This window comes from Pseudomonas sp. NPDC088444, from assembly GCF_044900175.1.
Taxonomy (GTDB): Bacteria; Pseudomonadota; Gammaproteobacteria; order Pseudomonadales; family Pseudomonadaceae; genus Aquipseudomonas.
Map to the genome: position 1 here is coordinate 237748 of NZ_JBJDNK010000001.1, position 57671 is coordinate 295418.

49 protein-coding genes and 1 pseudogene (2 of these 50 only partly in view) are annotated in these 57671 nt (G+C 59.6%); 22 read left to right on the forward strand and 28 right to left on the reverse strand.

Annotated features, from left to right (window positions below; translation table 11 throughout):
* On the reverse strand, positions 1–103 hold the 5' portion of the coding sequence (gene rssB / locus ACI2KB_RS01320) for a two-component system response regulator RssB (protein ID WP_404630630.1). The gene continues 1079 nt to the left of window position 1, outside the view; the window shows 103 of its 1182 coding nt (coding positions 1–103); the start codon lies at positions 101–103; the stop codon falls past the left edge of the window.
* Positions 104–370: 267 nt separating this feature from the next.
* Here rssB and ACI2KB_RS01325 point away from each other — a divergent pair, with 267 nt between their 5' ends.
* Entirely contained in the window at positions 371–670 is a 300-nt protein-coding gene (locus ACI2KB_RS01325) for a PilZ domain-containing protein (protein ID WP_404630632.1), read from the forward strand.
* Between the two features lie 98 nt (positions 671–768).
* Here the strand turns inward: ACI2KB_RS01325 and ACI2KB_RS01330 are convergent, their stop codons facing one another.
* Positions 769–1470 carry a VacJ family lipoprotein gene (locus ACI2KB_RS01330; RefSeq protein WP_404630634.1) on the reverse strand — a complete coding sequence of 234 codons (702 nt, stop codon included), beginning with the start codon at positions 1468–1470 and terminating at the stop codon, positions 769–771.
* 203 nt (positions 1471–1673) lie between these two features.
* Here ACI2KB_RS01330 and ACI2KB_RS01335 point away from each other — a divergent pair, with 203 nt between their 5' ends.
* Together ACI2KB_RS01335 and ACI2KB_RS01340 are read left to right on the forward strand one after the other, a co-directional pair.
* Positions 1674–2309 carry an HAD family phosphatase gene (locus ACI2KB_RS01335; protein ID WP_404630636.1) on the forward strand — a complete coding sequence of 212 codons (636 nt, stop codon included), beginning with the start codon at positions 1674–1676 and terminating at the stop codon, positions 2307–2309.
* 108 nt (positions 2310–2417) lie between these two features.
* Positions 2418–2681, forward strand: coding sequence for a DUF4404 family protein (locus tag ACI2KB_RS01340; RefSeq protein ID WP_404630638.1), 264 nt, complete (start codon positions 2418–2420; stop codon positions 2679–2681).
* Positions 2682–2898: 217 nt separating this feature from the next.
* Here the strand turns inward: ACI2KB_RS01340 and queF are convergent, their stop codons facing one another.
* Together queF and ACI2KB_RS01350 are read right to left on the reverse strand one after the other, a co-directional pair.
* The gene (queF, locus tag ACI2KB_RS01345) at positions 2899–3729 is read right to left on the reverse strand and encodes an NADPH-dependent 7-cyano-7-deazaguanine reductase QueF (RefSeq protein ID WP_404630640.1); all 831 of its coding nucleotides are present in this window, start codon (positions 3727–3729) and stop codon (positions 2899–2901) included.
* Between the two features lie 83 nt (positions 3730–3812).
* Entirely contained in the window at positions 3813–4325 is a 513-nt protein-coding gene (locus ACI2KB_RS01350; protein ID WP_404630642.1) for a plastocyanin/azurin family copper-binding protein, read from the reverse strand.
* Positions 4326–4470: 145 nt separating this feature from the next.
* Here ACI2KB_RS01350 and ACI2KB_RS01355 point away from each other — a divergent pair, with 145 nt between their 5' ends.
* Entirely contained in the window at positions 4471–5151 is a 681-nt protein-coding gene (locus ACI2KB_RS01355; protein ID WP_404630643.1) for a heavy metal response regulator transcription factor, read from the forward strand.
* Positions 5151–6518 (forward strand): heavy metal sensor histidine kinase, encoded by a 1368-nt coding sequence (locus ACI2KB_RS01360; protein WP_404630645.1) that lies wholly within the window; start codon positions 5151–5153, stop codon positions 6516–6518. Before ACI2KB_RS01355 ends, ACI2KB_RS01360 begins: the two co-directional genes overlap by 1 nt.
* A 127-nt stretch (positions 6519–6645) precedes the next feature.
* Here the strand turns inward: ACI2KB_RS01360 and ACI2KB_RS01365 are convergent, their stop codons facing one another.
* From ACI2KB_RS01365 to ACI2KB_RS01375, 3 genes are all read right to left on the reverse strand, one after another.
* Positions 6646–7890 carry a lipoprotein-releasing ABC transporter permease subunit gene (locus tag ACI2KB_RS01365; RefSeq protein WP_404630647.1) on the reverse strand — a complete coding sequence of 415 codons (1245 nt, stop codon included), beginning with the start codon at positions 7888–7890 and terminating at the stop codon, positions 6646–6648.
* A gap of 66 nt (positions 7891–7956) precedes the next feature.
* Positions 7957–8640: a lipoprotein-releasing ABC transporter ATP-binding protein LolD gene (gene lolD, locus ACI2KB_RS01370; RefSeq protein ID WP_404630649.1), complete on the reverse strand. Its 684-nt coding sequence runs from the start codon at positions 8638–8640 to the stop codon at positions 7957–7959.
* Between the two features lie 7 nt (positions 8641–8647).
* Complete coding sequence (locus ACI2KB_RS01375) at positions 8648–9898, reverse strand: lipoprotein-releasing ABC transporter permease subunit (protein WP_404630651.1); 1251 nt, start codon at positions 9896–9898, stop codon at positions 8648–8650.
* A gap of 126 nt (positions 9899–10024) precedes the next feature.
* On the opposite strand from ACI2KB_RS01375, the gene ACI2KB_RS01380 reads away from it, so the two are divergent.
* The gene (locus ACI2KB_RS01380) at positions 10025–10612 is read left to right on the forward strand and encodes a PilZ domain-containing protein (protein ID WP_404630653.1); all 588 of its coding nucleotides are present in this window, start codon (positions 10025–10027) and stop codon (positions 10610–10612) included.
* Between the two features lie 36 nt (positions 10613–10648).
* Positions 10649–11371, forward strand: a complete 723-nt coding sequence (locus tag ACI2KB_RS01385; RefSeq protein ID WP_404630655.1) for a glycerophosphodiester phosphodiesterase — start codon at positions 10649–10651, stop codon at positions 11369–11371.
* A gap of 42 nt (positions 11372–11413) precedes the next feature.
* Here ACI2KB_RS01385 and sthA read toward each other — a convergent pair whose 3' ends face one another.
* Together sthA and ACI2KB_RS01395 are read right to left on the reverse strand one after the other, a co-directional pair.
* Positions 11414–12808: a Si-specific NAD(P)(+) transhydrogenase gene (sthA, locus tag ACI2KB_RS01390; protein ID WP_404630657.1), complete on the reverse strand. Its 1395-nt coding sequence runs from the start codon at positions 12806–12808 to the stop codon at positions 11414–11416.
* Positions 12809–13109: 301 nt separating this feature from the next.
* A complete protein-coding gene (locus tag ACI2KB_RS01395; protein ID WP_404630659.1) occupies positions 13110–17348 on the reverse strand; it encodes a dermonecrotic toxin domain-containing protein in 4239 nt (1412 codons plus the stop codon).
* A gap of 294 nt (positions 17349–17642) precedes the next feature.
* Between ACI2KB_RS01395 and ACI2KB_RS01400 the strand changes: the two genes are divergently transcribed.
* Positions 17643–18932 carry an MFS transporter gene (locus ACI2KB_RS01400; RefSeq protein ID WP_404630661.1) on the forward strand — a complete coding sequence of 430 codons (1290 nt, stop codon included), beginning with the start codon at positions 17643–17645 and terminating at the stop codon, positions 18930–18932.
* Positions 18933–19004: 72 nt separating this feature from the next.
* Here the strand turns inward: ACI2KB_RS01400 and ACI2KB_RS01405 are convergent, their stop codons facing one another.
* The gene (locus tag ACI2KB_RS01405) at positions 19005–20468 is read right to left on the reverse strand and encodes a glyceraldehyde-3-phosphate dehydrogenase (RefSeq protein ID WP_404630663.1); all 1464 of its coding nucleotides are present in this window, start codon (positions 20466–20468) and stop codon (positions 19005–19007) included.
* 181 nt (positions 20469–20649) lie between these two features.
* On the opposite strand from ACI2KB_RS01405, the gene mfd reads away from it, so the two are divergent.
* From mfd to ACI2KB_RS01420, 3 genes and pseudogenes are all read left to right on the forward strand, one after another.
* Positions 20650–24114 carry a transcription-repair coupling factor gene (gene mfd / locus ACI2KB_RS01410; protein WP_404630665.1) on the forward strand — a complete coding sequence of 1155 codons (3465 nt, stop codon included), beginning with the start codon at positions 20650–20652 and terminating at the stop codon, positions 24112–24114.
* A gap of 9 nt (positions 24115–24123) precedes the next feature.
* On the forward strand, positions 24124–24660 hold the full coding sequence (locus ACI2KB_RS01415; protein WP_404630667.1) for a CsiV family protein: 537 nt from the start codon (positions 24124–24126) through the stop codon (positions 24658–24660).
* Between the two features lie 583 nt (positions 24661–25243).
* Positions 25244–27379 (forward strand): annotated as a pseudogene (locus ACI2KB_RS01420) (DEAD/DEAH box helicase); the annotation flags it as partial.
* Between the two features lie 67 nt (positions 27380–27446).
* Here ACI2KB_RS01420 and ACI2KB_RS01425 read toward each other — a convergent pair.
* The gene (locus ACI2KB_RS01425) at positions 27447–29105 is read right to left on the reverse strand and encodes a VRR-NUC domain-containing protein (RefSeq protein ID WP_404630669.1); all 1659 of its coding nucleotides are present in this window, start codon (positions 29103–29105) and stop codon (positions 27447–27449) included.
* A 151-nt stretch (positions 29106–29256) separates the two neighbouring features.
* On the opposite strand from ACI2KB_RS01425, the gene ACI2KB_RS01430 reads away from it, so the two are divergent.
* The 3 genes from ACI2KB_RS01430 (at position 29257) to ACI2KB_RS01440 (ending at position 32011) form a co-directional block, all read left to right on the forward strand.
* On the forward strand, positions 29257–29766 hold the full coding sequence (locus tag ACI2KB_RS01430) for a nucleoside 2-deoxyribosyltransferase (RefSeq protein ID WP_404630671.1): 510 nt from the start codon (positions 29257–29259) through the stop codon (positions 29764–29766).
* A gap of 194 nt (positions 29767–29960) precedes the next feature.
* Positions 29961–30701, forward strand: coding sequence for a response regulator (locus ACI2KB_RS01435; protein WP_404630673.1), 741 nt, complete (start codon positions 29961–29963; stop codon positions 30699–30701).
* Complete coding sequence (locus tag ACI2KB_RS01440) at positions 30698–32011, forward strand: sensor histidine kinase (RefSeq protein ID WP_404630675.1); 1314 nt, start codon at positions 30698–30700, stop codon at positions 32009–32011. The genes ACI2KB_RS01435 and ACI2KB_RS01440 overlap by 4 nt, the downstream gene beginning before the upstream one ends.
* Positions 32012–32228: 217 nt before the next feature.
* Here the strand turns inward: ACI2KB_RS01440 and ACI2KB_RS01445 are convergent, their stop codons facing one another.
* On the reverse strand, positions 32229–33245 hold the full coding sequence (locus tag ACI2KB_RS01445) for a LacI family DNA-binding transcriptional regulator (protein WP_404630677.1): 1017 nt from the start codon (positions 33243–33245) through the stop codon (positions 32229–32231).
* 269 nt (positions 33246–33514) lie between these two features.
* On the opposite strand from ACI2KB_RS01445, the gene ACI2KB_RS01450 reads away from it, so the two are divergent.
* The 3 genes from ACI2KB_RS01450 (at position 33515) to csrA (ending at position 36219) form a co-directional block, all read left to right on the forward strand.
* On the forward strand, positions 33515–34030 hold the full coding sequence (locus tag ACI2KB_RS01450; protein WP_404631704.1) for a gluconokinase: 516 nt from the start codon (positions 33515–33517) through the stop codon (positions 34028–34030).
* Between the two features lie 115 nt (positions 34031–34145).
* Entirely contained in the window at positions 34146–35498 is a 1353-nt protein-coding gene (locus ACI2KB_RS01455; RefSeq protein ID WP_404630679.1) for a GntP family permease, read from the forward strand.
* 529 nt (positions 35499–36027) lie between these two features.
* Positions 36028–36219, forward strand: a complete 192-nt coding sequence (csrA, locus tag ACI2KB_RS01460; protein ID WP_108238392.1) for a carbon storage regulator CsrA — start codon at positions 36028–36030, stop codon at positions 36217–36219.
* A 301-nt stretch (positions 36220–36520) separates the two neighbouring features.
* On the opposite strand, the gene ACI2KB_RS01465 is transcribed toward csrA, so the two are convergent.
* Positions 36521–36763 carry a YdcH family protein gene (locus tag ACI2KB_RS01465; RefSeq protein ID WP_404630681.1) on the reverse strand — a complete coding sequence of 81 codons (243 nt, stop codon included), beginning with the start codon at positions 36761–36763 and terminating at the stop codon, positions 36521–36523.
* Between the two features lie 61 nt (positions 36764–36824).
* On the reverse strand, positions 36825–37466 hold the full coding sequence (locus ACI2KB_RS01470) for a TetR/AcrR family transcriptional regulator (RefSeq protein ID WP_404630683.1): 642 nt from the start codon (positions 37464–37466) through the stop codon (positions 36825–36827).
* 142 nt (positions 37467–37608) lie between these two features.
* Between ACI2KB_RS01470 and ACI2KB_RS01475 the strand changes: the two genes are divergently transcribed.
* On the forward strand, positions 37609–38841 hold the full coding sequence (locus ACI2KB_RS01475) for a YbfB/YjiJ family MFS transporter (protein WP_404630685.1): 1233 nt from the start codon (positions 37609–37611) through the stop codon (positions 38839–38841).
* On the opposite strand, the gene ACI2KB_RS01480 is transcribed toward ACI2KB_RS01475, so the two are convergent.
* Positions 38838–39779, reverse strand: coding sequence for a ketopantoate reductase family protein (locus ACI2KB_RS01480; RefSeq protein WP_404630687.1), 942 nt, complete (start codon positions 39777–39779; stop codon positions 38838–38840). The two genes, ACI2KB_RS01475 and ACI2KB_RS01480, sit on opposite strands and share 4 nt — an antisense overlap.
* A gap of 187 nt (positions 39780–39966) precedes the next feature.
* A complete protein-coding gene (locus tag ACI2KB_RS01485; protein WP_404630689.1) occupies positions 39967–41397 on the reverse strand; it encodes a pyridine nucleotide-disulfide oxidoreductase in 1431 nt (476 codons plus the stop codon).
* A gap of 915 nt (positions 41398–42312) precedes the next feature.
* Between ACI2KB_RS01485 and ACI2KB_RS01490 the strand changes: the two genes are divergently transcribed.
* Positions 42313–42627: a hypothetical protein gene (locus tag ACI2KB_RS01490; protein ID WP_404630691.1), complete on the forward strand. Its 315-nt coding sequence runs from the start codon at positions 42313–42315 to the stop codon at positions 42625–42627.
* 5 nt (positions 42628–42632) lie between these two features.
* Here ACI2KB_RS01490 and ACI2KB_RS01495 read toward each other — a convergent pair whose 3' ends face one another.
* The 3 genes from ACI2KB_RS01495 to ACI2KB_RS01505 all read right to left on the reverse strand — a co-directional run bounded on the left by ACI2KB_RS01495 (position 42633) and on the right by ACI2KB_RS01505 (position 44553).
* On the reverse strand, positions 42633–42995 hold the full coding sequence (locus ACI2KB_RS01495) for a hypothetical protein (RefSeq protein WP_404630693.1): 363 nt from the start codon (positions 42993–42995) through the stop codon (positions 42633–42635).
* Positions 42996–43441: 446 nt separating this feature from the next.
* The gene (locus ACI2KB_RS01500; RefSeq protein ID WP_404630695.1) at positions 43442–43705 is read right to left on the reverse strand and encodes a DUF1652 domain-containing protein; all 264 of its coding nucleotides are present in this window, start codon (positions 43703–43705) and stop codon (positions 43442–43444) included.
* A gap of 371 nt (positions 43706–44076) precedes the next feature.
* Positions 44077–44553 (reverse strand): GNAT family N-acetyltransferase, encoded by a 477-nt coding sequence (locus ACI2KB_RS01505; protein ID WP_404630697.1) that lies wholly within the window; start codon positions 44551–44553, stop codon positions 44077–44079.
* Positions 44554–44963: 410 nt separating this feature from the next.
* On the opposite strand from ACI2KB_RS01505, the gene ACI2KB_RS01510 reads away from it, so the two are divergent.
* Positions 44964–45881: a hypothetical protein gene (locus tag ACI2KB_RS01510; RefSeq protein WP_404630699.1), complete on the forward strand. Its 918-nt coding sequence runs from the start codon at positions 44964–44966 to the stop codon at positions 45879–45881.
* A gap of 258 nt (positions 45882–46139) precedes the next feature.
* Here the strand turns inward: ACI2KB_RS01510 and dctM are convergent, their stop codons facing one another.
* The 8 genes from dctM to ACI2KB_RS01550 form a co-directional block, all read right to left on the reverse strand.
* Complete coding sequence (dctM, locus tag ACI2KB_RS01515) at positions 46140–47423, reverse strand: C4-dicarboxylate TRAP transporter large permease protein DctM (protein ID WP_404630701.1); 1284 nt, start codon at positions 47421–47423, stop codon at positions 46140–46142.
* Positions 47423–48055 carry a TRAP transporter small permease gene (locus ACI2KB_RS01520; RefSeq protein ID WP_404630703.1) on the reverse strand — a complete coding sequence of 211 codons (633 nt, stop codon included), beginning with the start codon at positions 48053–48055 and terminating at the stop codon, positions 47423–47425. The genes dctM and ACI2KB_RS01520 overlap by 1 nt, the downstream gene beginning before the upstream one ends.
* A 98-nt stretch (positions 48056–48153) precedes the next feature.
* Entirely contained in the window at positions 48154–49149 is a 996-nt protein-coding gene (locus ACI2KB_RS01525) for a TRAP transporter substrate-binding protein (protein WP_404630705.1), read from the reverse strand.
* A 341-nt stretch (positions 49150–49490) separates the two neighbouring features.
* Positions 49491–50321 (reverse strand): HpcH/HpaI aldolase/citrate lyase family protein, encoded by an 831-nt coding sequence (locus ACI2KB_RS01530; RefSeq protein ID WP_404630707.1) that lies wholly within the window; start codon positions 50319–50321, stop codon positions 49491–49493.
* Positions 50322–50518: 197 nt separating this feature from the next.
* A complete protein-coding gene (locus ACI2KB_RS01535; RefSeq protein ID WP_404630709.1) occupies positions 50519–51718 on the reverse strand; it encodes a CaiB/BaiF CoA transferase family protein in 1200 nt (399 codons plus the stop codon).
* Between the two features lie 62 nt (positions 51719–51780).
* A complete protein-coding gene (locus tag ACI2KB_RS01540; protein WP_404630711.1) occupies positions 51781–53130 on the reverse strand; it encodes an MmgE/PrpD family protein in 1350 nt (449 codons plus the stop codon).
* Positions 53131–53140: 10 nt separating this feature from the next.
* Complete coding sequence (locus ACI2KB_RS01545) at positions 53141–54304, reverse strand: acyl-CoA dehydrogenase family protein (protein WP_404630713.1); 1164 nt, start codon at positions 54302–54304, stop codon at positions 53141–53143.
* Between the two features lie 88 nt (positions 54305–54392).
* Complete coding sequence (locus ACI2KB_RS01550) at positions 54393–55232, reverse strand: MaoC family dehydratase N-terminal domain-containing protein (RefSeq protein WP_404630715.1); 840 nt, start codon at positions 55230–55232, stop codon at positions 54393–54395.
* 139 nt (positions 55233–55371) lie between these two features.
* On the opposite strand from ACI2KB_RS01550, the gene ACI2KB_RS01555 reads away from it, so the two are divergent.
* Complete coding sequence (locus tag ACI2KB_RS01555) at positions 55372–56271, forward strand: LysR family transcriptional regulator (protein WP_404630717.1); 900 nt, start codon at positions 55372–55374, stop codon at positions 56269–56271.
* Here ACI2KB_RS01555 and ACI2KB_RS01560 read toward each other — a convergent pair.
* Positions 56234–57118, reverse strand: a complete 885-nt coding sequence (locus ACI2KB_RS01560) for an AraC family transcriptional regulator (protein ID WP_404630719.1) — start codon at positions 57116–57118, stop codon at positions 56234–56236. The two genes, ACI2KB_RS01555 and ACI2KB_RS01560, sit on opposite strands and share 38 nt — an antisense overlap.
* A 228-nt stretch (positions 57119–57346) precedes the next feature.
* Between ACI2KB_RS01560 and ACI2KB_RS01565 the strand changes: the two genes are divergently transcribed.
* Positions 57347–57671 carry the 5' portion of a CatB-related O-acetyltransferase gene (locus tag ACI2KB_RS01565; RefSeq protein ID WP_404630721.1) on the forward strand. The gene runs 479 nt beyond the window's last position, so the window shows 325 of its 804 coding nt (coding positions 1–325); it begins with the start codon at positions 57347–57349; the stop codon falls past the right edge of the window.

Below are 57671 nucleotides of genomic sequence, written 5' to 3' on the forward strand. Positions count from 1 at the left end.
CTTGCAAGACGCTGAACCCACTGTCTTCCAAATAGGCCGCGAGACTCGCGCGCACTACTTCGTCGTCATCGATAATCAGCAGCGTGGCACTGGTTTTTTGCATGTGGGCAAACGGCGCCAGATCAGGTTGGCGTACGCGGTCGGAGGATGTCGGACCGCCTACTGGATTCGCTTTTAGCCTCTCTGAATCAAAGGTAGCGGACTTTTGGTCAAACGCTTCACTTAACAGAGCTGCCCTTCAAGGCGCAGACGGTACTCCCATCCGCCGGGCGTTTCAAGCGTGCTCCAGCGGTCGGCAGGCGTCTTTACATCACAAATCACCGGGAGTTATAAGAACCCCTAAATCAGCAACAAAAACGAAGGATGCGCCATGGGCCAGATTGATCGCGACTATGCAGAGAAACGAGATTACATCCGCATGCGTGTCGACGCGGACATCAGCCTGATCTATGCAGGCCAGATCATTCCGGCGGTGTGCGTGGACTTATCCAGCTCCGGCATGCAGATACAGGCGCCGCGCACTTTCAAAGTCGGCGACCGGATCAGCGTGAAAATCGAATCCGAGCACACCGCGCTCAAGGGCCTGGAGGCTGACACCGAGGTGGTCTGGATAGCCGATATCGGTGTTGGAGAGCAAAAGCTGGGGTTGACGATTCTCACCATGAAGTAATGGCACTTCGGAACTACGTCACAATTTAGAAAAGTTTTGAAAAATAAAAGGCGACCCGAAAGTCGCCTTTTTTGCATCGGGTGAACGACCGGCCTCGATCAGAAGTCGTCGACGACCTTGCCATCCTTGACCTTGAACTCGCGGTTTTGCAGGTAGGCGTTGCGGATGAAGATGTACTTGTCACCGTTGATCAGCTTCTCAGCCGACAACAGGCTTGCACGGGTGTCCACCACGCTCACACCAAAGGCCGTGTTGCGAGTCGGCACGTGGTCGATGTAACGGTACGGCATGGTGTACGTGTCAGGGTATTTGGCGAACGCGTCACGCACGGTGCTCGGGCCAAAGAACGGCAGCATCACAAAAGGACCGCTGCCCACGCCCCAATGGCCGAGGGTCTGACCGAAATCTTCGTCGTTGCGTTGCAGGCCCATCTTGGTGCCCACGTCGAAGAAGCCCAGCAGGCCGAAGGTGGTGTTGAGGATCAGGCGCGCGGTGTCGACACCGGCAGCCTCAGGTTTGGCCTGCAACACATCGTTGGCGAAGTTGGTCACTTCCCCGATGTTTTTGAACATGTTGTGGATGCCGTCTTCGAGGAACTGCGGCGTGATGAACTCGTAACCCTGGGCGATGGGCTTTAGCGCGTAGGTGTCGACGGTGTCGTTGAAGCGGAAGATGGCGCGGTTGACGCCTTCCCATGGATCTTCGTCAGCGGCCTGAGCGGCCATTGGCACCAGTGCCAAACCGGCCCAGAAGCACGTTCGAGCCAGACGATTGATAAAGCCAGCACCGGTCACGGGCATAGCAAAGACTCCCAGTCAAAGTGATGAAGCGGGCGCTACGCCCCAAACCAAAGGTGAGAGTATAAAGCGTTCTGTAACGATTTACGTCGCCGAAATCCGAAGGAATTCTACAGATCGTTAAACATCGGCGAACAATGTCACCTATCAGTCATCGCACTGTCATGCAAAACCCTTAGTGTCATGGGCATTTGAGAGGGAACTTCATGCTCGCCGCCGTCGCTGCGCCCGCCCCGCCGTTTACCGCTGTGCTCTTTGGCCTGAGCGGTTGTCTGGTCGATTTCGGCGCCCAGACCCGCACGTTGCGCAGCACGGACGGCACATCCTTTCTTTCCCTGGACGCCAGCGCGTTCGCCTCGCCCACGCCAGGTGCCATCGCCGCGTTGAAACGCCTTAAACAGCAAAGTATTCCCTGTGCCTGGATCGACGAATATCCCGCAGGCATCGCCGAGCAACTGGCTGCCCCGCTTGAAAACCTGATTCAACCCACGCCCAGCCCGAACAACCATTGGCCTGCGCCAGATGCCTGCTGGCAGGCTCTGATGAGCCTCGGCGTCGGCCAGATCGACGGTTGCGTATTGGTCAGCGGCGACCCGCGCCTGTTGATGGCCGGCCTCAACGCCGGTTTATGGACCGTGGGCCTGGCGTCTTGCGGTCCGCTGTGCGGACTGTCGCCTGCGCAATGGGACGTCCTGAGCGACTTGCAACGCGAACGCCTGCGCGGTCGTGCCACGCTGGAGCTGTATGCTTCGGGTGCACACTCGGTGATCGATCATCTGGCAGAACTGGAATCGTGTCTGGCAGACATCTCCCTGCGTCGTCTCAAGGCCGAAAAGCCCTGATTGATCAGGGTCATGCAGAGTGCGCGGGAGTGGATTAGTCTTAGCGATAAAGGACCTTTGCCGATGCCGTGCGGTCCATGCTGAGACTATTCATGAAGGGAGTAACCTATGCCTGCCCGCGAACTGCAAGAACAGCTGGATACCCTGCGCGAGCAACTCGAACAGAACCCGCCGCTGACGGAAGAAGAGCGCGTGCATTTGCATGAACTGATGGCGCAGATTCAGGCCGAAATCGCCGTGGAAACCGCCACTCCGGACAACAATCTGGCCGACGGCGTCAATCTGGCCATTGAGCGTTTTGAGGTCGAGCACCCGACCATCGCCGGTACGTTGCGCAATATTGTGCAGACGCTGGGGAATATCGGGATCTGATAACCACCTCTCGCCAGCACCGCCCCATCGCTGTAGCCGCCCGGCAGTGCTGCTACGGAATTCGGGACGAATATCTTAAGCCGGACTCCATTATTGTGGGAGCCGGCTTGCTTGCGAATGCAGAGTGTCAGTCACGTCATCTGTCACAGGCACACCACTTTCGCCAGTAAGCCGGCTCCCACAAAGACCGCACACAACCTCAAGCCTTGCGCTCAAGTCACTGCCGCGCCAACCGCCCATTCTCCAGGGTCAGCTTCTCAGTGCTGCGGTACGGGTTGATGTCCAGCCCGCCGCGACGCACATAGCGCGCGTACACCGTCAGTTTTTCCGGTTTCAGCAGACGTTGCAGGTCCATGAAGATCCGCTCCACGCACTGCTCGTGGAAATCCGAGTGTTGACGGAAGCTGACGATATAAGCCAGAAAACTGGCATGATCCAGCGCCGCACCCCGGTATTCTACCGCCACGCTGCCCCAGTCAGGCTGGCTGGTAACCGGGCAGTTGGATTTGAGCAGATGGCTGTGTAACACCTCCTCCACCACCCGCGTTTCATCGCAGCGCAGCAACTCAGGCTGCGGGCGATCGTAGCTGCTGATGGTCACGTCCAGATCATCGACGCAAACCCCTGGCACCGCCACAATGCCTTCTGCTTCGATCTCCTTGAGCGAACGAATACGCACACCCACCGGCTTGCCGGCCGCTGCCGACAGGTCTTTCTCCAAGGTCGAGACCAGCTCGGCCTGCGAGGCGAATGGCGTCTGGTTCAGTGAGTTGAGGTACAGCTTGAACGATTTGGACTCAATGATATTGGGCGATTCAGCCGGAATGCTGAACTCACCGATCGCCACCACCGGCTTGCCGGACGGCAGCAGCCAGGACAACTCATAGCAGTTCCAGAAATCGACCCCCTGATACGGCAGTGTCTCGGCGGTCAGCCCCAGTTCCGCCCACTTCGCCGTGCGCGGAATCGGGAACAACAGGGACGGTGTGTAAGTGGCGATGTATTCACTGGACTTGCCCAGCGGCGAGTGTTCGGCTGCGGGATGCATGGCGGGACCTGAAAACGTATAAAAAGGGCGGAGGTAAAATCCTGACCGGCAAGTTTATAGGTTTTGCCCCACGCTTTCAGCGTTTACTCGGCAATCGAGATTTTTCCCACCATACCTGCCTGATAGTGGCCGGGAATGTTGCAGGCAAATTCCAGATCGGTGGCCTTGGTGAAGGTCCAGGTCAACTCGGCGGTCTTACCCGGTTCGACCAGCACACTGTTCGGGTCGTCGTGCTTCATGCTGCCATGATCCATGCCCGCCATGTCATGCTTCATGCCAGTGGAAGTCAGCATGCCGCTGGCGACCATCTTGAGCATTTCCTGCTGATGGGCCGCGTGCATGGCCGCATTGCCCAGGTTGAACTCATGCAGCAACTGGCCTTTGTTGACCAGCACGAAACGCACGGTCTCGCCCTCCTTCACGCTCAGGGACTTGGGCTCGAAGTACATGTCACCCAGCGTCAGTTCCACGGTGCGTGTTGCCTGATCGACTTTTGCCGCATGACCAAAATCGAAATGCCCGCCCGGTGCGGCCTGAGACATCAGGCTGACGCTCAACAAGGCAGCAGCAGCGATAAAACGAGCAAACATATACATTTCCCTTAACTACGCATTGATACGCTCACAGTAGGTCGCCACCTCTGGCATTAAGCTGACCGTAACATTACAACTTTGTAAGCTTGGCCCCTGCCTGGCCCGCTCGCGTTATAAAGCGGCCTTGCCCACCAGCTGTGAACCGTACATGAAATTACTGATCATTGAAGATCAAGCGAAAACCGGCCAATACCTGCGCCAGGGCCTGACCGAGGCGGGGTTCAATACCGAACTCGTCGCCGACGGCACTACCGGCCAGCATCTGGCGCTGACCGGCGATTACGCGCTGCTGATTCTGGACGTCATGCTGCCCGGCCGCGATGGCTGGCAGATTCTGCAAGCGGTACGCAACGCGGGCCTCGACACGCCCGTGTTGTTCCTCACTGCCCGTGACGCCGTGGAAGATCGGGTCCGAGGTTTGGAACTGGGCGCGGACGACTATCTGATCAAGCCGTTCGCCTTCTCCGAACTGTTGGCCCGGGTGCGCAGCCTGTTGCGCCGGGGCAGCAGCGCCAGTCTGGAAACCCACCTGCAATTGGCCGACCTGCGTCTGGACCTGCTACGCCGTCGTGTAGAACGCAACGGCCAGCGCATCGACCTCACGGCCAAAGAGTTTGCCCTGCTGGAACTGATGCTGCGTCGCCAGGGCGAGGTCCTGCCCAAATCGCTGATCGCCTCTCAGGTCTGGGACATGAACTTCGACAGCGACACCAACGTCATCGAAGTGGCGATCCGCCGCTTGCGCCTGAAAGTCGATGATGGCTACCCGAACAAGCTGATCCACACCGTGCGCGGCATGGGCTACGTCCTCGAAGAGCGGAGCCTGTGATGTTCAAGCGGATGTCTCTGGGCAGCCGCCTGGCGCTCTTGTTTGCGGCCTGTACCGCTGTGGTGTCGCTGACCGCTGGTGTGCTGTTCAACCGCGCCAGCGAAGCCCACTTCATGGAGCTGGACCAGCAATTGCTGGAGAGCAAACTGCCCACCCTGCGCGACGCGCTGATGGGCGTCTCCAGTATCGATCAGCTCAATGAGCATCGTCAGGCATTACAGGGGGAACTGGCGCACTCTCCCGACCTCGCCTTGCAGGTGCGCAGTTCGGAGGGCGCGCTCTGGTTCGACAGTATGCCTACTTCGACGCCAGAGATGAGTGGCCACACCGGTCTGCACACTCTGACAGGCAATGGCATTTCCTACCGCTCTTACGTTGTTGCCCTACGCCCGGATCAGCCGGATTCTCCACAACTGACTCTGCTGCTGGACATCACCCACCACCAGCACTTTCTGGAACGCATGCAACACCTGATCTGGCTCACAGTGGGTTTGTCTGCGCTGGCCACTGCGCTGCTTGGGGCCTGGGCCGCCCGCAGCGGCTTGCGACCCTTGCGCGACATGAGCGAGGTCGCAGCCAGCGTATCGGCCAGCTCGCTGACCACCCGCCTGCCCCATCACGAGTTGCCCGCCGAGCTGGCCGAGCTGGGCCTGGCGTTCAACGCCATGCTCGGCCGTCTCGACGACGGGTTTCAACGGTTGTCCGCGTTTTCGGCGGACATCGCCCATGAGCTGCGCACCCCGCTGTCGAATCTGCTGACACACACTCAAGTCACCCTCACCCGCCCTCGCGGTCTGGATGAGTACCGCGAGGCCTTGCTGGGCAATCTTGAAGAGCTGCAAGGCATGGCGCAGATGGTCAACGACATGCTGTATCTGGCCAAAGCCGAGCATGGATTACTGACCCTCAACCGAGAACACTTGCAATTGCACGAAGAAGTTGACGCGTTGCTGGAGTTTTTTCTGCCGCTGGCAGAAGACGCGCAGGTGACATTGGTTCGCGAGGGGCATGCCGTCATGAAGGGCGACCAGCACATGCTACGCCGCGCCCTCTCCAATCTGCTGGACAATGCCTTGCGCTTCACCCCTAAGCAGGGTCGGGTGTCGGTCACTCTGACGTCAGCGGCTCAGACACTCAGTATCCGTATCGAAAACACCGGCAAGACGATTGCGCCCGACGCGTTGCCCAAACTGTTCGACCGGTTCTACCGGGCAGATCCGGCGCGCCATGAGGGTAGCGAGCATGCGGGGTTGGGGCTGGCAATCACGCAATCCATCATCAAGGCCCATGGCGGGACCATTCGCTGCGAATCGCAGGATGGCGTGACGCGCTTCTGGATCGAATTGCCGAACATAAATGACGGGTAATGCACTTCTGTGGGAGTGAGCTTGCTCACGATTGAGGCCATGTACTCAACACAATACAGCGCCTGAAATACCGCTTTCGTGAGCAAGCTCCCCCCACAAGAAAACGAAGTGTCAGCCCTGTAACCGATCACTCATACCGCAACGCCTGCGCAGGCTCGATCTGCGAAGCCCGGTATGCCGGATAGATCGTCGCCAGGAAGCTGAGGATCAGCCCCGCTGCGCAGATCATCACCACGTCGCTGCCTTCCAGTTGCGATGGCAGGTTACTGATGAAATACACGTCCGAGGTAAAGATGTGCTGCCCGGTCACCCGCTCGACCCAGCCCACCAACTGGCTGACATTGATCGCCGCGATCACCCCCAGCACGCCACCGATGAGCGTGCCGATCACCCCGATCACCGAGCCCTGGACCATGAAGATGGTCATGATCTGCCGAGGCGTGGCGCCGATGGTGCGCAGGATCGCGATGTCCGCACCCTTGTCGTTCACCACCATGATCAGGGTCGCGATGATGTTGAACGCCGCGACCGCGACGATCATCAGCAACAAGAGACCAATCATGGTCTTTTCCATCTTCATCGCGCTGAACAGACTGCCTTGGGTGTGGGTCCAGTCATCGGCCTTGTAGTCGGCGCCCAGACCGCCCGCAATCGCCGCTGACACTTGCGGCGCCGCGTACAGGTCCTTCAGCGCCAGCCGCACGCCTTGCACCTGATTCGGCTGCCAGCGCTTGATGGCCGCGGCGTCCGCCACGTTGACCAGCGCCATGGAGCCGTCCAGTTCAGCACCGACCTTGAACACGCCGACCACGGTCAAGCGCTGCAAGCGCGGGGTGATACCGCCCGGATCGTTGCTGATTTCCGGCACGATCAGGGTCAGTTTGTCGCCGACATTAAGGCGGAACCGCCGCGCGGTGATTTCGCCGATCACCACGCCGTACTCACCGGGCTTCAAGTCCTGCAAGCGGCCCTGAACGATGTGCTGAGTGACGATGGAGACCTGGGATTCCAGCGCCGGATCGACGCCGTTGATCTCGATCGGCTGCATCGCGCCCTTGTACGAGAGCATGCCGTCCATCTGCGTGAACGGCACGGCTGCCGTGACTTGTGGATTCTTCAAGGCCGCGTCGGCGGCGGGCTTCCAGTCGTCCAGCGGCTGCACGCCGTCGATCACTGCGTGGGGCACCATGCCGAGCACGCGGGAGCTCATTTCCTTTTGAAAGCCGTTCATCACGGACAGCACGACGATCATCGCCAGGACACCCAGCGCCAGCCCGATCATCGAGGTCATGGAAATGAACGAAATGAAATGGTTGCGGCGTTTGGCCCGGGTGTAGCGCGTGCCGATAAAAATGGATAACGGTCTGAACATTCGTGGAGCACCGTAGCTGAATAGGTACACCCCGACGCCGCTTAACGCAGCGCCAGGTTCAATGCGTCACGCCTCGATGAGGCGGCCTTCTTCCAGACGCCACACGCGGTCCATCTGGCGGGCCAGCGACAGGTCGTGGGTCACCACCAGAAACGCGGTGCGCGACGAAGTGCTGAGTTCCAGCATCAGGTCTTGAATGCCCTGGGCGGTGTGGGAGTCGAGGTTGCCGGTCGGCTCGTCGAGCATGACCAGACCCGGCTGGTTGACCAGCGCGCGGGCAATCGCCACGCGCTGACGTTCGCCACCGGACAGTTCCGCAGGCTTGTGCGCCAGACGGTGCTTGAGGCCAACCCGTTCCAGAAGCGCCGTGGCGCGTTGACGCGCCTCAGGAATCGGCGTTTTGCCGATCAACAGCGGCATGCAGACGTTCTCCAGCGCAGTGAATTCCGGCAGCAAATGGTGGAACTGGTAAACGAAACCCAACGCCCGGTTGCGCAGCAGGCCACGGGCCTTCTCGTTCAGCGCCGACAGTTCTTCGCCTGCCAGCCACACACTGCCTTCAGTCGGGGTATCCAGACCACCGAGCAGGTTGAGCAAGGTACTTTTACCCGACCCTGAACTGCCGACGATGGCCACGCGCTCACCGGGGTGCAGTTCCAGTTGCAGGCCCGACAGCACGACCACGGATTCCGGGCCTTCCTCGTAGGATTTGCCCAGGTTGCGGCAGCTCAATACAGCTTTATCACTCATGCGCGACTCACTCATAACGTAGCGCCTCCGCCGGCTGGGTGCGCGCCGCACGCCAGGCAGGATACAGGGTGGCGAGGAAACTCAGGACCAGCGCCGCGCCGCACACCAGCAGCACGTCTTCGGTCATCAATTGCGATGGCAGATAGTCGATGAAGTAGACATCCGCATTGAGAAACTTGTGGCCGATGAGGCGCTCCAGCGCCGCGATCGCCGCGCTGACGTTGAGTGCTGCGAGAATGCCGACGCCTGCGCCAATGGCCGTGCCGACGACGCCGATGACGGTGCCCTGAACCATGAAGATGCGCATGATCTGGCCCGGCGTTGCGCCCAACGTGCGCAGAATCGCGATGTCACCGCGCTTGTCGTTCACCACCATGACCAACGTGGAAATGATGTTGAACGCCGCTACCGCCACGATCAGCAACAGCAGCAGGCCGATGATGGATTTCTCCATGCCGATGGCCTGATACAGGTTGCCGTGGGTGCGGGTCCAGTCGCGGGAGTAATACTCGTGCTCGCCCAGGTTTTGCGCGATTTCATACGCCGAGCGCGGCGCCTTGAACAAATCGGTGAACTTCAGGCGCAGGCCCTGCACCTGATCCGGCTTCCAGCGGTGCAGACGCGCCAGATCCTGCAGATTGGTGACGCCCAGATAGCCATCCAGTTCACCCGCGCCGACGTGGAAAATCCCGACCACGGTGAAGCGCTTCATGCGCGGAAACATGCCCGCCGGGGTGACGGTGACTTCAGGGGAAACGAACGTGACCTTGTCGCCGATTTTCACCCCCAGCTTGTTGGCCGCCTTGTCACCGATGACCACGCCAAAGCCGCCTGACACCAGATCGTCAAGACTGCCCTGTTTCATGAAGCCATCGATAATCGAAACTTTGCGTTCCTCGACCGGGTCGATGGCATTGAGCAGGATTTTCTGCACGTTGCCGTTGTTGGTCAGAAGGCCCTGCATCTGGGTGAACGGCGCAACCGCCTCCACTTGCGGGTTCTGTTTGACCCGTGTGGCCAGACTTTGCCAGTCGCTGATCGGCTCGCCGGATTCGATGGTGGCGTGAGGCACCATGCCCAGTACGCGAGTGCGCATTTCGTGGTCGAAGCCGTTCATGACCGATAACACGACTATCATCACCACTACGCCAAGGGCGAGACCGATCATCGACGTCAGGGAAATGAAGGAGACAAAATGGTTACGGCGTTTTGCACGGGTGTACCGCGTGCCGATAAATACAAAAAGAGGTCTGAACATGTAAGGGCTTGTTCGGAGGAATGGGAACGTCCTTGTGGCGGGCCTTGGCCTGCGGCTTTACACTCGATTCATTGAGGCGCAATCGAACGCAATCACTCTGACAACCGCTGCTACCATGGGTTCGCCATGCCGACACTAGATGAAGAAGAACGCCGCGAATACTACCGTATCGAGGACAGCGTCGCACTGGAAATTCAACGCATTCCAGCCTCGGGTTCCGTCGACGAACACAGCCACCATGACACCTCCACCCTCTTCGACCTGCTGAGCGAGTTGCACGTCGCCGAATTCGAATCCCAGCATCTGCTGCGTCAACTCGACGACCGTGATCGCACCACCAACAGTTTCTTGCGAGCCATGAGCAAACGCATCGACCTGCTCGGCCAGGTGGTCGCACAAACCGTGCTGGGCAAACTCGGCGCCCCGCAGAAAGTGATCATGTCCGAAGGCGGGCTGCAATTCGAGTCGCATCAGCCCTTCCCTGTCGACACCCTGCTCTCCGTGAAAATGGTGCTGATGCCGCAGGCCTCGGGGATGATGTTGCGGGCCAAAGTCACCCAGTGCCATTCCCGTACCATCGGCGATTTTGAGGTGGGCACCGAGTGGGTCGACCTCAGCGAAGCCCAGCGCCAGCTACTGGCCCGACATATCTTGCAACGACAAGCCGCCCAGAGAAGACTGGCTCGCGAGCAAAGCAACCCCGATACACACTGACTTTCAGCCTTTAGGCGCGTTATCCAAGGAGCACCTGTGACACTGATTTATGGCCACCGCGGCGCCAAAGGCGAAGCACCGGAAAATACCCTGACCAGCTTTCAGGAATGCCTCAAACACGGGGTCAAACGTTGCGAACTGGACCTGCACCTGTCCCGCGACGGCGAACTGATGGTGATCCACGACCCCACCCTCAAACGCACCACGGACCGTCGCGGCAAGGTGGTCGAACACGACGCGGCGGATCTGGTGACCTACGACGCGCGCAAAGGCGGTCCGGGCTGGGTTCAACCATGCCCGATTCCACGTCTGGAAGAGCTGTTCGAGAAGTGCGATTTCGATCACTGGCAACTGGAAGTCAAAAGCGCCTCACGCACCCGCTCGGCGACCACCGTGCTGGCGATCCGTGAAATGGCCCAGCGTCACGGTTTGCTGGACAAAATCACCATCACCTCCAGTTCACGGGAAGTGCTGGGGGCCGCACTGGAACTGACGCCGGACATCTCGAGAGGTCTGGTGGCCGAGTACGCCTGGCTCGACCCGCTCAAAGTCGCGCAAAACTATGGCTGTGAGATTCTGGCGCTGAACTGGACGCTGTGCACGCCGGAACGCCTGAAGAAAGCCCAGAGTCAGGGCCTGCATGTGTCAGTCTGGACCGTCAACGAGCCTGCGCTGATGCGCAGACTCGCCGACTTCGGCGTCGACAGCCTGATTACAGACTTTCCCGGTTTGGCCAGCGCCACCCTCGGGAATTACTGAAATCGGTCTCTCCGGCCGGCTCAGGCCACCGGCCGGAGCCGCTCAAAAAAGCCGGTTGAGGCCGTCGTATGCCGCGACCCGATAGGCTTCGGCCATGGTCGGATAGTTGAACGTGGTGTTGACGAAATACTTGATGGAATTCGCCTCACCCGGCTGGTTCATGATGGCCTGGCCGATGTGCACGATCTCCGACGCCTGGTCACCGAAGCAGTGCACGCCAAGGATTTCCAGGGTTTCACGATGGAACAGGATCTTCAACATGCCCACCGGCTCGTTGGAGATCTGCGCGCGGGCCATGCTCTTGAAGAACGCCTTGCCCACTTCGTACGGAATCTTGGCCTGGGTGAGGTCGTGCTCGTTCTGGCCGATGGAGCTGATTTCCGGGATGGTATAGATGCCGGTCGGCACGTCGTTGACGAAACGCCAGGTGCCGTTGTCCACCGCTTTGCCCGAGGCCGAACGGCCCTGATCATACGCAGCACTGGCCAGGCTTGGCCAGCCGATCACGTCGCCTGCGCCGTAGATGTTCGGCTTGCTGGTGCGGTACTCCTCGTCAACCTCGATCTGACCACGGCCATTGGCCTTGATGCCGACGTTTTCCAGGCCCAGTTTGTCGGTGTTGCCGGTCCGGCCGTTGCACCAGAGCAAGGCGTCCGCCTTGACCTTCTTGCCGGACTTGAGGTGCAGGATCACGCCGTTTTCCAGGCCTTCGACCCGCTCGTATTCCTCGTTGTGGCGCACCATCACGTTGTTGTTGCTGAAGTGGTAACTCAAGCCTTGAGAAATTTCGGCGTCAAGGAAGCTCAGCAACTGATCGCGGTTGTCGATCAGCTCGACGTCCACACCCAGGCCACTGAAGATCGACGCGTATTCACAGCCAATCACGCCCGCACCGTAGATGATCAGTTTGCGCGGGGTGTGGTTGAGGCTGAGGATGGTGTCGCTGTCGTAGATGCGCTTGTGGCTGAAGTCGATGTCCGCCGGGCGATAAGGACGGGAACCGGTGGCAATGATGATCTGGTTGGCGACCAGTTTTTCAACGACACCGGTGTTGCACACCACATCAACGGTGCGCTCATCGGCAAAGCTGCCGGTGCCGAAAAACACGTCAACACGGTTGCGCGCGTAGTAACCGGTGCGCGATGCCACTTGTTTGTTGATGACTTTTTCAGCGCTTTTCAGCACGTCAGGGAAGGAAAACCAACGCGGTTCGCCAATGGCGCGGAACATCGGATTGGTGTTGAACTGGATGATCTGCTTGACCGAGTGACGCAGCGCCTTGGACGGGATCGTGCCCAGGTGGGTGCAGTTGCCGCCGACCTGACGACGGCTGTCGACCATCGCCACCTTGCGCCCAGCCTTGGCCGCGTTCATTGCCGCGCCTTCACCCGCCGGACCTGAACCCAGCACCACTACGTCGTAGTTGTAGACAGCCATGCGTACTCCTCAGAACAGGCCGAGACGCCACGCTGGCGTCTCCGGCTAACTCACGCCGCTACGGACGGCATGAAGAATAAACTCGCGGCGCAGTCTAATCGGCCTGCGCCGCGGTGGACATTAACCCTTGGTCGCGTCGCAGGCGAATAATGCGTGCGTTACGTGACACTCCAACAGCCGGTCGAATGCCGGATTGCTGCGGATAATAATGCCCTTGGTGCTCTGAATCACAATAAAAGCTGCAATTTTGTGGTTTTGTGTCAGGTCCTGCGGTTTTTTTCTCGCAGACATCGCGTTCACATCAGTTCTTTTTCGGCTCGACGACAAGGTCGAGGAACAAGCGCTGGGCCACGTCTTTGCCAATATAACTACGATAGATGCTGACCACGTCCTTGTTATCCCGAGCGGCTTTCACCTGAGCGCTATACCCCATCAATCGCTGGCTCGGCAATTTCAAGTGGGCAGCGGTAAACGCCGCGTTTGGCGCATCTTCGTTGGCGTAATGAAAGTGCGCCCACCACAATACGGTCTGGTCCTTGTTGCGAATGACGTACTCCTGAAGAAAGTCATTGCGTTTCGAGCCGGACATATTCTTGCGCCCTTCGTAACGAGCGATGTCGACTTGCTGCTCGCTGGCGAGATAACTGAGGCGCGTCGCAGTCGGCGATTGCGCTTTGATCATGTTGATACGCAACTTGCGCCCCTCGGCGACAAGCCGGGCCGCAGCGGCGCGCAACTTCCCAGCTTCAAGTGATGCGGGATCCGTCTTCAGCTGATCTTCGGTCAATCCGCTGACGTGAGCGGCGAACTTGTCCGCCAGCTCGTTCAACCTGTCGCCCTGAAGCACCAGAATATTTTCGATGTCTGCAGGCTCATAAGTTTTTAGCGATAGTCGTCGAGCCTCGTTGATATCTGTGTCGACCCGAGCAAGAACGGTGCTGGCTCGACGCTTGAGCTCATCCAGTGTAACTACGCTCTTGGGCCTTTCTGGTTTCGGGGGGCGCACGGTTTCGACTTCGACCCATTCTCCGTTTTCGTGCAAGTGATAGGTCCCGACCACCGTATCGCTCGTGGCTTTAGTGACATCGACCACAACCCCCGGAAAGTCCGTTTCTCCATCCCTCACGCGCCCCACCAAAGTTCGGTGGTTTCGGGTCTTGATGACGCGCTTGCGCGTCTGTTTCACTCGCGGCACATATTCCGTGCGCCGGGGCACCGACTCCGTACTCTCCCGCACCAGGTCCGACAATCGTTTCTCGGCGCGCTCGGTAATCGCCGACAACTCGGCCATGAAGCGGTCCATGAAATGCGCGTCCAGCGTATCGGCCCCACCATCGCGTGCATGATTTGCGACGAGGCTACAACGCTCATACTCACGCAACGAGCTTTCCAACACTTCAATCTGCTCCTGAACGCTGTAGTCGTTGGGCTTTTCCAGCTCCACATGTGAACTGAAGGCGGCATGCAAGGGATCATCGACGCGTAACCTTCTGAACTGATGATCCCCTTCTCCCGACAAAATAACGTCCCGGGTGAAACACAGCTCCAGTAACGACCACATGCGGTCAACGCGCCACGCCAAGTGAGAGACCAGATTGTTTTGCTGCAATTCCAGCGCCTCTTCCCGCCAGTAGCTCTCTCCGACCTTGGGCACGTCCCGAAGCTCCACCCAGACATCCTCCCGCACCTGAGACCACGTCACCGCCCGGTCCTGAAGCTTCACCAGCTCGGAAAAAAGTGCCAGATACGCATCGACATTCGTGACCGTCACATAGCCGCCATCAGAACGCAGCGCCACCAAGGCATCACGCGCCAGCTTTACCGAGTTCGTCAGCAGCAGGGCTTCCAGAAACGCGATGCGCCGACCTATGCCCTGCAAATCCGTCGCTGTGACTTTTTCCCCGAGCCGGTCGGCCGGACGCAGGGTCTGCTGGAGCTGTTTTCGCTCCGCGAACAGCGCCTTGAGCGCATTCAGATCCGTTTCGATCAGGTCGTAGAGTGGCCCCGGGAGTTGCCTGTCCACGTTCCGAGTGGTCAGTTCCCAACCCTCAAATTTCTTGTACAACGCCGCTCTCTGTCGCCCGAGTTCCACATCGCGCGCCATGACCTGCTTTAGCCTGGCGGCATTTTCCAGCGCCATCTGACGGGCATTGCGCGTAGGCCCTCCGCCTTTCAGCCGCAGCGACAGGTCCAGCGCCCAGCCAAGTCTGTCGTGTCTGATGCGAGGCCCCGGCACCCGGACATTCTGTGGATCAAGGATATGAATGTCGCCTTGTACAAAAACAACCTCATACATCCCGCTGTCGAGCCTCACATGCCAGCGATTGTCATGAAGGTAGAGCCCTTCTCGCCCAGACATCGAGGACGGGCCTTCAAAAGCCGATGTCTCCTCCACCTTCATGCGCTCCAACTGGAGAACCTGGTCGCCAGTCAGACGATGACCGAGGTTCGTCCAGGAGAAATCCAGCAGCGGTGTCGACTCAGTGCTGACCGGCTTCACAGAAGTATCGTCTCCGAGCACAGGATCCGACCCATCGGCGGGCTTGAGCCCTCCGACTTCTGAGGTAGCAACAGCGATTCCAGGCTTGAATCCCTGATGCAACAGAATCATGGCCAACGTCAGCAGCAGCGAGCTCCAGGCCTCTGACTTTGCCGCAGACGAACCTTGCTCACCTGCCGCCAGCACTCGCTCAACGCCCGTCATGAGTTGCACCAACCACAGCGCCGTGCCGACGGCACCTGAGAGAAATGGCATGACGGCCTCCAGCGCCAACCACCCGCCCTGCTGAATCATCGCCCAGCGGCTTTCAGCATTGGAAATCGACTCTCGATCCGCAAGATCGATCAATGCCTGGGCGTTCGCGTTGAACAGCGCGCTCATGACGTCCCCCGGAACCGGGCTGACACTCAGTTGTGCAGGTGCAGGCGTCGGGATAGGCGCGAAATCCGATCCTTGACCGAACCGTGCGATATGAGGCTGTTCAAAGCCGCCGTTGGCGTAACGCTCACGACCCTGTTCGGTCATCCAGACGAGCACCTGCTCCTGCAACGTCCCCTCGTCGACGATCGCTTTTCGAAGGGCCGACCATGTCGAATACTCCGTCAACGGTTCGGCTACAAAGGGGCGATACAACACGACGGGGCCCTCCGAGGTATCCGCCGCGCCCACCACAAACATGTTGCAAACCTCATCCGCCTTGGCACCGGCGTGTGCGACCCAGGCCAGCGGACGCAATACGACGTTTTTGGTCGACGAATTTTTATCGACCAGCGCATCGATCAATCGCACGCCCGCTTGCGTCAATTGCCCTTGCCCGCGAATTTTTTGCTCAAGTGCCTTGAGTGGCAACTGCACGCGCAACTGATCGGTGAACAGGATTTTCCGCCGTGCCGCCTGAGCGACGTCGGTCACCAAATAGCGCTCCACGCGCTTGGGATAGGCGTCTCCGACATCAGCACGAACCATCAGAGCTTTCAGATAATCGACCGTCAGCCATGCAGGCAACGGTCCCCCGTCGCGCATCGACAGGGTAATGGTGGCGTTGGGCAAGCTCGAAAGGTTGCCCAACGCGAACGCTGCCACGCTCATACGCTGTGTTTCCTGCACACCACCCACGGCGACCATTTGCCCAGCCGATGACACCGCAGCAGCCACTACCTTGGCGACGTGGACGGTCACATCATCCAGGGTCAGGCCTGTCGCTTCCGGATGATCCTTGAGCATGCCGTCCTGCATTTCCCGCCGCGCAAACTCCAGAATTGGAGGCAAATCATCGTTCCATGCCTCACCCGCAGCATTGTCCGCCACGACCGCCAGCGCAGACAGGCGACGACTGTAATCAAGACGGTCGGCTGACGAGGCGCTGGCCAGCCATTGTGGCAACTGATCCATGCGGGTGACCGTTGCGGCCCCGATCGATGGCTCATCGTCCAGCAACGGAGCAATATCGGTGACCTTGGCCAGATAACGCTCCATTTCCTCGTAGTCTTGGAACGCCAGTGACGACACCCGTTCGATCGCCATCAGCTGTGCGTCCAGAACATGCAGCGCTTTTTGCTCACAGCGCTCGCGCCAGTACGCATCACTCATTTCCGGTCGCCGCAATTTGAGGTTGCGTTGTTCAAACGCATCAATCAGTTGACGGCCAGGGCTCTTTCCCCCCTCAAATTCACGATCCCAAAAACAGGTAATCGCCTGAATGAAAACATCCGGAAGACTGAGCGAAACGCTATCGATGAGAATCGCCAACTGCGCCATATCCACAGCCAGTTCAAGAGGTGGCGTCGCTGCTGGGTCAGCGATCAGCCTGTGCTGCTCCGCGCGCCACTGAAACGTTTTCCCGGTCAGAAAGCTGACCTGCAGCGCCGCCGTCAGCGTCGTACCGCTGGTCTGAGCCAATTCGGTGACCGTCGCGAGATCAGGATCGATCTTCAATTCAGGAAATTGCTTCTCAAGCTCGGTCTTTAACGCGCGGGAAGCTTCGACGGGCAGCGAAGGCCGGTGGGAAAAAACATCAATCAGGTGAAACTTACTATTCATTCTGTCGTCAACTCGCAGGTTTATGCCAAACCTGGCCGATCCGTTGGACGGTCAGGATTCGTTCTGGCGAGTTAACGCAAGATCAGCGCTGCATATGACATAGATAAATATTGCGATCAGCGGTCTAGCCGGGAAAAACAGCGCAGGATGATGAGTGTCTTCTGATTGCCATCCGCCACTTTTACACATATCGTTACAAATCTGCGCAGTTGGAGGCCAAGCTCGGACGGCGCAGGCGAGGACGCACAAATACAACGGATCCCCCAGCTAGACAGCCTAAGTGAGTAATTCCAAATGGCCTCGAACACAGGCAAAGGCAAGGCGATTTTTCGCGTTGTCAGCGGCAACTTCCTTGAAATGTTTGACTTCATGGTCTACGGCTTCTACGCCACGGCCATCGCCAAGGCATTCTTCCCTGCCGACAGTGAATTCGCATCGCTGATGCTTTCACTGGCGACCTTCGGCGCGGGCTTCCTGATGCGCCCGCTGGGTGCCATTTTCCTGGGTGCCTACATCGACCATCACGGCCGCAAGAAAGGTCTGATCATCACCCTGGCGTTGATGGCCATGGGCACATTGCTGATTGCCTTCGTACCGGGTTACGCGACACTGGGCGTCGCCGCACCGCTGCTGGTGCTGATCGGCCGTCTGCTGCAAGGCTTCTCGGCCGGTGTGGAACTGGGCGGCGTGTCGGTTTACCTCGCGGAAATTTCGACCCCGGGCCGCAAGGGCTTCTTCGTCAGTTGGCAGTCCGCCAGCCAACAGGCCGCCGTGGTATTCGCCGGTTTGCTGGGAGTCGGCCTGAACCATTGGCTCACCCCGGAAGACATGAGCCAGTGGGGCTGGCGGGTGCCGTTCCTGGTCGGCTGCATGATCGTTCCGGCGATCTTCATCATCCGCCGCTCGCTGGAAGAAACCCCTGAGTTCGAAGCCCGCGCTCGCAAACACCGCCCAACCATGGGCGAAGTGATGAAGTCCATCGGTTCCAACTTTGGCCTGGTTGTCGCAGGCATGGCTTTGGTGGTCATGACCACCGTGTCGTTCTACCTGATCACGGCGTACACCCCGACGTTCGGCAAGACCGAACTGCACCTGTCTGACCTGGACAGCCTGCTGGTCACCGTCTGCGTAGGCATTTCCAACTTCATCTGGCTGCCGGTGATGGGCGCTGTGTCCGACAAGATCGGTCGCAAACCACTGCTGCTGGCCGCCACCATTCTGGCCATCATTACCGCCTACCCTGCCCTGTCCTGGCTGACGTCCAACCCGAGCTTCGGGAACCTGCTGATGGTCGAGCTGTGGCTGTCGTTCCTGTACGGCTCGTATAACGGTGCGATGGTGGTGTCCCTGACCGAAATCATGCCCGTTGAAGTCCGTACCACCGGCTTCTCCCTGGCTTACAGCCTGGCAACTGCGACCTTCGGTGGCTTCACCCCGGCGGCCTGTACTTACCTGATCCATGAGCTGAACAACAAGGCGGCTCCAGGTATCTGGCTGAGCGGTGCTGCCGTGCTGGGCCTGATCGCCACGCTGGTGCTGTTCCGCAAAGGCAACCAGACGCGTATGGAAGCTGTTGCGGGGTAAAAGCAGCTGCGAGTTGTGAGCAGAAATGAAAACGCCCCGAACAATGTCGGGGCGTTTTCATTTAGCGTCAGCTTACTTCGGGAACGCAGGCGGGTTGACCCCGGCCATATCTTCCATCACACGAACCACCTGGCAGCTGTAACCGAATTCGTTGTCGTACCACACGTACAAGACAACGCGGTTGTCGTTGACGATAGTGGCTTCAGCGTCGACCACACCGGCGTGGCGCGAACCCACGAAGTCGGTGGAGACCACTTCCTGAGAGTTCACGAAGTCGATCTGCTTGTGCAGGTCGGAATACAGCGCAGTCTGGCGCAGGTATTCATTGACTTCTTCACGGGTGGTTTCTGCGCCCAGGTTCAGGTTCAGAATGGCCATCGAGACGTTCGGCGTCGGAACGCGAATCGCGTTGCCGGTCAGCTTGCCTGCCAGTTCAGGCAGTGCCTTGGCAGCAGCGGTGGCCGCACCAGTCTCGGTGATGACCATGTTCAACGCAGCGCTACGGCCACGACGGTCACCCTTGTGGAAGTTGTCGATCAGGTTCTGGTCGTTGGTGTACGAGTGAACCGTTTCAACGTGGCCGTTGACGATGCCGAACTTGTCGTTGATCGCCTTGAGCACCGGCACGATGGCGTTGGTGGTGCAGGACGCCGCCGACACGATCTTGTCATCGGCCGAGATCTGCTGATGGTTGATGCCGTGAACGATGTTCTTCAGCTTGCCTTTGCCCGGTGCGGTCAGCACCACGCGATCGACACCCGGGCACTGCAAGTGCTGGCCGAGACCGTCTGCATCACGCCATACGCCGGTGTTGTCGACCAGCAGGGCGTCCTTGATGCCGTACTGGGTGTAGTCCACCTCGGTCGGGTTCTTGGCGTAGATCACCTGAATCAGGTTGCCATTGGCAGTGATGGTGTTGTTGGCTTCGTCGATGGTGATGGTGCCGTCGAACGGACCGTGCACCGAGTCGCGACGCAGCAGGCTGGCGCGCTTCATCAGGTCGTTTTCCGAGCCTTTGCGCACGACGATGGCACGCAGACGCAGGCCGTCGCCACCACCGGTTTTTTCGATCAGGATACGCGCCAGCAGACGACCGATACGGCCGAAACCGTAGAGAACGACGTCAGTGCCCTTACGGGCGCCGGAATTCTGCTGACCGACGACTTCGGCCATTTCTTCGCGGACAAACTGCTCGGCGGTACGGCCATTGGCCTCAGACTTGTATTTGACGGCCAGCTTGCCCAGGTCCACCGAAGCGGCACCCAGTTTGAGCTCGCTCATCGCTTTGATGAGCGGGAAAGTCTCGTGTACGGACAATTCGGTCGCGTCAGCCTGACGGTGACGGGCAAAGCGGTGAGCCTTGAGAATTGCGATGACTGAACGGTTGATCAGAGTGCGGCCATAGATCGAACTCACCACGTTGTTGTTGCGGTAGAGCTGACCGATAAGCGGGATCATCGCCTCGGCGAGGGCTTCACGATCGATCCATTCACCAAGACACTGGTCGGGCTTCTGAGTCACGGGAACCTTCCACATGTAGGGGCTGAAAAAAGGGACTACATTATGCTCAAGCCTTTGTTTATAAGCAATCCGGAGTTTTGAGATTGCCGGGCACTACATAATTTGGCACCCACAAAGACGTGCACAAAACTGACAGCGGAATCCCGATTTAGTTACAATCCCCGGCTTTGCCGCAACGCCTGGAGCCTTACCTTCCGTGCCCGTTCTGCGCCTACCGATTCTTCCTGCCGCCAGCGGCAAACAACAGTGGGGCAACCTGCCCGGCGCCGCCCAAAGCCTGGCTATTGCCGAGGCCGCGAGCGCTGCGAAACGCTTCACCCTGCTCCTGACCGCCGACAGCCAGAGCGCCGAGCGGCTGGAACAGGAACTGAAGTTCTTCGCCCCCGATTTGCCGGTGCTGCATTTCCCTGACTGGGAAACCCTGCCCTACGATCTTTTCTCGCCCCATCAAGACATCATTTCCCAGCGCATCGCCAGCCTTTACCGCTTGCCGGAGCTGGAACACGGCGTATTGGTCGTGCCGATCACCACCGCGCTGCATCGCCTGGCGCCGACCAGATTCCTGCTCGGCAGCAGCCTGGTGCTCGACGTCGGCCAGAAGCTCGATGTTGAAGTGATGCGCACACGGCTTGAAGCCAGCGGTTATCGCTACGTCGACACGGTCTACGAACACGGCGAGTTCACAGTGCGTGGCGCGCTGATCGATCTGTTTCCGATGGGCAGCAAACTGCCTTACCGGATCGACCTGTTCGACGACGAGATCGAAACCCTGCGCACCTTCGAGCCGGACACCCAACGATCGATCGACAAGGTCGATTCGGTGCGTTTGCTGCCCGCCAAGGAATTCCCGCTGCAGAAAGAGGCCGTGGTGCGTTTCAAGGCCCGCTTCCGCGAGCGCTTTGACGTGGATTTCCGACGCAGCCCGATCTTTCAGGACCTGAACAGCGGCATCACCCCCGCGGGCATCGAGTACTACATCCCGCTGTTCTTCGAAGAAACGTCCACGCTGTTCGACTACCTGCCCCAAGACACCCAGGTGTTCTCGCTGCCGGGCATCGAAGCGGCGGCGGAAACCTTCTGGAAGGACGTGCGCAATCGCTACGAAGAGCGCCGCATCGACCCGGACCGCCCTCTGCTGCCGCCTGATGAGCTGTTCCTGCCGGTGGAAGACTGCTTTGCCCGCCTGAAAAGCTGGCCTCGGGTCGTGGCCAGTCAGGATGACCTCGAAACCGGCGTGGGCCGCGAGCGTTTCCCGGCACAGGCGCTGCCGAACCTGGCCATCGAGGCAAAGGCCAATCAGCCGTTGGCGGCCCTGTCGGGTTTCCTCGACGCCTTCACCGGTCGTGTGCTGTTCACCGCCGAGTCCGCCGGTCGCCGTGAAGTGCTGCTCGAATTGCTCGACCGCCTGAAACTGCGCCCGAAGACCGTGGACAGTTGGCAGGAGTTCGTCGACAGCAAGGAGCGCCTGGCGATCACCATCGCGCCACTGGACGAAGGTCTGGTGCTTGAGCAACCGGCATTGGCGCTGATCGCCGAAAGCCCGTTGTTCGGCCAGCGCGTCATGCAGCGTCGCCGTCGCGAAAAACGCATGGACGGCCACGCCAACGACGCCGTGATCAAGAACCTGGCCGAGCTGCGCGAAGGCGCGCCCGTGGTGCACATCGATCACGGCGTCGGGCGCTACCTGGGGCTGGCCACACTGGAAGTGGAAAACCAGGTCGCCGAATTCCTCATGCTGGCCTATGCCGACGAGGCCAAGCTGTATGTTCCGGTCGCCAACCTGCACCTGATCGCGCGCTACACCGGCAGCGACGACGAGTTGGCCCCATTGCATCGACTCGGCTCCGAAGCCTGGCAGAAAGCCAAGCGAAAGGCCGCCGAACAAGTACGCGACGTCGCAGCCGAACTGCTCGACATCTACGCTCGCCGCGCCGCGCGCGAGGGCTATGCGTTCGCCGATCCGAAGCTGGACTACGAGACCTTCAGCGCCGGCTTCCCGTTCGAAGAAACCCCGGACCAGCAAACCACCATCGAGGCGGTGCGCGCCGACATGCTCGCGCCCAAGCCGATGGACCGGCTGGTCTGCGGCGACGTAGGGTTCGGCAAGACCGAAGTGGCCATGCGCGCGGCGTTCATTGCCGTTCATGGCGGCAAGCAGGTAGCGATTCTGGTGCCCACCACCCTGCTCGCGCAGCAGCACTACAACAGCTTCCGCGACCGCTTCGCCGACTGGCCGGTGAAGGTCGAGGTGATGAGCCGCTTCAAGTCCACCAAGGAAGTGAACGCCGCAGTCGCCGAACTGGCCGAGGGCAAGATCGACATCGTCATCGGCACCCACAAGCTGTTGCAGGACGACGTCAAGATCAAGAATCTGGGCCTGGTGATCATCGATGAAGAGCACCGTTTCGGTGTACGCCAGAAAGAACAGCTCAAGGCGCTGCGCAGCGAAGTCGACATCCTGACCCTGACCGCCACGCCGATCCCGCGCACCCTGAACATGGCCGTGGCGGGCATGCGCGACCTGTCGATCATCGCCACCCCGCCCGCCCGTCGCCTGTCGGTGCGCACTTTTGTGATGGAGCAGAACAAACCCACCGTCAAAGAAGCGCTGCTGCGTGAGCTGCTGCGTGGCGGTCAGGTGTATTACCTGCACAACGACGTGAAGACCATCGAGAAGTGTGCCGCCGACCTCGCCGAACTGGTGCCCGAGGCGCGCATCGGCATCGGCCACGGGCAGATGAACGAGCGCGAACTCGAACAGGTGATGAGCGATTTCTACCACAAGCGCTTCAACGTGCTGATCGCCTCGACCATCATCGAAACCGGCATCGACGTGCCGAGCGCCAACACCATCATCATCGAGCGTGCCGACAAGTTCGGTCTGGCCCAACTACACCAGTTGCGCGGCCGCGTCGGGCGCAGTCACCACCAGGCCTACGCCTACCTGCTGACGCCACCACGCAAGCAGATCACCCCGGATGCCGAAAAGCGCCTGGAGGCCATCGCCAATACCCAGGACCTCGGCGCGGGCTTCGTGCTGGCCACCAACGACCTGGAAATCCGTGGCGCGGGCGAACTGCTGGGCGAAGGCCAGAGCGGTCAGATTCAGGCCGTGGGTTTCACGCTGTACATGGAAATGCTCGAACGTGCGGTGAAGTCGATCCGCAAGGGCGAGCAACCGAATCTGGAGCAGCCCTTGGGCGGCGGGCCGGAAATCAACCTGCGGGTGCCGGGACTGATTCCCGAAGACTACCTGCCGGATGTCCACGCACGGCTGATCCTCTACAAGCGCATCGCCAACGCCGCCGACGAAGAGGGGCTGAAGGATCTGCAAGTCGAGATGATCGACCGCTTCGGCCTGCTGCCCGAACCGACCAAGAATCTGGTGCGCATGACGCTGCTCAAACTCAAGGCCGAGCAACTGGGCATCAAGAAGATCGATGCCGGGCCGCAGGGTGGACGAATCGAATTCGGCGCCGATACTCCAGTGGAACCGTTGACGCTGATCAAGCTGATTCAGGGCCAACCCAAGCGTTACAAATTCGAAGGCGCTACGTTGTTCAAATTCATGGTACCCATGGAGCGTCCCGAAGAGCGTTTCAATCACCTTGAAGCGCTGCTCGAACGCCTGACGCCGCTGCCCTCTACACAATCGTCTTAAGGATCCTCCATGCGTGTGTTTCGCTCGCTCACCCTGCTGCTGGTGCTGATTGCGCCTGCAGCGTTTGCCGATGGCACGTATTCGGTGGAATTGATCCTGTTCCGCCAGAACGGCGAACCGGCCGCCACCAATCAGGCCGCCCCCGAAGACTGGGCCGCGGGTGCGCAGACGCTGGGGGCAGACAACCAGACGTCGACGACGCTGGATACTCTGGTCAGCAAGCTGGAGTCCAGCGAAGGCTACAAAGTGTTGCTGCACCGGGCCTGGCAGCAGGACCTCAGCCCCACCCCGAGCAAAGTCGCAATCAGCAGCGGCCAGAAGCAATTCGGCCACTTCCCCATCGAAGGCACCGTGAGCCTGGGTCTGGCGCGCTTTACCGACATCGACGCCAATTTCTGGGTCAATCAACTGGACGATCACGGCGTGCTGGTAACCAGCGAGCGCATGCGACAGGCCACACGGGTCAGAAATGGCGAATTGACTTACATGGATAACGGAAGCCTTGCGATGTTGATCAAGGTCTCTCCGCTTCAAGCACCGCGTTAACGAAGGGCAAGACGTGTCATCGCTACTGGAAAAAGCCCTCTCCCTGCCATGGGAACCGTTGTTCAAGGAACAAAGCGTACAGCGCGGGTATATCTATGCCCGCGAACATCGCATTCGCGTCGTACAACTGGCCCCCGATCTGGTCCGCACCTCATGCCGAGGCTCAGGCGATGAGGTTTATACCCAGACGTTGCAGTTCAAGGACCCTGATCGCACGCGCAACTTCATCGTCGGCATTTGCACCTGCCCGGTCAGAAACAACTGCAAGCACTGTGCGGCGGCGCTGTTCTATCTGGATCATCCGGAGAACAAGGAAGGCATTCTGGCCGCCGTCAACCAAGGGCTTCCTCCTCCCGTACAGGTTGAAGTGGTCAAACCCAAGCCTCGCGAACGCATCGAGAAAAAAATCAAACCCAAGCCTCGCCTGACATTGGCCAGCTTCGAATTCAGCGCCTACGAGCCACGCAATGGCAAAATGCAGCGGCATATCCAGCACCGTGCTGCACTGGCCTTCCGTTATCGCGAGCTGTATGCCTCCGGCATTCCGGCGCCAGGCCGTCCCAGCGATTTGCTCTGGCACCTGAAGGAAGAAACCCTGCGCCTGCGCCGCCACCTGGACATCGAGGCGCAGTTTCGCAAACAACTGCAAGAACTGGGCTTTCGCATCGCCACGCGTCAAAGCAAGGCGCTGCCCGACAGTGCCGGTGAAATGTTCGAACTGCCCAACGACAAGGCCTGGCTGAGCTTCATGCTCGACGAATTGCCCAAGCTGAGGGACCAAGGCTGGGAAATCGAGATGAACGCCGACTTCGGGTTCGACGTGACGCCGGTTGACGACTGGTACGCGGTGGTCGACGAACAGCCGGAGCGCGACTGGTTCGATCTGGAACTGGGCATCATCGTCAATGGCGAGCGCCTGAGCCTGCTGCCGATTCTGGTCAACCTGCTGCGCACGCACCCGGAATTGATGAGCCTTGAAGGCATCGCCAAGCGCCACGATGACGAACAGTTGCTGGTGCAGCTCAATCACTTCACCCAGCGTGGCGGCGGCCCGATTCAGGTCGCCCTGCCCTACGGACGCCTGCGGCCTGTACTGGCGACGTTGGGCGACTTCTACTGGCGCGAGGACGGTAACTACTCCATTCGGGTAAAAACCGCCGATGCCGGGCGCCTCACCCACCTGGATGACTTGCCACTGGTGTGGCAGGGCGGCGACCGTTTGCGTCAGTTCGCCGAGCGGCTGGTGAACATCAAGAACACCACCGTCACGGTGCCCAAAGGCCTGAACGCCAAGCTGCGCCCCTATCAGCTCGAAGGGTTGAGCTGGATGCAGGCGCTGCGCGAGCTGGAAGTCGGCGGCGTGCTGGCCGATGACATGGGGCTGGGCAAAACCCTGCAGACCCTCGCTCATTTGTTGAAAGAAAAGCAGGCCGGTCGCCTGACGTCCCCGGCGCTGGCGGTCATGCCCACCAGCCTGATTCCCAATTGGGCGGATGAGGCGAAACATTTCACGCCACAGCTCAAGGTGCTGGCCCTGTATGGCGCCAATCGACACACGGACTTCACGCACCTGACCGACTACGACCTGATTCTGACCACCTACGCGTTGCTGCCCCGTGACGTGGAAACGCTCAGCAAGCAGGTGTTCCATGTGCTGGTGCTGGATGAAGCGCAGTACATCAAGAACCCGAGCAGCAAGGCGGCCCAGGCCGCGCGCCAGTTGAACGCACGCCAGCGCCTGTGCCTGAGTGGTACGCCGCTGGAAAACCACCTGGGCGAACTGTGGTCACTGTTCCACTTCCTGATGCCCGGCTGGCTGGGCGACGCCAAGCAATTCGGCAGCAACTATCGCACCCCCATCGAGCGGCTGGGCGACGAGACTCGCTTGCAGCACCTGAACGCGCGGATCAAACCGTTTCTGCTGAGGCGTACCAAAGAACAGGTCGCCACCGAGTTGCCACCCAAGACCGAAATCGTGCACTGGGTCGAACTCAACGACGCCCAACGGGACGTCTACGAAACCATGCGTCTGGCGATGGACAAGAAAGTCCGCGATGAAATCACCACGAGGGGCGTGGCGCGCAGCCAGATCATCATCCTCGAAGCCCTGCTCAAGCTGCGGCAGGTGTGCTGCGACCTGCGCCTGGTCAAGAGCGCCCCGGCCTCGGGCAAACATTCAAGCTCGGCCAAGCTGGAAAGCCTGATGGACATGGTCGAGGAACTGTTGGCAGAGAACCGCAAGATCCTGTTGTTCTCGCAGTTCACATCGATGCTGGAGTTGATTGAGATAGAACTGGCGCAGCGTGGCATCGAATACGCGCTGCTCACCGGGCAGACGCGGGACCGGCGTACCCCGGTGCAGGAGTTCCAGAGCGGCAAACGCTCGATCTTCCTGATCAGCCTCAAGGCGGGCGGCACGGGCCTCAACCTCACGGCGGCCGACACCGTGATCCACTACGACCCGTGGTGGAACCCTGCGGCCGAAAACCAGGCCACCGACCGCGCCTATCGCATCGGCCAGGAAAAACCGGTGTTCGTCTACAAGATGATCGCCCGTGGCACAGTGGAAGAGAAAATCCAGCACTTGCAGGATGAAAAGTCGGCACTGGCGTCGGGGGTGCTGGACGGGCGCAAGGCGGGGGACTGGAAGCTGCAGGACGAAGACATCGAAGCGCTGTTCGCTCCACTGCCAGCGCCGCCGAAGAAGGGCAAGCGCTGAGCCGTGCCCCCATACCCTGTAACAGCGCGGCTGCACTGCTACAGAGGTTTGTGTTCGGCCTGTTCGGTCACTCCGCCAAAATCGCATCCTCCGCCCACTGCACATAACACACCACCACCGGCATTTCATGCTCGGCGCAGAAGTCCAGCCAGCGCAACTGGTTGTCCTGCAAACGGTCCCCCGGCCCCTTGACCTCGATCATCCGGTAACGACGCTGCTCGGGATAGAACTGGATCAGATCAGGCATACCGGTGCGATTGGCTTTGATGTCGTGCAGCAGACGGCGGAACCAGCGTAGGAGATGTTGCGCCGGAAAACAGTGCAACGCCTGCTCCAGCAGGTCTGGCGTCAGCGCGCCCCAGAACACGAACGGCGATTGCAGGCCGAACTTGTCCACGTAGCACTGCCGGATCGTCGACAGGTAACCCCCGTCCTCCAGTTGTGCCAGACACGCCTCGAACAATGCGGCGCGACGTGGGTAGAAGTCCGGACTGTACAGGTCGCTCGGCGCGGTTTGGAACGGATGAAAGAACGCCCCGGGCAGTGGCGCGAACACAGCAGGCCAGCAAAGCAAGCCGAACAGCGAGTTGATCAACGTATTTTCAACGTAATGCACCTCACTGCCCTCTTCGGACAGGTGCGACTGGATCAATTGCTCGACGCTGTGATCTGCCGACGGCAGCACGCTCACGTCCAGCCGGGTCACCGTCCGTGTGACGCGCTTGCGCACGCCACCGTGCCCCAGTTTTTTCAGCAATCGAGGCTGGATGCGCAACAGGTGCTGGGCTTCCTCATCGTTTTCCGGGGCAGCCTGAGCCTGCTGCAACAAGGCCATGGCTTCGGAATACTGCGCGCAACGCTCCCAGATCCGGATCCTGCGCACCCTCGCGCCGGGGTAACTGCATTGCTCATAAACCGCCAGCGCCAGTACCGCGTCCTGTTCGCGCTCGGCCCGATAACCGATTTGATACAGCAGTTTCGCGCGACGCATGGACAACCACGGATTATCCGTCCGGATCGCCAGCGCCCGGGTCGCCAGCTCAGTGAGCATGCCCCCCTCATCCAGCGTCTGTCGGCACTGGTGCAGCTCAAGGCAAACGTCGATATCCGCTCGCTGATAGATACCCCGCGATTCGAGGGAAAACTCGACCTTCTCGTAGCGGTAGATGCCCAGGTCCGCCAGCACGAACTCGGACCACTCCTGATACAAATTGCCGAAATACAGCAACCGCAGGCGATCGCACAGCGGCATGATGCCCAGCGAAAAAATCGTGTCGTCAAAGCCTTCGAACCACTGCGTCAGGCGTTGAGGCGCGTCGTAGTGCGGCGACAGACGCGCCAGCAGATCGGCCTTTTTTTCGGCGCTCTTGATGCCGTGGGCCTTGAAACAGTGAGCCAGTTCTTCTTTGCGCAGCAACGCGAACAGCGTTTGCAGATCGAGATACGGCTCACGGTCGACCCATCCCTGCTCAAGCAGCGACTCGACGGCGATCCGGGCATCACCGATCTCGGCATACTCCAGCTTGCTGGCGCGAAACAACGTGCCTTTGCGCATGATCATGCGCACCAATAACGCTTGAGCGGCCTGCGGCAGGCGGCTGAAATCCGCGATGAAACGCTGCTCCTGATCGTCGAGCAAATCGTCGTAACGGCAGGCGATCCAGTTCAAGACCCGATGAAAGTTCTCCAGGTAATAAAAGGGATTGTCGAGGGGCGAGGTGCTCACGGCGGCTCAGGTCGATGTAATGGGAAGGTCGGCAGAATACTGGTTATCCGTACAGATTTCAGCCCCATTTTACGGCGCACAAGCGTCTGCCTGATCAATGGCACTTGGGGTTGTCGCTAGAATGTCGTCACCTCCCAAACAGGACATCCCAATGCCGCGTTCTCGCAAACCACAGGTCTACCTCGCCGGATTCGATGTCTTTCGCGCAGACGCCGTCGAACAGGGGCGTTACCTCAAGGCGCTGTGCGACGCCCACGGTCTTGAAGGGCTGTATCCCTTCGACAATGAGGTCGCCCCTGACCTGCCCCCGCAAGAAACAGCCGCGCTGATCTGCAACGCCAACATCGCCATGATCCGCCGCTGCGATGCGGTACTGGCCAATCTCAACCCCTTTCGTGGCGTCGAGCCGGATTCCGGGACCGCCTTCGAAGTCGGCATGGCCGTGGCGCTGGGCAAGCCGGTCTGGGCGTATTTCGAGGACAGCGGATCGTTGCGCGAACAGGTCGAACACGACGCGGCAGGCTTCGACGCCCAAGGCTTTCTGGTGGAAGACTTCCAGTTGCCCAGAAACCTGATGCTCGCCTGTACCTGGACAGGACGCCACACAACCGCTGAAACCGCCATCGAAGCATTGGCGCGTCATCTCTGCACGTCTGGCTGAACCTCTCATGTAACCTCTAAGTGTCATAGCGGGCGCCCGCCACCGGACGCTACATTCGCACGGGAACATCTGTTTTTTGCATCGCCATGTATGTGTCGCGGTGCCAGATACAGTGCAATACAAAGCGTGGAAGGCAAGCCGTTCGCGGCTGGTTAAGATGCGCCACACATCAATGATGAGGGGGAGCGGGAACCATGGAGCACGTCGACCACATTCTGATTGTCGATGACGATCGCGAGATCCGGGAACTGGTGGGCAACTACCTGAAGAAAAACGGCCTGCGCACCACGGTGGTGGCCGACGGCAGGCAGATGCGCTCCTTTCTCGAATCGACCCCTGTGGATCTGATCGTGCTGGACATCATGATGCCCGGTGACGACGGCCTGGTGTTGTGCCGCGAACTGCGTACCGGCAAACACAAGACCACCCCGGTGCTGATGCTCACTGCGCGCAGCGACGAAACAGACCGCATCATCGGCCTGGAAATGGGCGCTGACGATTACCTGGTCAAACCCTTCGCCGCCCGCGAACTGCTGGCCCGCATCAACGCCGTCCTGCGCCGCACACGCATGCTGCCGCCGAACCTGATCGTCAGCGAAGCCGGGCGTTTGCTGGCGTTCGGCAAATGGCGCCTGGACACCACGGCGCGCCATCTGCTGGACGCTGAAGGGACGGTGGTGGCCCTGAGCGGCGCTGAATACCGGCTGCTGCGCACCTTTCTCGATCATCCGCAACGGGTGTTAAGCCGCGATCAACTGCTCAATCTGACTCAAGGCCGTGACGCCGATCTATTCGACCGCTCCATCGACCTGCTGGTCAGCCGTCTGCGCCAACGCCTGCTGGACGACGCCCGCGATCCGGCCTACATCAAGACCGTGCGCAGTGAAGGCTATGTGTTCACCTACCCGGTGGAAATTCTCGGGGACGCCGTATGAAACTCGGCTTCGGCTGGCCCCGCACCCTGGCCTCACGCCTGTCGCTGATTTTCCTGATCAGTCTGGTACTGGCCCACGGCATGTCGTTCGGCCTGCAATTTTACGAACGCTACCAAAGCGCGATGACCCTGATGCTCGGGAATCTGGAGCAGGACCTCACGACCACAGTGGCCGTGCTCGAACGCTTGCCCGCTGACGAGCGCGAGGCGTGGCTGCCGCGCTTCGAACACCCCAATTACCGCTACATGCTCGGCACCGGCCAGCCCGGAACGCCGATGGACATGAGCAAGGCGCCGATCTCGGTGCGCTCGATGGAAGCTACCCTGGGCCGCGACTATCAACTGTCGTTCAACGACATCGCCGATGCACGCCCCCACTATCAGGCGCACTTGACCCTGCGCGACGGTAATCCGCTGACCATTGACGTGCGCCCCGCCATCACCCCGCTGTCGCCCTGGCTGCCGCTGCTGCTGATCGGGCAACTGGTGCTGCTGGTGACGTGCACCTGGCTGGCGGTGAGAACCGCAATTCGTCCGCTGACCCGTCTGTCCGAGGCCGTCGATAGGCTGGACCCCAATGGCGATGGCATCCGCCTCGATGAAAGCGGCCCTACCGAAGTGGCCTACGCTGCCGTTGCGTTCAACACCATGCAGCAGCGCATCGCCAATTACGTGAAGGAGCGCATGCAACTGCTGGCAGCGATTTCCCATGATCTGCAAACGCCGATCACGCGCATGAAACTGCGCGCCGAGTTCATGGATGAGGGCATCGAGAAAGAGAAACTGTGGAGCGATTTGAGCGAAATGCAGCATCTGGTGCAGGAAGGCGTGGCCTATGCGCGCAGCATGGACACCTCTACCGAAGCGCCGAAACGGGTGCATCTGGATTCATTCCTCGACAGCCTGGTGTTCGACTATCAGGACATGAACAAGTCAGTCGAGCTGTGCGGCAAGAATGGCGCAGTGATCGACACCCGTCCCCACGCCTTGCGCCGGGTGCTGGTTAACCTCACGGACAACGCACTGAAATTCGCGGGTGCGGCGCAAATTCAAGTGCAAGCGCGCGGCGATCAGGGCTTTGCGATTCAGGTGCTGGATCGCGGCCCGGGGATTTCCGAAGCCGAGCTGAGTGAAGTGCTCAAGCCGTTCTATCGCGTGGAAAGCTCACGCAATCGCGACACCGGAGGCACGGGACTGGGCCTGGCAATTTCCCAGCAACTGGCGATGGCACTGGGCGGCTCCCTGACCCTGTCCAACCGTGAAGGTGGGGGATTGTGCGCAGAGTTGAAATTGCCGAAGAAGGTGGGCTGATTCTCTGCATCGCGGTTTGTCAGCGAACTCATCCATCACTGCCCCATCGTCTTCGCCACCAAGGCGGCTCCCACAAGGATCACGCCGAATCCACATTTCGTATCCGACGCTAAACCTGTGCGCGACGGCCGGGCGGCGCTCCGCTTGGTGGCGAAGGCGGTGAGTCAGGCGCTGAAAACTTCCTGACACGTCTCGCCATCATCGGAACTACAGACTCTCAGGTACTCTCCCGCACCACCAGCTCAAACCCCAGATCCACCTGCGCTTGCTGCACATTGCCGTCCAGCAACCCCAGCAGCAACTGGGCAGCACGCCGACCCACTTGCTCGCGAGGGGTGCGGATCGAGGTCAGGCGCGGCACCATGTGCGCCGAGCCGGGCAAATCATTGAATCCGATCAACGAAACCTGCTCGGGGATTTTGATCCCGCGACGCAACGCTTCCAGCGTCGCACCTTGCGCCAGGTCGTCATTACAGAAAAAGATGCCGTCCACGTCCGGGTGCTCATCCAGCAGACGGGCGAACATCTCCCCGCCCAATCCAATGGACGACGGCAGTGGCGTGGCCATTTGCAGCGCTTCGTCGTACAGCCCTTCAGCCTCCAGCGCACTGCGAAAACCCGCGCCGCGCTGAATCACTCGCGGGTCCAGTTGCGCCGACACATACGCCAGCCGCCGACGCCCGCGATTCAGCAGATGCTGCGCGGCTGCCGCCCCCGCCTGCTGTTGAGAAAACCCCACACAAGGCTCGGCCCGGCTGGGGTCCAGTTCCATCATGTGCACACAGGGCACACCGCTGGCGGCCAACAACTGTTGCGACGCCTGGCTGCGGTCGAAGCCGGTCAGCAGAATCCCGCGCGGACGATTGGCCAAGTGGCTGCGCAGCAGGTTCTCTTCTTCGACAGGCGAGTAATGGTAGTTGCCGATCACCACTTCCAGCCCGCGCGGGCGCAATACGTTCTGAATCGCTTCGAGGGTCTCGATGAACAACTGGTTGGACAGCGACGGCACCAGCACCACCACCGACTGACTTTGGGACGAAGCCAGCGCCCGGGCAGCAGGGTTGGCGACATAGCCTAGACTCTGCGCAGCGGCCTGGACTTTTTCCACCAGATCGGGCGCAACCGTGGCCACGCCTCGTAGTGCCCGAGAGGCCGTAATGGGCGACACAGCGGCCAGTTTCGCAACTTCGTTGAGGGTGGGACGACCGGTGGAGCGGGAACCAATGCGTGTCATGCGTTGCCAACTGAAAGGAAGGAAAAGCTGAAGGGGTTGCGATTGTCTCGGAGGGGCTCTAAGGTAGCGCTATCTCACGGAGGCCCGCAACTTTTCGATCATCTTGATGATTGGAGTGGTGCATCTCATGGACAAGCGAGATACCCATAACAATGACTACACCCGGAAACAGCCTTGCCGACCTTGCACCCAACTCGGCAAGACAGCGCTGTCTTCGGGGCGAGGTTTTTATGACTACTGCTCCACACGCTATCTCCGCCCTCGTGATCATGGGTGTTTCCGGCTGCGGCAAAAGTGCCGTGGGCGCTGAAATCGCCAAACACAGCGGCGGCCGCCTCATCGAAGGCGACGCCTTTCACCCCAAGGCCAACATCGACAAGATGAGCGCAGGCCACCCCCTCAACGACGAAGACCGCGCCGGCTGGCTGACCCGCCTGGGCGAAGAAGTCGCAGCCGCACTGCGCAACGGCGAGAAACCCGTCCTGACCTGCTCCTCCCTCAAGCTGATTTACCGCGAGCGTCTGCGCGCTGCCGTGCCGGGCCTGGGCTTTGTGTTTCTGGAACTGACCAAGGAGCTGGCCACCGAGCGTTGCTCGCACCGCCCCGGACATTTCATGCCCGCCAGCCTGGTAGACAGCCAGTTCGCCACGCTGGAGCCGCCTTACGGCGAAGACCGCACACTGGTCGTCGACGCCACGAAACCGATCGAAATCATCGGTGCCGAAGCGGCGCAATGGTGGAACGCATCGCAAACCCCATCTGCCACCGCTCTCACCGGCTCCTGATCCACGATCCGGCGTGAGCGACAAAGATAGCGCTGTCTTATCGTGTGCACAGGGCAGTGAACAACAGCGCTGAGCAGTAGCTCCAAAAAAACAAAATACAACGGAGAGACACCCCATGTTTGGTATGACTCAAGACACGTATCTACTTGTAGATGCGCTGGTGACCATCCTTGGCCTTGTGCTGTTGATCACCAAGTTCAAGGTCCACCCTTTTATTGCATTGACCATTGCGGCAGGTTTTCTCGGGCTGACCTCCGGGATGCCGGTCGATAAAGTGATGAAATCCTTCCAGGACGGCTTCGGTGGCGTGCTGGGCTTCGTCGGCATCATTCTCGGCCTGGGCACCATGCTCGGCAAATTGATGGCCGACTCCGGCGGCGCTGACCAGATCGCCCAGACCCTGATTCGCCGCTTCGGCAAGGAGCGTGTGCACTGGGCCATGATGTTTTCGGCGTTTCTGGTGGGCATCCCGCTGTTCTTCGAAATCGGCTTCGTGCTGCTGATCCCGCTGGTGTTCATCGTGGCCCGTCGCAGCGGTGTGTCCATCGTCAAGATCGGTATTCCACTGCTGGCCGGTCTGTCGGCGGTTCACGGCCTGGTGCCACCGCACCCGGGCCCGCTGCTGGCCATCGGCATCTTCAATGCTGACATCGGCAAGACCATTTTCTACGGTCTGATCGTGGCGTTTCCTACGGCGATCATTGCCGGTCCGATCTTCGGTAAATGGATCGCCAAGCACATTCCTGGCAATCCATCCAAAGAGCTGATGGACCAGATTGCCAAGGAATCGACCAACGAGAACCTGCCAAGCTTCGGCATCACGCTGCTGACCATCCTGCTGCCGGTTTTCCTGATGCTGCTGAAAACCTTCGCGGACGTCGCTCTTCCGAATGGCCACACCTTCCGTCTGTGGATGGACTTCATCGGCCACCCGATCGCCGCCCTGCTCTTCGCGCTGCTGCTGGCCTTCTACACGTTTGGCTCGGCCCGTGGTTTCAGCCGCGAGCAGATCATCAAGTTACTGGATCAAAGCCTGGCGCCGGTGGCGGCGATCGTTCTGATCGTCGGTGCGGGTGGTGGCTTCAAACAGATGCTGGTGGACAGTGGCGTGGGTAACCTGATCGGTCACATGGCCGTGCAGGCGCAGATCTCGCCGATTCTGCTGGCCTGGCTGGTGGCCGCAGTGATCCGCATCGCCACCGGCTCCGCCACAGTCGCCACCATTACCGGTGCCGGTATCGTAGCGCCAGTGGTCGCACTGGTGCCGGGCGTGAACCGTGAGCTGCTGGTACTGGCGACCGGCGCGGGTTCTCTGATTCTGTCCCATGTAAACGACGCAGGCTTCTGGCTGGTCAAGCAGTACTTCAACATGACCGTGACCGAAACCCTGAAGACCTGGACGGTGATGGAAACCATTCTGTCCGTAGTCGGCATCATTCTGATCATGCTGCTGTCGCTGGTGGTCTGATTCGCTGATCGCTACACGTTCTGCGCAACACGCATGCCCACCCTCGCGGTGGGCATGTCATTTCTGCCTCCCAAGCACCGCCCTCGTTCAGCTCAAAGCCTCTCGTGCTGCGGGTTTGAAAGATTTCCACACGCTCATTCTTACTTTGCCTTCACGCTATGCGGAATTCTCCTACACTGCTCTAGGAGATCGCGTACAAGGCTGACTAATGAAAATTTCATCGCCACTTGGCACGAGTTCTTTGCAATAAATGCGAAAGGAGTGTGCAATAGGCGCCGCCCCGGATCTGGCTATCAGCGTTATAGCGAATCCATACGGGGATTTACTGCCAAAAGCAGGCAACATTCGCATGCCGTCTGGCCTCAGGAGAACCCAAGCCAATGACAAGAAGATGAACCTGGGGAATTAAAATCATGCCAAGGGCGTCTTACGGATGACGCATTTGGATGCAATCGGCAATTACCACCACCCAAAGGCTAACGCCAGCCTCCTGGTAGAGGCGCTTCAAGAGGCCATCAAGGAAAAGATTATGTTGATACTCACCCGCAAAGTCGGCGAAAGCATAAACATTGGTGACGAAATCACCGTCACCATTCTGGGCGTTCAGGGCCTGCAGGTCCGGCTCGGAATCAACGCGCCGAAGAACGTTTCGGTGCACCGTGAAGAGATTTACAAACGCATCCAGGCCGAGATTGCACCGAACAACCAAGAGCAGCAGTGAACCACCCGGTTCATCTTCTTCGAAACGTGTCTGCCGTTTCGGCGGCAGACAAAAATAAACGGCGTACGCCCCGACGCCGTTTTTTTTCGCCTGAACTTTTGGATCCATTGCTACAGCATTCTTTTCTTAGCGTGGAGAACTAACGTGTCTGCACGAACAGAACTCTGCCCTGCGCGGAAAAGCGCTCTATTTCGCACTTAAGACACAGTCCTGACAATCAGACAAGGTTAAAGCCTGAAACATAAAAGCGGCGGGTGAGCTGTAGAACACTCGCCGCTTTGTCACTCGGTGTGGAGCGAAGTCAAACGCTATTGGGGAGATGCCTGACAATTTCGTCTTTGGCCAGCAGGCGCTTTTCTTTCAGTCGTTTGAGTTGATCCTCGGAGACATCCCCCGCCGATCCCGCCTCCGCTTTGACGATGTCGGCATCAAGGGCGTCGTAGCGATCGACCAGTTGATTGAGCTTGGCGTCCTGGCTACGCAGCCTGACCAGTTCATCCCTGGTGATACTCAAATCCGCGTACAAATCGTGCTTGACCGGCATGGTGCGCCTCTCCTCTGACAACTCATGAAACACTGAGGTTAGCTCACCTGTCGACAGCGCATCAGGCTTTGATCAATACCTTGACCATGGACGCCGCCGTGCTGCGCAGGCGCGCTTCATCCTGATACACCCGTTCCATCACCACCACACCACGGGTAAAGGTGGACACCAGGCGCGAGGCCTCATGCGCAGGTAAATTCAGCGTTTCATGCTGTTCTTCAAGGGCGAAACGGGCCTGCAACAAAGACTCGATGTCATCGAGCATGCCCTGCAAGGCTGCACGGATGGTGTCTATCTCGGAGATGCCATCCACTGCGGTCTTGGTGGTCAGACAGCCACGGGTCGGCGTTCCTTCAATCATCGACGTGATGATGAAATCGAAAAAGCCCTCCAACGCCGTTTTGATCGACGGATCAGCCAGCGCTGCGGCCATGTTGCCGGTCATGCGCTGCCGATAGCGATCGAACACCTTGAGAAAAAGCTGCTCTTTGCCTTGGTACGCGTTGTACAGCGAGCCGCGCAACACGCCTGTGGCTTCGGCCAGATCTTGCATCGACGTCGCGCTGAGGCCTTTTTGCCAGAACACGTTCAACGCCAGATCCAGCGTCCGCTCTTCGTCGAATTGCCTTACACCCGCCATTTCCCTGCTCTCCAGACGTTCAATTTCACATTCCGTCATCGACTTGATGAGCGGGTAAGGCATGAGTTGACCTCATTCTTGTCAAGGCTGTCAATTTTGACTAGCATGGCAAACATGACAGCGCTGTCAAACATACCTTACCTCTTATATTCGGGTCAGTCTTATGCAGCCTCCTCAGATTTCAGAACCGATTTCAGCGGACACAATGCCCAACCCCTCGCCTCAGCGTGCGGCCATTCCATGGCACGCGATCATCGCCGGCCTCTGCGCCACGCTGGTGGGCATCGGCCTGGCGCGCTTTGCCTATACGCCACTGATTCCTCCGTTGATCGAGAATCACTGGTTCGCCACCTCCGACATCATCATCCTCAGTGCCGCCAATCTGGGCGGGTACTTCATCGGCGCCCTGCTCGGGCGCCCCATCGCGCGCAGGCTGACTCACCGCCACACGCTACGGCTGATGATGGTACTGGTGACCTTGTCCTTCGCCGGTTGCGCCGTTCCGCTCTCCACCCTGTGGTTCTTTGGCTGGCGCTTCATTTCAGGCTTGGCCGGAGGCGCAATCATGGTGCTGGTGGCGTCAACGGTCCTGCCGCACATCCCCGGCACGCGCAAAGGGCTGGCCAGTGGCGCGATCTTTTTCGGTCTGGGACTGGGTATTGCGGCGTCGGGCACATTGGTGCCGCTGTTGCTGGACCTGGGACTGCGAGTCACCTGGCTGGGCTTGAGCCTGTTCTGCGCCATACTGACCGCCATCAGTTGGACGGGCTGGCCGACCGCCGTTATCCCCACGGCACACACCTACGAAACTGCGACGCCGACGCCACGCCCTCCCCGGCACACGCTGTACCTGAATCTGACGTACACACAATTCGGTCTGATGGCGATCGGCCTGGTGCCGCTGATGGTGTTTCTCGTGGATTTCGTCGCCCGCGATCTGGGCAAGGGCGCACACATCGGTGCGCTGTACTGGGTCGTCTATGGCATCGGCGCGCTGGCCGGGCCGATGCTCTACGGCTACATCGCCGACAGGCTCGGCCCGACTCGCGGCATTCGTTGGGTGCTGGTCGTTCAGGCGCTGGTGGTTGGCGCGCTGTACACCTCCCACAACAGCCTGCTGATCGCCGCCTTGACCCTGATCATCGGCACCTTCCCGCCTGGCATCGTGCCGCTGGTGCTGGCGCGCGTCCATGAACTGCTGCCTCACGACGCCAGCGCGCAAGGCGCGGCCTGGAGCCGTGCAACCACTGCATTCGCACTGCTTCAAGCTGTTTCAGGCTATGGCTATTCGTTGTTGTTCAATGCCAGCGGCGGCAATCATCGCCTGTTGTTCCTGATCGGCACCGGGGCATTGATTCTGGCGCTGCTACTGGAAGGGGTGGTTCGCGTCGTGGTCGATAGCAACAGCATTCACCGCCCGTCCGCCGAGAGCCTTTAGCCCTGTTCTCGCACACGCCGCGCCTCATAGGATTTGAGGTGCAGATACACCACATCCAGTACCGACAACTGCCCTTTGGCCGGTTTGTCGGTGCTGGCTCTGCGGGCGACCATGTCGCCGATCACGTGCTCGACTTCTATCGGCGCGCCTCGCTCGATGTCGCGCAGCATGGAGGCGGTCATCTTCGATCCGGGCAGGGTCAGCATCGTCTGAAAGCGCTGACGCACCTCACCTCGCAACGCGTACCCTGCGCGCTCGGCGACACTGGCACATTCGGCCAGCAACTTGAGCACCACCGCTTCCCCGCCGCTGGCAATCACATCGCCAATGCTCGCGCGCATGGAACCGGTGACGCCCGCGCCCGTTGCGATGAAACACCATTTTTCCCACATTTCCTGAACAATCTGCTGACTCAGATTGGCGTCGAATCCGGCATCGGCCAACGCTTCGGCGACTTTCAGAATGCGCGGCGTCAACCCTCCGCTCAGTTCCCCGAATGACAATTGATTGGTGTCGTTCAAATGCAGAATCGTGCCGGACGCGTCTCGATCCAGAGAGATCAGACACTGTCCGCCCAGGACATTTTCAGGGGCAAAGCGCTCCGCCAGCCGGTCCAGATGCGCCATGCCGTTGAGCAACGGCAGGATGACCGTTTCAGGCCCAACGGCGGCCGCGAAGGACTCCATGGCCGCATCGAGGTCATAGGCCTTGCAACTGAGCAGGATCAGATCGAAGGCCTGGTCGAGCATCGGTGTCATCACGTGGGGCGGTGACGGATATAGAATGTTGCCCAACGGGCTGCGCACGATCAGGCCGTTGCGGTCGAGTTCCTCGGCGCGCGAGGGACGCACCAGAAACGTCACGTCGCGCCCCGCCTCCAGCAACCGACCGCCAAAATAGCCCCCTATCGCGCCTGCACCCACGATCAAAATACGCATGTTCTGTCGGTTCCTTGTCGGGTCTGTCGGAGGTGTCCGGACACCCCAGAATAGATGAAGCCTGCGACTCTATCCAAAAGCAGGATGATGACCAACATATTGTTTCTTCAGGCGCTCTGAAAAAATAACGGGCAAAAAAAATCCCGAACCTTCAGTGAGCGTTCGGGATGCAAGATCTGCAGGAGAGTCAGGATTGCGCGTTCGCCAGCACCGGCCAGATAAAGGGCTGGCGCTGTTCTTCGCGGTTGGCCGCCAGCCGACGCGCCAAGCTGACCGGCTGAACCACAGGCTGTTGCAAGCGCGCCAGCACCGCATCAATGACCGCCCCACTGGCATCGTTATGGAATTGCCAGACGCCATAAATGCGCCCGTCGAAAGATGCCTCGCTGCCCAAGCGTGGATCGACGCCCAGACCAGCACCCAGCCCGAACAAATGCAGGCCGTACAAGCGTTGTCCCTTACTGTCCAGCGGGCATCCGGACGGGTCGGAATCCAGCCCGCCCTTGACTTCCATCAAGCGAATCGCCCCGCCGCCTGCGTAATTCAACGGTGGCAGCAGCGGTTGATAACCGGTGCACTGCACCACCACCTCCGACTCGGCCAGCGCCTGACGCGCCTGTTCGAAATGCCCCTGCGGACCATTGCGGGTTTGCCACAGATTCACCCGCACGCCGGTCTTGCCGATGTGCCCATTGGCCAGGGCTTCACGCCCGATGTCCAGCGCCCGATAACGCAGCCCCCCCGAACGATTGACCCGGCCAGATACCGGGCAGACATCTTTCTGAGGGTCGAACCGATACCCGGCCTCGATTGCCGCTTCGGCGGTTTCATAGAACAAGCGGATCTGTGAACGATGCACCAGTGTCACCTCGTCCAGTCCGGCAAACTCCAGCGCGTCGGCGAGGTTTTCCAGCACCGAAAACGCGCTGTGAGAGCCACCCACCACACTGATACGGCCTTTGCGCGCCAGCGTCGGTGCAAAAAAGTCTCGCAGTTGCACGCCGTTCATGCGCAACAATGCATCGGCACTCTGCACTTTGGCGGTGGGCGGCACGGCCAAGCCTTGATCGGCCAGGCTGTCGAGCAGGTGCTGCGGGTCCTGACGACCACCCAGATTGAGCACCACCGCGCGGCAGCGGATGCGCCGGCTACGTCCTTCGGACTCGACCCAGACCTGATATTCGTCGTCCTCATGCACCACTTCGGTGATGGTGGTGCTGGTCCATAACTTCACGCCGTAATGTTCGACGATGAAGTTCAGCACCAGGGTGGAAGCTTCCGCCAGCAGCTCGGCCACATCGGCCAGTTGCGGGGCACTTTGCGCCTGACGACGGATGCGCCAGTACGCCGGAGAATGCTCCAGCGGCTCGAACACATCACGCAGCGCAGGATCGCGCAGGCAATCGAGAAAGACATCGCCCACGGAGTTGGCCGTGATCCGGTATTCCCCCAATCGGCCTGTGCCGGGGTTGGGACTGGCATCGACAATGATCAGGCCTTCCCTGGCCAGTTCAGGCATGGCGCCGCTCTTCAACGCGTTGAACAGCAGACCCATGCCTGCAGGTCCGGCTCCCCCTACAACACAGCCGCAAACGGTTTCCAGATGATCTCCATACATAATCGTGACTCCGAACTTAGTCGATGCATTGGGCGCTGCCCAATCTCTACCGGGACCCTGAATAACAGGCACAACCAACCGCCCGCCCTGACGTGCTTTTTATGTGTGTCTCACTGAATACATACGATGGACTTACAACAAAAACGCAAACACGACTGCCACCACAGAGGTCATTAACGACTGCGTGATAACGGGTTATGTGAACACTTCCTGTTTAGCCGAACGCCGAGAACTCCGTATTGAAAGAGTGTGGATCGGTAGCGACAAACAGGTGGTTATGGAAAAGGATTTCGAGTGCGGACTTCCCTTCTACACTGCAAATTTTCAGGCATTCAGAGACGCTACCGCCCTTTCGCCAGGCGCCCTGAGTCAAGCGTTTTGTAAGGGGAAGAGAAACCGCAAAAACCTGTTACAAACTATTTCAACAAACAATTCATGGAGTGATGGTTTCAAAAAAGACCCAAAGTGTCAAATTTTCGAGAAAAACGTCAATACCGTAATCATACTCACTAACCCACTGATATTACTCATTATTATTTTTTGACGCCAAAATAAATCTCTGTTTACCTCCATTCATGCATTTTTAAAATCAAAAAAGACGTTAATTATCCTTTAGCCAACTAACTATCTTCATGAGTGCGAGAAGTCTCACATTGAAAGTTGCCATTTTTCCGTCACGTCTTTTCACGTGCCCATTGAAAAATCCCGCCGTTGCTCTTGCCGTTCATGTACACACCCCGCCGGGCAAAATAATGACGCCGGAATTTCCGCACGGATGGGTTTTGTCTCCTGAGCAGAGGAACCTGTTGCCGATAGGCGGCAATGCCATTGGTAAAAAACGCAGAACTATTGCGTTTCGATTGCGCTCCATTATCAGGCTGTTGCCTTCGTTCAATGGATTAAGGAGCCGTGGACATGAATGCTGAGAAAAACCGTCGGTCCAGCATTGCCGAAATCGATTATTCCCGGGACACCCTGTTCGGGCCCGTGCCGATGCAGGCAACCTGTCGCGTCAGGCTGGCGACCGTCGAGCAGGACGGTCAATCACTGCGTGAGCTGGTGATCATCGGCGACGTGCCGGACTACCTGGCCCGCTCAGCCGTGATTCGCGTGGCACTGGACGGACGGATCGAGGCGGGTCCGATTCGCGCACACGGGGCTATCAAGGAGGGGGAAAAGGAGGCTTTCAGGTTGCTGTTTGAAAATGAGCACCGTCGACGGGTGCATTGACGCCCTCAAGGCGTCTGACGGGTCGAATGCAGGTTGGCATGGGCATCGGCGCGCAGGTCGCCTGCCGGGAGGATCAGCGCATGACTGAAAGGAGGAGGATCCACCTGAAGATCGTCTTCTGCCGGGGAGAAATCTTCCGGCGTGCGTTCCACCTGATCGCGGTAACGCAAGCCATCGAGTCTGGGCGCGGTGTTGAGGACCGGATCCTGGGGCAATAGGCGCTGGCGCTCCAATGCCGTCATGGGCGGCTGAAACGTGGCGTTCCTCGCCTCCAGGCGTTGCAGCATCGTCAAAATGGCAGCCACACAGATCACGACAATCGTCAGTAACAGACCCATGCCCAGCATCACCTTGCGACGGCGCAGCATGTGTCTGTGATCGTTCCCCTGAGCGTGCCCATAGGGGCTCTCGGGTAGGTGGTCGGCCATGCATGTCCCTCGAATTGAGATGGGCGTCGAGCCGTCGGCGGCGCCGTTAAGATAAAAGGTAATGCAAACCTTTTCCAGCGGGATGTGAACAGAAGCTGAGTGGACACAGGCAGCGCTCGGTGGTAAGCACTCCTGTCGAAAATTCCAAAGACTCACAAATTGTTACTTAATTATTCAGAACCGTATTCAACGAGCACTCACTTGAAGGCCTTGCTCAACCCCCATCCTTTCATCGGCGTGAAGACTCATGAACAACTTCAACGCCTGAGCAATGCTATATAGAAAGCATTAATGCTTTATCACTTCCTGAAAAAGCCATGCCATAAAAACGCCCATGCAGCAGAGCGGCATGGGCGTACTGTTTTAAGCCAGTCGGGTGAAAGAGACTAACTGGCCAGTGCGTGCCGTTGAGCCTGTTGGGTATTAAGCAGCTCGGCACGCAACTCGGAAATCAGCTCACAGATGGCGCGGCTGGTGTCCAGCCGGTCTAGCTTGATACCGCTGGTCAGCAGCTCTACGCGTTCGGTGAGAGGATCGATGACTTCAACGGTCATGGTGTCGGCCATGATCGTGCAGTTGCAACGTTTCGGCAGAAATCCACTTTCGATAATGCTGCGTAATTCAAGATTCGAGAGGGTGCATGCGATCATTGGCGATATCCTCCTGAGGCGAACACTGCGGCATTGTAAACAGTGAAGCGCCAGATCTTTTATTAATAACTTCCCTGGATAATTACCTTCATCCCGATTCGTCAGAAGCACATGGCGTCGTTAGGCGAATACCCAACTTATACGCTTCGCCCTCTAATGAAGCAATACAACATTTATTATGCGCCTCAGCAGGGCCTTTGAATGTTTTACCCACAGAAAAAACGTTTCATCATTGATCTGAAACAGGAAAAAACGCTGTTTTAAATGTTGATCGCTGACAGGCGTGGCAAAAAAACGAGGACGGCAGGCCCTAAAAGAGGGCAGCCATTCGTCGGCCACTGTAACGCACGCCGACGAATGACAGGGAGACGTCAGGCATGGGGCAGACGCAAATGAATCAGCGCGACCCGATTACCACGCTTGTCCAGGCGCTCTTCTATCGCGAAAGGCTTGAAACCCAGCTTGGGGTAGAACAGCAGCCCTGGCACGTTGTGGTTGAAACAGGAGGCCGTCAGCTCCTTGGCCTCATGCTTGCCGAAGGCCAGTTCCATCATGCACCCGAGCATGTAGCGCCCCACGCCTTTGGAGCGCGCGTGGGGCGCGATGATCACGTTGCCCATCGAGCAGCGACCGCGGAAGTCGTACCGGGAGAAATTGGCAAAGCCCACGACCTCGCCATCCAGCTCGATGACGGTGTTGTCTGATCGCTGCTCGATGGCGTCCCTCAACTGCGCAGGCGTCAGAGGAAAAACCGCTTTGGGGAACATGTAAAACAGTTCGTCGACACTCTGTGGCATGTCGCACACGGCCGGGATGTCTTTTTCTTCCAGGGGACGGTGATGAAACATGGAAATTACCTCTCGAAGAGACGGGGCCAGAGCAGAAACTATAGGCCAAACGCCATGCGCAGGCCTGACCTTGTGCGGTTCTGAAGCTTATTTATGTGTCAGTACGGCGATGGATGACCGCAGATCCCGGACCTTATCTGACCGCTGGTCACGCCAATTGTGCCCAAGTGTTTCGCCGCCTTTGCACAATACGCTAAAAACAGGGCGCAACGGTCTGGCAGAATTGAACTTTCAACGACCGGGCATTACGCCTGTGTGCAGAGCCGCGCTCATGCAATTTGCATGAACCATCAACTCCGAAAAATTCATAAACATATGATTTAAAACGAGTTATTAATTAACTCCCGCTGGCACAGGTGCTGCAATGTCCTGCACGAAGCAAAACATTATTTGCACGGAGCACGACAACGATGAACGTTTCACCTGATGCCTATCCTGCCGCTGTTGAAGAAACCACTTCTGCCTCAGGTGTGTCCTGGGGCGCAATCCTGGCCGGTGCTGCGGGCGCCGCAGCGTTATCCATGATTCTCGTTTTACTGGGTTCAGGTCTTGGCTTTTCTGCCATGTCCCCTTGGGCCAATGAAGGGGCGAGCGCGAAAACCCTCGGAATCTCGACGATTATCTGGCTGACCATCACTCAGATTCTCGCGTCGGGGTTAGGAGGCTATCTGGCCGGTCGCCTGCGAGTGAAGTGGTCGAACATGCATGGCGATGAAGTGTACTTCCGCGACACCGCTCACGGCTTTTTGTCGTGGGCGATCGCCACGCTGGTGGCGGCGGTGTTGATCGTCGGTTCTGTCAGCGGCGCCGTTGGCAACGGCGTTAAAGCTGGGGCCAGTGCGGTGGCGGGAGTGGCCGGAACTGCCGCTGTGGCCGCAGGCAATACTCAGGGTGATCAGTACGGCTATTTCGTCGATTCGCTGTTTCGTGACGACCGCCCCGCCGCTGTCAGCGATGATGCGGCCCGCGGTGTCGTGGTACGTATTTTCGCCAAAACGCTGGCCAATGACGGGCAACTGGCGCCCGAAGACCGCGCCTATCTGGCGCAACTGGTGGCACAACGTACCAATCTGAGCCAGGCCGACGCGCAAGCCCGTGTCGATCAGGTTTACGGCCAAGCCAAACAAGCCGTGGCCGACGCCAAGCTGAAAGCCCAACAGGCGGCCGACACTGCTGCAAAAATCGCCGCCGCGACCGCGCTGTGGACCTTCGTCGCCCTGCTTTGCGGCGCTTTCGTTGCCAGCCTGGCGGCCATTTGGGGAGGTCGTCGCCGTGACGCGGTGACCTACGTTGAAGCCCGCTCCTACACCGCTTCCACCGTCCGTTGATCAAGGAGAAACATCATGCGCTCATTACTGCTGTGGTTCCTGGGTGTACCGATTCCGGTGATTATCCTGATCGCCCTGTTCATGCATTGACCGCGTCGTAGACGATCCGCGCAGCGCCTTTGGCAACACTGGGCCTGTGCGGATTTTTTATGTGCGCTGGAAACATACTTCCCGTAGCCGCCCGGAGTACGAAAAAAGCCCCCGAAGACTCACGCCATCGGGGGCCAAGGCACTGCGCTCACAGTTCGGTCAGGGCCGTTACGGCATCCCCAGCCAGTTCGGCAAGGCCAACGAAATGAACGGCACGTAGGTCACCAGAATCAGGAACAGCAGCAGGATCGACAGCCACGGCAACGCCGCTCGAATCGTCTGCCCCAGGGTCAACCCCGTCACCGCCGAGGTCACGAACAGGTTCAAGCCCACCGGCGGATGCACCAGGCCGATTTCCATGTTCACCACCATCACGATGCCCAGGTGAATCGGATCGATGCCCAGCTTGGTCGCAATCGGGAAGAAGATCGGCGCCAGAATCAGCACGATGGCCGACGGCTCCATGAAACTGCCCGCCACCAACAGGACCACGTTGACCATGATCAGGAAACCGATCGGCGTCAGTCCTTCAGAAATCACCCAGTTGGTGATCTGTTGAGGAATCTGCTCGGTCGTCAGCACATGGGCGAACAGCATGGCGTTGGCGATGATGAACATCAGCATGATCGACAGACGCCCGGACTCCAGCAGCACTTTCGGGCAATCGCGAAACCGCATGTCCTTGTAGACGAACAGTGCAATAAACGCCGAATACACGGCCGCCACCGCCGCCGCCTCGGTCGGGGTGAACATGCCGCTGTAGATCCCGCCGAGGATGATCACCAGCAACAGCAGCCCCCAGAACGCCCGGCGCGCGGTGGTCAGCCACTCACGGAACGAAACACGCGGTTGCGCAGGCAGCTTTTTCACCCGGGCGACGATGTAGATCACCACCATCAGGATCACGCCGAGCAGGATTCCCGGCACGACACCGGCGATGAACAGCTTGCCCACCGAGGTCTCGGTTGCCGCCGAGTAGACCACCATCACGATGGACGGCGGAATCAGAATCCCCAACGTACCGGCGTTACAGATGATCCCGGCACCGAATTCTTTCGGATACCCGGAACGCACCATCCCCGCCACGGCAATCGAACCCACGGCCGCCACGGTGGCAGGCGACGAACCCGACAGCGCTGCGAACAACATGCACGCCAACACCGCCGCAATCGCCAGGCCACCGCGAATATGGCCGACGCACGCGTTGGCGAAATCGATCAGACGTTGCGCCACGCCGCCAGTGGTCATGAACGCGCCGGAGAGCAGAAAGAACGGAATCGCCAGAAAGGTGTAGCTGTCGGAGGTTTCGAACAGCTTGATCGCCAGCGAGCTCAACGAGTCCTGACTGAACAGCAGAATCGACACCGCACCGGACAGGCCCAGCGAGATCGCGATGGGCACCCCCAGAAACATGAAAACGAACAGCAACAGAAACAGACAAAGCACGGTCATCAGTGTGGCTCCCCGTCAGGATTGGCCAGTTTGCTGGCTTCTGCCGCTTCGTCAGCCAGGCCAAGGCCGGTCTGACGATGGGTCCAGATGCGATAGAGAATTTCCAGGTAGCGAGCGATCACCAGCGCGAAGCCGATGGGCACGATGATCGTGATGTAGGCGATCTTGATGCCGTAGCGGTCCAGGTCTTCCGCGCCAATCCCTGCGACGAATAGCGCCGAAACCCATTTGTAGCTGGCCACCAAAAACAGCCCCGCATACGCCAGGCAGCAAGCGCAGGCGAGCATCGCCAGAATGCGTTGCACCGGTTTGCTGGTCTTTTTCACCAGCGCATCGACCCCCAGGTGCCCGGCCGTGCGCACCCCGTATGAGATGCCGAAGAAAATCAGCCAGCCGAAGATGGCCTTGGTCAGGGCCACGCTCCACGTCATGCTTTGGGCATAGCCCATCAAGTGATCGCCAATCCCTGCGAAAAAGTCGCTGCTGACCGCCCACTGATCGCTGAGGGTGTAAAACAGCGTGTAGATGTTGTTCAGCGCCACGTAGACGAAAGTCACCAGCGTCATGGCAGCCAGCAGAAAAGCGATGAAGCCTTCCTCCAGGTGCTCCCAGAGTCGCGTCAGCGATTGCATAAGAATTCTCCGAACGTCGAGAGAGCGGCCACCTCATTTACGAAGAGGTGGCCACGCAGGCATCAGGGCCTGTATCGATCAAGCCAACTCTTGAAGGCTCAAGGCGCCTTGTTCGAATCATCAGCGGCCTTGATCAGGTCAGCGCCGATTTCATCGGAGAACTTGTCCCAGACCGGCTTCATGACTTCGCGCCATTTGGCCCGCTGCTCGGGGGTCAGGGTCACGATTTCACTGGTCTTGGAATCGATGATCTTCTGCTTGGCGGTCTGGTTCAGGGCTTCAGCCTGCTTGTTAACCTCCACAGTGACCTCATCCATGATCTTTTGCAGCTCATCGCGCACATCGGCGGGCAGGCCGTTCCAGAACTTGGAGTTAGTGATCACCATGTAGTCGATCAGGCCGTGGTTGGACTCAGTGAAGTACGGCTGCACTTCGTTGACCTTCTGGCTTTCATAGTTCGACCAGGTGTTCTCGGTGCCGTTGACGGTACCGGTTTGCAAGCCCTGATAAACCTCGGCGAAGCTCATCTTGCGCGGGTTGGCGTGCAGCGCCACGAACTGCGCTTCCAGGACGCTGGACGCCTGTACGCGGAATTTCAGGCCACGGGCGTCTTTGGGGTCGACCATCTTTTTGTTCGCCGACAGTTGCTTCAGGCCGTTGTGCCAGTAGGCCAGGCCATGAATGCCTTTGTCGTCCATCGAGGTCAGCAGCGCCTTGCCCTGCGGGCCTTGCTGGAAGCGGTCGACGGCCGCCAGGTCGTTGAACAGGAACGGCAGGTCGTAGATCTGGGTTTTCTTGGTGTATTGCTCGAACTTGGCCAGCGACGGCGCAAGCATCTGCACGTCACCGAGCAACAGGGCTTCCATTTCCTTGCCGTCGCCGAACAGCGAGGAGTTTGGATAGACCTCGACCTTGACCTTGTCTTTCAAGGCCGGATCGGCGGCGACCATTTTCTGGAACAGCAAGGCGCCCTGGCCTTTGGGGGTGTTTTCCGCCACGACGTGGGCGAACTTGATCACGATCGGGTCCGCATACGCCATACCGGCCACGGACACTGCAGCGGCGCAGAACAGCGCCTTGGTCAGCTTCAACATCGATATCACCTTTTTATTTTTGTATAAGGAAATCGGTTATGCATGAGCGTTGTGCCATCTAACGATGCCCAACAGGATGTGTTTCGAGAATCAGCTTTTCGATAAGCCAGCGTTCGGCGGAGCTGAACGCCAACGATATGTCCCCCACCCTCCCCGAACTGCAGGCCAGACGCAACGCCTTCAGAAAATTAGCAGGCTAATGAAAAAGTGCCACCATCGAAACGGCCACCTCAGTCTCCTGTGGGAGCGAATTCATTCGCGATACGGTTTCACTAACGACAAATCCGCGTCGGCTGAACCGCCCTCTCGCGAATGAATTCGCTCCCACGGGGCATCTGCGTCTATGACTGCGTAGTCGCCAACGCCAATAACCGCTGCGCCCGCAATAACACAGGCGCATCGACCATCTGGCCATCCAGTTGAAACGCCCCGGCGCCATTGGCAGCAGCACTGGCATCGACCACCCGCTGCGCCCAGGCCAAATCTTCGGCGCTGGGCGCCAGCGCCGCGTGAATCACCGGCACTTGTTTGGGATGAATGCACAGCACGCCGCCGTAACCCATGTCGTAGGCATGACGAACCGCCCGATGCAGGCCGTCCGGGTCGCCGATGGCCGGGTGTACACCATCCAACGGTGGCGCCAGGTTCGCCCCTCTGGAGTGCAGTTGCACCGACATGCGCGCCTGATCGAGAAACAGCTGCGCGGCGGGAGTGCCGCTGTTGAGGTTCAGGTCCAGCGCCAAGTCCAACCCACCGAATGACAGGCGTTCGACACCCGGCGCATGGGCGACCTGCTCCAGCGCCAGTAAACCTTTGGCGCTTTCGATGATCGGCAATACGGGTTTACCGGTGGCGTGCACCGCCACCACATGGGCCGCACTTTCGACCTTGGGCAGCAGCACGCCGACCACGCCGTTGTGCTGCGTGCAAAAGGCCAGGTCAGCGAGATGCTCGGCGTGGTCCGGCGCGTTGACACGCACCCAGACAGAAGATTGAGGATTGCTTTGTAGAAAAGCCGCCAGGTTGTCGCGGGCCTGACGTTTGAGGGGTTCTTCCACGGCGTCTTCGAAATCGACGATCACCGCGTCAGCGCCCGCGGCCAGCGCCTTGGCGAAACGCTCGGGTCGGCTGCCGGGCACGAAGAGCGCGGAGCGGATGATGGATGGTGGCATGGTGGCTTCCTTGTTAATCACAAACGGCTGGTTTGGTGCACACGGTCTTTGTGGGAGATTCTATGTTGGCCGATCAACCGCTTTCGTCGGAACGCCGCCCGCACCAAGGCGGCTCCCACAGAATCGATGTCGGTCCTGAATTCATGGCTCGACACCGAGCAGTGTGGGAGCCAGGCGCCAGACAAATTGGCGATGTGTCAAACCACCCCGGCGTCACTCATCCGCGCCTGTTCCTCAGCGCTAAACCCCAATTCGCTGAGGATACTCGCCGTATGCTGCCCCAACCCCGGCACGCCGTCCATGCGCGGGGTGAACGCTGCGTTGCGCCCTGGGGGCAACAACGACGGCAACGGGCCGGACGGGCTGTCCACTTCACGCCAACTGTCGCGGGCCTTGAGTTGCGGGTGCTCCCACACACCGTGCATATCGTTGACCCGGGCGTTGGCAATCTGCGCGTCTTCAAGGCGTGCTACCACCTCATCCAGACTCAACGCCGCAAAGCCATCGACAATGATCTGCCGCAGCACCTCGCGGTTTTCCGAACGCTTGAAGTTGGCCGAGAATCGTTCGTCAGTGGCCAGCGCCTTGTCCAGCAGGACCTTCTCGCAGAACAGCGCCCATTCACGCTCGTTCTGCAAGCCGAGCATGATCGTGCCGCCCCCGCCGGTGGGGAACGGCCCATAAGGGTAGATCGTCGAGTGCGACGCCCCGGCCCGTGGCGGTTGGGGCGCGCCGTTGTAGGCGTAATACATCGGGTAGCCCATCCACTCCACCAGGCTTTCCAGCATGCTGACGTCGATACGGCTACCCTCGCCGGTCTTGTCTCGCAGCAACAGCGCCGAAAGAATACCGGTGTAGGCGTACATGCCCGCCGCGATGTCGGCAATGGAGCAACCGGCCTTGGCCATGTCGTTTTCGCCGGGGCCGCCGGTCACCGAAAGAAAGCCGCCCTCGCTTTGAATCAGCAGGTCATAGGCTTTCTTCTTTTCATACGGCCCGCCTTCGCCGTAGCCGGACACGTCGCAGACGATAAGCCGCGGGAAGCGTTCATGCAGCGCCTCGAACGACAGGCCCATGCGCGCAGCGGCGCCCGGCGCGAGGTTTTGCACCAGCACATCGGCCTGGCCAAGCAGGGATTCAAGAATGTCGCCCGCGGCGTCCTGTTTCAGGTCCAGGGTCAGGCTTTCTTTCGAGCGGTTGGTCCAGACGAAGTGCGAGGCCAGGCCATCGACACGCTGGTCGTAGCCTCGGGCAAAATCACCGACGCCGGGACGCTCGACCTTGATCACACGGGCGCCGAGATCGGCCAGTTGCCGCGTGCAGAACGGCGCCGCAATGGCGTGTTCCAGGCTGATGACAGTGATGCCGTCCAGAGGACGGGGGTTTTGTTGAGTCATGCTATTAACCTCTTCCCATGATCGTTACCACGCGGAGCGTGGGAACGATCACGTATGTGCTATCAGATCAAATCCGCCAGATCCCGCGCATCGCGCAGTTGCCAGACCCGCTCGGTCAGCGCCTTGCCCTGCGCCACCGTGCGAGCACCGGAGAACGCCAACAGGCGCTGGACCTTATCTTCCAACTCCGGCCGCGACAGGGTGTTGCCCGGGTCGCCTTTCGGGTCGTCGATAGCGGCGCTCAGGGTGCGGCCATCGGTGGTGGTGACGATCACCCGGCCCAGCCAGCGCGCGGGATAAGCACCGTCGACTTCAGGGTCCAGCTCCATCGTCACTTTCTCGCGGAAGGCCGCAACGGCGGCATCGGTCAGCGCCAGATCGCGGAATTCGATCAATTGCGCACTGCCATGCACAGCAATCAGGCCCAACACCGCACCCATCGAAAACTTCGCCTGATGCACGGTCTGAGGCACATCCACTCGGCCCAACACATCGATGGCGCCTTGATGAACTCGGGTCACGACCTTGGCAATTTGCTCATGGCTCAGCCCTTCGCGCTGCATCAAGTGCAGCAGTGCATCGGCGGCGGGATGGGTGTGACGACAGGAGGCGTGGAACTTGAACGAGGTCTCGACCAACGCCCAGCGCGAACCCAGCCGATCCGACAGCTTCGACGGATCGCTGTCGGTGGACATCCCCGCCGCCATGCCCTGTTCGCCTTCCAGAATGTTGCGCGCACCGGTCAGGCCGTCGGCGGTCATGTACGCCGCCAGCAAGCCATCGGCAGCGGCCTTGGCGGTGTGCAGTTGTTTCGAGTCCGCCGCATCACGCAGGAACTCCCACAACCCCGCCGCTTGCGTGCCAGCGGTGCCGAGCAGGTTGATGAACTGTTCCTGATTGAAGTCCAGCAACTTGCCCACCGCAACAGCCGCCGCCAGCGTGCCGACCGTGGCCGTGGTGTGAAAGATGCGGTAGTGCGAACGGCCCATAAACTCGCCGATGCGGATCCCGGCCTCATAACCGGCCACCGACGCCAACAGGAAATCCTGCCCGGTCTTGCTCAGTTCCTGCGCCGCTGCCAGCACAGCTGAAAACACCACCGTCGCTGGGTGCAATACCGAACTGTTGTGCAGGTCATCCTGCTCGACCAAATGCGAGGCTGCCCCATTCACCAACGCCGCAAAATACGCCGTGGTATCACGCCCGCTCACCAAAATCTTCGCCTTGCCGCTCGCAGGCCCCATGCGCTCGGCGTAGCGCTCGAAAATCGGAATCGGCCGCGCGCCCTTGCTCGCCAGTGCCGAGCCGATCCAGTCCAGAAACAGGTCTTCGGTGCGGTCGAGCACGTGGCCGGGAATCTGCTCGTATTTCAGCTCGGCAAGAAAGCCCGCTAACGCTTGAGTGTGGGTCATTTCTAAATCCTCAGAAGCTGCGTGGCAGTTCGAGCAAATGCTCGGCGACGTAGGAAAGAATCAGGTTGGTGGAGATCGGCGCGACCTGATACAGGCGGGTCTCGCGGAATTTGCGCTCCACGTCGTACTCGTTGGCAAAGCCGAAACCGCCGTGGGTTTGCAGGCAGGCGTTGGCCGCTTCCCACGACGCCTTGGCCGCAAGGTACTTGGCCATGTTCGCGGCAGCGCCAGCGTTCTTGCCGCTGTCGTATTCCTCGCAGGCGCGCCAGCGCATCAGGTCCGCCGCTTCGATTTCGATGTGGGCCTCGGCAATCGGAAATTGCACGCCCTGGTTCTGCCCGATCGGGCGGCCGAACACCACGCGATCGCGGGCGTACGCGGCAGATTTTTCGATGAACCACCGGCCATCGCCAATGCACTCGGCGGCGATCAGGGTGCGCTCGGCGTTGAGGCCGTCGAGGATGTACCTGAAGCCTTTGCCTTCCTCACCGATCAGGCTGCTGGCAGGCAATTCGAGGTTGTCGAAGAACAGCTCGTTGGTTTCGTGGTTGACCATGTTGGCAATCGGCTGAACGGTCAGGCCGTTGCCGATGGCTTCGCGCAGGTCGACGAGGAAGATCGACATGCCTTCGGATTTCTTTTTCACGTCCGCCAGCGGCGTGGTGCGTGCCAGCAGGATCATCAAGTCAGAGTGCTGGATGCGCGATATCCAGACCTTCTGGCCGTTGATCACGTATTTGTCGCCCTGTTTGACGGCGGTGGTCTTGATTTTGGTGGTGTCGGTGCCGGTGGTCGGTTCGGTCACGCCCATCGATTGCAGACGCAGTTCGCCGCTGGCGAGTTTCGGCAGGTAGTAGCTTTTCTGCGCTTCGCTGCCGTGGCGCAGCAGGGTGAACATGTTGTACATCTGGCCGTGCACAGTGCCGGAGTTGCCGCCACAGGCGTTCACTTCTTCAAGGATCACCGAGGCTTCAGCCAGGCCCAGACCCGAGCCGCCGTATTCGGTGGGGATCATCGCCGACAGCCAGCCCGCGTCAGTCAGCGCCTTGACGAAGGCTTCCGGGAAGCCCTTCTCTTCGTCGATCTTGCGCCAGTATTCAGCCGGGAATTCAGCGCACAGGGCGCGCACGCCTTCGCGGATGGCATTGAGGTCTTCGTTATCGTATGGACTCATGGTGTTCACTCGCGTCTGCCAAAAGCCCCGTCGCAAGTGCGGGGCTGGCCATGCCTATATAAAGGAAGAGATTTGGATCGAACCCGGCTCAGTCAAAAAGCACTTCGGCACTTTGCGCGACACCGGCTTCGTTGCCTGCCCACAACTGCGCCTTGCCTGGCTCGCTGATGCGGCCACCGACACGGAACGGCGTCGGCACGTTCAGCGGGCGCATGCCGCGATAGGCGAAGTGGCGCACGCGTTTGTCCGGGTTGGCACGGATGAACGCTCGCAGGTTGAACGTCGCGATCATCGGCCCGTGCACCACCAGCCCTGGGTAACCTTCGGTTTCAGTGACGTAGGGGTAGTCGTAGTGAATGCGATGGCCGTTGAAGGTCACGGCGGAGTAGCGGAACAACAGGGTTGGCGTCGGCTCGACGGTCTCGCTCCAGTCGCCCTGCTCTGGCGCTTCACCGCTGTTGAGTTTTGGCGGATTGGGTTCGCGGTAGACGATGTCCTGCTCTTCACGTACACACAGCTCGCCGTTTTGCGAGTAGTCGTGGCGCAGGGTGACGAACAGCAGCGAACCCGTGCGGCCATGCTTTTCTTCAATGTGCAGGATGGTCGACAGGCGATGGGCATCGGCCCCGACTTTCAGCGGCTGAATGAACTCGACCCGGCCGCCGGCCCACATGCGATTGCGGTTGTCGGCGGGTGGCAGAAACCCGCCGCGAGCAGGATGGCCATCAGCGCCGAGCTGGGCTTCGAACACCGGTTCTTGAAAGAAGCACCATTGCCACAGCGGCGGCAGCGCCTCGCCAGCGGCAGGCACGGGTTCGCCAAACGTGGCAGCGATACGCTTGATCAGGTTGTGACTCAGGTGATCCTGCGCCTCTTCGGACCGTCCGATCCAGGCACTGAAATCCACCGGCGAATCTGAATCACTCATGGGGGAGCAGCCTCTGCGTTTGTTGTTATGGGCCGATCATGCGAGCGCGCGGGCATTCTGTGAATTTGCATTTGCGTATACCGGCGTTCATGTATGCTGAACGCGATCCTTCCAATGACAACAACATCCGGACCCCACCATGCACTTCGACCTGGCTGACCTGCGCCTCTTCATCCACATCGGCGAATCCCCCAGCCTGACCCAGGGCGCCCGCCGCGCCTTTCTCTCCCCTGCCGCTGCCAGCGCACGCATCAAGGCCCTGGAAAACCAGCTCGACACCCGACTGCTGTACCGCGACAGCCGTGGTGTCGAACTGACCCCTGCCGGGCAGCGCCTGCTCAAGCATGCGCGATTGATCATGAGCCAGGTCGATTACCTGAAAAGCGAATTCACCCAGTACGGCACCGATTCGGCGGGCCACATTCGCATCTTCGCCAACACCACCGCCGTCACCGAATTCCTGCCCGAGGTGCTCGCAGGTTTTCTCGCTGAAAGGCCCGGCGTGACGGTCGATCTGCAAGAGCGTTTGTCGCGAGACATCGTGCGCGGCGTGCTCGACGGCAGTTCCGACATGGGCATCATCGCCGGGCCGGTTGAAGCGGCGGGCTTGCAGGTGATGCACTTCAGCACCGACCGCTTGGTGCTAACGGTCCCGGAAGGCCATGAACTGGCCGCCCAGAAAAAAGTGACCTTGAAGCAAACCTTGGCGTTTCAGCACATCGGCCTGCACGAAGGCAGCACGTTGCTGAGTTTTTTACGCGATCACGTCGAGCGGCTGGGGTTGAATCTGTCGTTGAGGATTCAGGTGTCGAGCTTTGAGGCCATCTGCCGGATGGTTGAGGCGGGGGTGGGGATCGGCATCATTCCCGAGTCTGCGGCGATGCGGCACAGCCGGACGATGAAGTTGGTGACGATTGAACTGGATGAACCATGGGCGGTACGCGAGCGGAGTATTCTAGTGCGGGAACTGGACGCCCTGCCGGGGGTGGTCAGGGCGTTGATCAACGTGTTGATGCCGGAAGCGACGCCCTCTCAGTAGGAGAGCCGTGCACTGACTGCCCCAACATCCGCAACCACTTCCCCGGCGGATAGCCGAACGTCTTCACGAAATGCCGCGTCATGTGGCTCTGATCGGCGAACCCGGCCATGGCCGAGGCATCGCTGAGGGACATGCCGCAGGAGATGGAATGGCGCACCAGATCCAGTCGTCTCAGGGTGAGATAGCGATGAGGACTGGTGCCGAACAGCACGCGAAAATCCCGGGACAGGCGCCAACGGTCGGTGTCGCTGGCCTGTTCCAATTCGTCGAGACTGACGCCCTGTTCGAGGCTCGCCAGCAGCAGTTCACGCGCTCGTTGAGCGGCGGCGTAATCCACGCTTTGTCGGCTTTTGCGCACGCCTGCGGCGTCTTGCAGGGCGATGGCGATGTCGTAGACAGCGTCGTCCAGTTCCAACGGGTCGAGGGACGAGTGCAGGTCGCGCAACAAAGCCTGCGAAGCCTTGAACAGACGCGGATCGCTCGACACGCCGCCTTTGATGAACGGCAGCGGCTTGCCGCCGAGTACCTGCTGGATCATCGCCGGTTCCAGATAAAACATCCGGTAACGAAAGCCGTCCTCGGTGCCTGCACGCCCATCGTGAGGTTCGTCAGGGTGCAGCACCATGGTCTGCCCCGGCAGGTTGTTCACCATGTCCTTACCGTAGCGAAAGCTCTGCACCCCGGACAGGGTGTGACCAATGGCGTAGGTGTCGTGGCGGTGCATGTCAAAGCCATGTCCATGGAAATACGCCTCGATGCGCTCCATCTGCGGCAAGGGTTCAGCACGCACGACCCAGTCTCGCTCGCAATGGGTCAGATGGGCTTCGCCGTTTGAGTATTTGTCCATGGCACAGGCTCGAAATCGAATTGACAGCAGGTGCACACAGATACCACTTGCCGCCGCCGTTGTGAATGCCCCGCCAAGCGACGAACGGCGCCTGCCGACCTTGTGACCGAACGGTTCTCGCACTCCAAGCCATTGGCAGTTATGCGATTATCCGCCTCTGATTCCAATAACAAAGTGCGCCCGGCCAGAACTCGGCATGAGGCTCGCCCCATCGAGACATGTTCACCCATGAATTACTTTCGCCGACTGCTCCTGGACCATCAGCTCAAACGCGCCCTCGCCCGTAACAAATGCCGACTGGACAGCGGAGTACGAGGGCTACGGCGAGACATGCGCCTGACCCTGGAACACGGCGTGAAGCTGCATCAGGTCAAGATCAACGCCCGCGAATTGAGCGTGGGCGCCTACACCGACATCGTCAGTGGCACCGAGCTGCAGAATGTTGCCCGCATCGGCCGCTACTGCTCCATCGCCCGTAACGTCACCATCGGACAGAACCGCAAATCGCACCCACTGGAATGGCTCAGCACTCACAGCGCGCTGGCCGCGCTGC

Bases quoted from the DNA above. Each gene is read 5' to 3' on its own strand.
- ACI2KB_RS01440 (WP_404630675.1), top strand. From the start codon at position 30,698: ATGAAACTCGGCTTCGGCTGGCCCCGCACCCTGGCCTCACGCCTGTCG.
- ACI2KB_RS01450 (WP_404631704.1), top strand. From the start codon at position 33,515: ATGGGTGTTTCCGGCTGCGGCAAAAGTGCCGTGGGCGCTGAAATCGCC.
- ACI2KB_RS01495 (WP_404630693.1), bottom strand. From the start codon at position 42,995: ATGCTGCGCCGTCGCAAGGTGATGCTGGGCATGGGTCTGTTACTGACG.
- ACI2KB_RS01465 (WP_404630681.1), bottom strand. From the start codon at position 36,763: ATGCCGGTCAAGCACGATTTGTACGCGGATTTGAGTATCACCAGGGAT.
- ACI2KB_RS01455 (WP_404630679.1), top strand. From the start codon at position 34,146: ATGTTTGGTATGACTCAAGACACGTATCTACTTGTAGATGCGCTGGTG.
- lolD (WP_404630649.1), bottom strand. From the start codon at position 8,640: ATGAGTGATAAAGCTGTATTGAGCTGCCGCAACCTGGGCAAATCCTAC.
- ACI2KB_RS01500 (WP_404630695.1), bottom strand. From the start codon at position 43,705: ATGATCGCATGCACCCTCTCGAATCTTGAATTACGCAGCATTATCGAA.
- ACI2KB_RS01545 (WP_404630713.1), bottom strand. From the start codon at position 54,304: ATGAGTCCATACGATAACGAAGACCTCAATGCCATCCGCGAAGGCGTG.
- ACI2KB_RS01435 (WP_404630673.1), top strand. From the start codon at position 29,961: ATGGAGCACGTCGACCACATTCTGATTGTCGATGACGATCGCGAGATC.
- ACI2KB_RS01520 (WP_404630703.1), bottom strand. From the start codon at position 48,055: ATGCAATCGCTGACGCGACTCTGGGAGCACCTGGAGGAAGGCTTCATC.
- ACI2KB_RS01550 (WP_404630715.1), bottom strand. From the start codon at position 55,232: ATGAGTGATTCAGATTCGCCGGTGGATTTCAGTGCCTGGATCGGACGG.
- ACI2KB_RS01470 (WP_404630683.1), bottom strand. From the start codon at position 37,466: ATGCCTTACCCGCTCATCAAGTCGATGACGGAATGTGAAATTGAACGT.
- ACI2KB_RS01525 (WP_404630705.1), bottom strand. From the start codon at position 49,149: ATGTTGAAGCTGACCAAGGCGCTGTTCTGCGCCGCTGCAGTGTCCGTG.
- ACI2KB_RS01325 (WP_404630632.1), top strand. From the start codon at position 371: ATGGGCCAGATTGATCGCGACTATGCAGAGAAACGAGATTACATCCGC.
- ACI2KB_RS01330 (WP_404630634.1), bottom strand. From the start codon at position 1,470: ATGCCCGTGACCGGTGCTGGCTTTATCAATCGTCTGGCTCGAACGTGC.
- ACI2KB_RS01360 (WP_404630645.1), top strand. From the start codon at position 5,151: ATGTTCAAGCGGATGTCTCTGGGCAGCCGCCTGGCGCTCTTGTTTGCG.
- ACI2KB_RS01415 (WP_404630667.1), top strand. From the start codon at position 24,124: ATGCGTGTGTTTCGCTCGCTCACCCTGCTGCTGGTGCTGATTGCGCCT.
- dctM (WP_404630701.1), bottom strand. From the start codon at position 47,423: ATGACCGTGCTTTGTCTGTTTCTGTTGCTGTTCGTTTTCATGTTTCTG.
- ACI2KB_RS01335 (WP_404630636.1), top strand. From the start codon at position 1,674: ATGCTCGCCGCCGTCGCTGCGCCCGCCCCGCCGTTTACCGCTGTGCTC.
- ACI2KB_RS01405 (WP_404630663.1), bottom strand. From the start codon at position 20,468: ATGTGGAAGGTTCCCGTGACTCAGAAGCCCGACCAGTGTCTTGGTGAA.
- ACI2KB_RS01535 (WP_404630709.1), bottom strand. From the start codon at position 51,718: ATGACTCAACAAAACCCCCGTCCTCTGGACGGCATCACTGTCATCAGC.
- ACI2KB_RS01350 (WP_404630642.1), bottom strand. From the start codon at position 4,325: ATGTATATGTTTGCTCGTTTTATCGCTGCTGCTGCCTTGTTGAGCGTC.
- ACI2KB_RS01555 (WP_404630717.1), top strand. From the start codon at position 55,372: ATGCACTTCGACCTGGCTGACCTGCGCCTCTTCATCCACATCGGCGAA.
- ACI2KB_RS01485 (WP_404630689.1), bottom strand. From the start codon at position 41,397: ATGTATGGAGATCATCTGGAAACCGTTTGCGGCTGTGTTGTAGGGGGA.
- ACI2KB_RS01340 (WP_404630638.1), top strand. From the start codon at position 2,418: ATGCCTGCCCGCGAACTGCAAGAACAGCTGGATACCCTGCGCGAGCAA.
- ACI2KB_RS01380 (WP_404630653.1), top strand. From the start codon at position 10,025: ATGCCGACACTAGATGAAGAAGAACGCCGCGAATACTACCGTATCGAG.
- queF (WP_404630640.1), bottom strand. From the start codon at position 3,729: ATGCATCCCGCAGCCGAACACTCGCCGCTGGGCAAGTCCAGTGAATAC.
- ACI2KB_RS01395 (WP_404630659.1), bottom strand. From the start codon at position 17,348: ATGAATAGTAAGTTTCACCTGATTGATGTTTTTTCCCACCGGCCTTCG.
- sthA (WP_404630657.1), bottom strand. From the start codon at position 12,808: ATGGCTGTCTACAACTACGACGTAGTGGTGCTGGGTTCAGGTCCGGCG.
- ACI2KB_RS01505 (WP_404630697.1), bottom strand. From the start codon at position 44,553: ATGTTTCATCACCGTCCCCTGGAAGAAAAAGACATCCCGGCCGTGTGC.
- csrA (WP_108238392.1), top strand. From the start codon at position 36,028: ATGTTGATACTCACCCGCAAAGTCGGCGAAAGCATAAACATTGGTGAC.
- ACI2KB_RS01560 (WP_404630719.1), bottom strand. From the start codon at position 57,118: ATGGACAAATACTCAAACGGCGAAGCCCATCTGACCCATTGCGAGCGA.
- ACI2KB_RS01400 (WP_404630661.1), top strand. From the start codon at position 17,643: ATGGCCTCGAACACAGGCAAAGGCAAGGCGATTTTTCGCGTTGTCAGC.
- ACI2KB_RS01480 (WP_404630687.1), bottom strand. From the start codon at position 39,779: ATGCGTATTTTGATCGTGGGTGCAGGCGCGATAGGGGGCTATTTTGGC.
- ACI2KB_RS01355 (WP_404630643.1), top strand. From the start codon at position 4,471: ATGAAATTACTGATCATTGAAGATCAAGCGAAAACCGGCCAATACCTG.
- ACI2KB_RS01375 (WP_404630651.1), bottom strand. From the start codon at position 9,898: ATGTTCAGACCTCTTTTTGTATTTATCGGCACGCGGTACACCCGTGCA.
- ACI2KB_RS01490 (WP_404630691.1), top strand. From the start codon at position 42,313: ATGAATGCTGAGAAAAACCGTCGGTCCAGCATTGCCGAAATCGATTAT.
- ACI2KB_RS01510 (WP_404630699.1), top strand. From the start codon at position 44,964: ATGAACGTTTCACCTGATGCCTATCCTGCCGCTGTTGAAGAAACCACT.
- ACI2KB_RS01475 (WP_404630685.1), top strand. From the start codon at position 37,609: ATGCCCAACCCCTCGCCTCAGCGTGCGGCCATTCCATGGCACGCGATC.
- ACI2KB_RS01445 (WP_404630677.1), bottom strand. From the start codon at position 33,245: ATGACACGCATTGGTTCCCGCTCCACCGGTCGTCCCACCCTCAACGAA.
- ACI2KB_RS01430 (WP_404630671.1), top strand. From the start codon at position 29,257: ATGCCGCGTTCTCGCAAACCACAGGTCTACCTCGCCGGATTCGATGTC.
- ACI2KB_RS01530 (WP_404630707.1), bottom strand. From the start codon at position 50,321: ATGCCACCATCCATCATCCGCTCCGCGCTCTTCGTGCCCGGCAGCCGA.
- ACI2KB_RS01540 (WP_404630711.1), bottom strand. From the start codon at position 53,130: ATGACCCACACTCAAGCGTTAGCGGGCTTTCTTGCCGAGCTGAAATAC.
- ACI2KB_RS01365 (WP_404630647.1), bottom strand. From the start codon at position 7,890: ATGTTCAGACCGTTATCCATTTTTATCGGCACGCGCTACACCCGGGCC.